General features: G+C 62.3%; 57 protein-coding genes and 5 tRNA genes (1 of these 62 cut by a window edge). 20 read left to right on the top strand and 42 right to left on the bottom strand.

The window, feature by feature from the left end:
* Positions 1 to 258: the 5' portion of a flavodoxin gene (locus tag NJH59_RS06895; protein WP_043860425.1), read on the bottom strand. The gene continues 198 nt to the left of window position 1, outside the view; the window shows 258 of its 456 coding nt (coding positions 1–258); its start codon is at positions 256 to 258; the stop codon falls past the left edge of the window.
* Positions 259 to 408: 150 nt separating this feature from the next.
* Here NJH59_RS06895 and NJH59_RS06890 point away from each other — a divergent pair, with 150 nt between their 5' ends.
* Both NJH59_RS06890 and NJH59_RS06885 read left to right on the top strand, forming a co-directional pair.
* Entirely contained in the window at positions 409 to 870 is a 462-nt protein-coding gene (locus NJH59_RS06890; protein ID WP_088515564.1) for a PAS domain-containing protein, read from the top strand.
* A gap of 69 nt (positions 871 to 939) precedes the next feature.
* A complete protein-coding gene (locus NJH59_RS06885; RefSeq protein WP_043860427.1) occupies positions 940 to 1,548 on the top strand; it encodes a hypothetical protein in 609 nt (202 codons plus the stop codon).
* Positions 1,549 to 1,633: 85 nt separating this feature from the next.
* On the opposite strand, the gene NJH59_RS06880 is transcribed toward NJH59_RS06885, so the two are convergent.
* Positions 1,634 to 2,584, bottom strand: coding sequence for a MerR family transcriptional regulator (locus tag NJH59_RS06880; protein ID WP_043860428.1), 951 nt, complete (start codon positions 2,582 to 2,584; stop codon positions 1,634 to 1,636).
* Positions 2,585 to 2,813: 229 nt separating this feature from the next.
* Between NJH59_RS06880 and NJH59_RS06875 the strand changes: the two genes are divergently transcribed.
* The 4 genes from NJH59_RS06875 to NJH59_RS06860 all read left to right on the top strand — a co-directional run bounded on the left by NJH59_RS06875 (position 2,814) and on the right by NJH59_RS06860 (position 4,828).
* Positions 2,814 to 3,386: an antibiotic biosynthesis monooxygenase gene (locus NJH59_RS06875; RefSeq protein WP_043860429.1), complete on the top strand. Its 573-nt coding sequence runs from the start codon at positions 2,814 to 2,816 to the stop codon at positions 3,384 to 3,386.
* A gap of 86 nt (positions 3,387 to 3,472) precedes the next feature.
* Entirely contained in the window at positions 3,473 to 4,171 is a 699-nt protein-coding gene (gene folM / locus NJH59_RS06870; RefSeq protein ID WP_054914885.1) for a dihydromonapterin reductase, read from the top strand.
* A gap of 26 nt (positions 4,172 to 4,197) precedes the next feature.
* Positions 4,198 to 4,494: a DUF1244 domain-containing protein gene (locus tag NJH59_RS06865; RefSeq protein WP_116052244.1), complete on the top strand. Its 297-nt coding sequence runs from the start codon at positions 4,198 to 4,200 to the stop codon at positions 4,492 to 4,494.
* On the top strand, positions 4,487 to 4,828 hold the full coding sequence (locus tag NJH59_RS06860) for a HopJ type III effector protein (RefSeq protein WP_043860432.1): 342 nt from the start codon (positions 4,487 to 4,489) through the stop codon (positions 4,826 to 4,828). Before NJH59_RS06865 ends, NJH59_RS06860 begins: the two co-directional genes overlap by 8 nt.
* Before the next feature lie 42 nt (positions 4,829 to 4,870).
* On the opposite strand, the gene NJH59_RS06855 is transcribed toward NJH59_RS06860, so the two are convergent.
* The 3 genes from NJH59_RS06855 to NJH59_RS06845 form a co-directional block, all read right to left on the bottom strand.
* Entirely contained in the window at positions 4,871 to 5,803 is a 933-nt protein-coding gene (locus tag NJH59_RS06855; RefSeq protein ID WP_253086569.1) for an alpha/beta fold hydrolase, read from the bottom strand.
* 14 nt (positions 5,804 to 5,817) lie between these two features.
* Positions 5,818 to 5,958, bottom strand: coding sequence for a nucleotidyltransferase family protein (locus tag NJH59_RS06850; protein ID WP_123752893.1), 141 nt, complete (start codon positions 5,956 to 5,958; stop codon positions 5,818 to 5,820).
* Between the two features lie 90 nt (positions 5,959 to 6,048).
* Positions 6,049 to 6,837 (bottom strand): SDR family oxidoreductase, encoded by a 789-nt coding sequence (locus NJH59_RS06845; protein WP_253086568.1) that lies wholly within the window; start codon positions 6,835 to 6,837, stop codon positions 6,049 to 6,051.
* A 138-nt stretch (positions 6,838 to 6,975) separates the two neighbouring features.
* Here NJH59_RS06845 and NJH59_RS06840 point away from each other — a divergent pair, with 138 nt between their 5' ends.
* Entirely contained in the window at positions 6,976 to 7,545 is a 570-nt protein-coding gene (locus tag NJH59_RS06840) for a TetR/AcrR family transcriptional regulator (RefSeq protein WP_100633463.1), read from the top strand.
* A gap of 109 nt (positions 7,546 to 7,654) precedes the next feature.
* Positions 7,655 to 8,428 carry a ParA family protein gene (locus NJH59_RS06835; protein ID WP_213606273.1) on the top strand — a complete coding sequence of 258 codons (774 nt, stop codon included), beginning with the start codon at positions 7,655 to 7,657 and terminating at the stop codon, positions 8,426 to 8,428.
* Between the two features lie 27 nt (positions 8,429 to 8,455).
* On the opposite strand, the gene arsH is transcribed toward NJH59_RS06835, so the two are convergent.
* From arsH to NJH59_RS06785, 10 genes are all read right to left on the bottom strand, one after another.
* A complete protein-coding gene (gene arsH / locus NJH59_RS06830; protein ID WP_253086567.1) occupies positions 8,456 to 9,157 on the bottom strand; it encodes an arsenical resistance protein ArsH in 702 nt (233 codons plus the stop codon).
* A 12-nt stretch (positions 9,158 to 9,169) separates the two neighbouring features.
* A complete protein-coding gene (locus NJH59_RS06825; protein WP_043860438.1) occupies positions 9,170 to 9,640 on the bottom strand; it encodes an arsenate reductase ArsC in 471 nt (156 codons plus the stop codon).
* Positions 9,641 to 9,671: 31 nt separating this feature from the next.
* Positions 9,672 to 10,955, bottom strand: a complete 1,284-nt coding sequence (locus tag NJH59_RS06820; RefSeq protein ID WP_253086566.1) for an arsenic transporter — start codon at positions 10,953 to 10,955, stop codon at positions 9,672 to 9,674.
* 15 nt (positions 10,956 to 10,970) lie between these two features.
* Positions 10,971 to 11,318 carry a metalloregulator ArsR/SmtB family transcription factor gene (locus tag NJH59_RS06815; RefSeq protein WP_116052247.1) on the bottom strand — a complete coding sequence of 116 codons (348 nt, stop codon included), beginning with the start codon at positions 11,316 to 11,318 and terminating at the stop codon, positions 10,971 to 10,973.
* Between the two features lie 98 nt (positions 11,319 to 11,416).
* A complete protein-coding gene (locus NJH59_RS06810; protein WP_043860441.1) occupies positions 11,417 to 12,115 on the bottom strand; it encodes an epimerase in 699 nt (232 codons plus the stop codon).
* 41 nt (positions 12,116 to 12,156) lie between these two features.
* Complete coding sequence (locus tag NJH59_RS06805) at positions 12,157 to 13,014, bottom strand: SDR family NAD(P)-dependent oxidoreductase (RefSeq protein ID WP_043860446.1); 858 nt, start codon at positions 13,012 to 13,014, stop codon at positions 12,157 to 12,159.
* Between the two features lie 61 nt (positions 13,015 to 13,075).
* Complete coding sequence (locus NJH59_RS06800) at positions 13,076 to 13,921, bottom strand: SDR family NAD(P)-dependent oxidoreductase (RefSeq protein ID WP_104571945.1); 846 nt, start codon at positions 13,919 to 13,921, stop codon at positions 13,076 to 13,078.
* A 58-nt stretch (positions 13,922 to 13,979) separates the two neighbouring features.
* Entirely contained in the window at positions 13,980 to 14,549 is a 570-nt protein-coding gene (locus NJH59_RS06795; protein WP_078479486.1) for a TetR/AcrR family transcriptional regulator, read from the bottom strand.
* Between the two features lie 143 nt (positions 14,550 to 14,692).
* A complete protein-coding gene (locus NJH59_RS06790) occupies positions 14,693 to 16,138 on the bottom strand; it encodes a DUF6765 family protein (RefSeq protein WP_253086565.1) in 1,446 nt (481 codons plus the stop codon).
* A gap of 236 nt (positions 16,139 to 16,374) precedes the next feature.
* Positions 16,375 to 16,608, bottom strand: coding sequence for a hypothetical protein (locus NJH59_RS06785; protein ID WP_043860445.1), 234 nt, complete (start codon positions 16,606 to 16,608; stop codon positions 16,375 to 16,377).
* 960 nt (positions 16,609 to 17,568) lie between these two features.
* Between NJH59_RS06785 and NJH59_RS06780 the strand changes: the two genes are divergently transcribed.
* Positions 17,569 to 19,263 carry a DUF262 domain-containing protein gene (locus tag NJH59_RS06780; protein ID WP_253086564.1) on the top strand — a complete coding sequence of 565 codons (1,695 nt, stop codon included), beginning with the start codon at positions 17,569 to 17,571 and terminating at the stop codon, positions 19,261 to 19,263.
* A gap of 492 nt (positions 19,264 to 19,755) precedes the next feature.
* On the opposite strand, the gene NJH59_RS06775 is transcribed toward NJH59_RS06780, so the two are convergent.
* The 5 genes from NJH59_RS06775 to NJH59_RS06755 form a co-directional block, all read right to left on the bottom strand.
* Positions 19,756 to 20,592 (bottom strand): DUF4435 domain-containing protein, encoded by an 837-nt coding sequence (locus NJH59_RS06775; protein ID WP_253086563.1) that lies wholly within the window; start codon positions 20,590 to 20,592, stop codon positions 19,756 to 19,758.
* Positions 20,579 to 21,856 carry an AAA family ATPase gene (locus tag NJH59_RS06770; RefSeq protein ID WP_253086562.1) on the bottom strand — a complete coding sequence of 426 codons (1,278 nt, stop codon included), beginning with the start codon at positions 21,854 to 21,856 and terminating at the stop codon, positions 20,579 to 20,581. Before NJH59_RS06770 ends, NJH59_RS06775 begins: the two co-directional genes overlap by 14 nt.
* A 990-nt stretch (positions 21,857 to 22,846) precedes the next feature.
* Entirely contained in the window at positions 22,847 to 24,175 is a 1,329-nt protein-coding gene (locus NJH59_RS06765; protein ID WP_253086561.1) for an integrase arm-type DNA-binding domain-containing protein, read from the bottom strand.
* A gap of 164 nt (positions 24,176 to 24,339) precedes the next feature.
* Positions 24,340 to 24,415: transfer RNA gene (locus NJH59_RS06760), tRNA-Thr, on the bottom strand.
* A gap of 56 nt (positions 24,416 to 24,471) precedes the next feature.
* Positions 24,472 to 24,900 (bottom strand): pilin, encoded by a 429-nt coding sequence (locus tag NJH59_RS06755; protein WP_253086560.1) that lies wholly within the window; start codon positions 24,898 to 24,900, stop codon positions 24,472 to 24,474.
* Between the two features lie 216 nt (positions 24,901 to 25,116).
* On the opposite strand from NJH59_RS06755, the gene NJH59_RS06750 reads away from it, so the two are divergent.
* From NJH59_RS06750 to yacG, 4 genes are read left to right on the top strand one after another with little or no spacing between them, the layout of a single operon-like run.
* Positions 25,117 to 26,325 (top strand): type II secretion system F family protein, encoded by a 1,209-nt coding sequence (locus tag NJH59_RS06750; protein WP_253086559.1) that lies wholly within the window; start codon positions 25,117 to 25,119, stop codon positions 26,323 to 26,325.
* A 2-nt stretch (positions 26,326 to 26,327) separates the two neighbouring features.
* Entirely contained in the window at positions 26,328 to 27,197 is an 870-nt protein-coding gene (locus tag NJH59_RS06745) for an A24 family peptidase (protein ID WP_253086558.1), read from the top strand.
* Positions 27,194 to 27,817 carry a dephospho-CoA kinase gene (gene coaE, locus NJH59_RS06740; RefSeq protein WP_078479476.1) on the top strand — a complete coding sequence of 208 codons (624 nt, stop codon included), beginning with the start codon at positions 27,194 to 27,196 and terminating at the stop codon, positions 27,815 to 27,817. Before NJH59_RS06745 ends, coaE begins: the two co-directional genes overlap by 4 nt.
* Positions 27,814 to 28,017, top strand: a complete 204-nt coding sequence (gene yacG / locus NJH59_RS06735; RefSeq protein ID WP_043860325.1) for a DNA gyrase inhibitor YacG — start codon at positions 27,814 to 27,816, stop codon at positions 28,015 to 28,017. The genes coaE and yacG overlap by 4 nt, the downstream gene beginning before the upstream one ends.
* Here yacG and NJH59_RS06730 read toward each other — a convergent pair.
* Positions 28,014 to 28,703, bottom strand: a complete 690-nt coding sequence (locus NJH59_RS06730) for an energy-coupling factor ABC transporter permease (protein ID WP_043860324.1) — start codon at positions 28,701 to 28,703, stop codon at positions 28,014 to 28,016. The genes yacG and NJH59_RS06730 overlap by 4 nt on opposite strands.
* A gap of 129 nt (positions 28,704 to 28,832) precedes the next feature.
* Between NJH59_RS06730 and NJH59_RS06725 the strand changes: the two genes are divergently transcribed.
* The 3 genes from NJH59_RS06725 (at position 28,833) to NJH59_RS06715 (ending at position 31,190) form a co-directional block, all read left to right on the top strand.
* On the top strand, positions 28,833 to 29,462 hold the full coding sequence (locus tag NJH59_RS06725; RefSeq protein WP_043860323.1) for a DUF1780 domain-containing protein: 630 nt from the start codon (positions 28,833 to 28,835) through the stop codon (positions 29,460 to 29,462).
* Between the two features lie 168 nt (positions 29,463 to 29,630).
* Entirely contained in the window at positions 29,631 to 29,804 is a 174-nt protein-coding gene (locus NJH59_RS06720) for a DUF3094 family protein (RefSeq protein ID WP_043860322.1), read from the top strand.
* A gap of 90 nt (positions 29,805 to 29,894) precedes the next feature.
* Entirely contained in the window at positions 29,895 to 31,190 is a 1,296-nt protein-coding gene (locus NJH59_RS06715) for an NAD(P)/FAD-dependent oxidoreductase (RefSeq protein ID WP_236176793.1), read from the top strand.
* Between the two features lie 227 nt (positions 31,191 to 31,417).
* Here NJH59_RS06715 and NJH59_RS06710 read toward each other — a convergent pair.
* The 7 genes from NJH59_RS06710 to rluD all read right to left on the bottom strand — a co-directional run bounded on the left by NJH59_RS06710 (position 31,418) and on the right by rluD (position 36,529).
* Positions 31,418 to 31,494, bottom strand: a tRNA-Pro gene (locus NJH59_RS06710).
* 99 nt (positions 31,495 to 31,593) lie between these two features.
* Positions 31,594 to 31,669 (bottom strand) — tRNA-Lys (locus NJH59_RS06705).
* A gap of 5 nt (positions 31,670 to 31,674) precedes the next feature.
* Positions 31,675 to 31,751: transfer RNA gene (locus NJH59_RS06700), tRNA-Pro, on the bottom strand.
* Positions 31,752 to 31,761: 10 nt separating this feature from the next.
* A tRNA-Asn gene (locus NJH59_RS06695) sits at positions 31,762 to 31,837 on the bottom strand.
* A 302-nt stretch (positions 31,838 to 32,139) separates the two neighbouring features.
* Positions 32,140 to 34,704, bottom strand: a complete 2,565-nt coding sequence (gene clpB, locus NJH59_RS06690) for an ATP-dependent chaperone ClpB (protein WP_043860320.1) — start codon at positions 34,702 to 34,704, stop codon at positions 32,140 to 32,142.
* Positions 34,705 to 34,829: 125 nt separating this feature from the next.
* Positions 34,830 to 35,570, bottom strand: coding sequence for a peptidoglycan editing factor PgeF (gene pgeF, locus NJH59_RS06685; protein WP_253086557.1), 741 nt, complete (start codon positions 35,568 to 35,570; stop codon positions 34,830 to 34,832).
* Entirely contained in the window at positions 35,567 to 36,529 is a 963-nt protein-coding gene (rluD, locus tag NJH59_RS06680) for a 23S rRNA pseudouridine(1911/1915/1917) synthase RluD (RefSeq protein ID WP_043860318.1), read from the bottom strand. The genes pgeF and rluD overlap by 4 nt, the downstream gene beginning before the upstream one ends.
* 150 nt (positions 36,530 to 36,679) lie before the next feature.
* Between rluD and NJH59_RS06675 the strand changes: the two genes are divergently transcribed.
* Together NJH59_RS06675 and NJH59_RS06670 are read left to right on the top strand one after the other, a co-directional pair.
* A complete protein-coding gene (locus tag NJH59_RS06675; protein WP_043860317.1) occupies positions 36,680 to 37,702 on the top strand; it encodes an outer membrane protein assembly factor BamD in 1,023 nt (340 codons plus the stop codon).
* 98 nt (positions 37,703 to 37,800) lie between these two features.
* Complete coding sequence (locus NJH59_RS06670; RefSeq protein ID WP_043860316.1) at positions 37,801 to 38,037, top strand: PP0621 family protein; 237 nt, start codon at positions 37,801 to 37,803, stop codon at positions 38,035 to 38,037.
* 41 nt (positions 38,038 to 38,078) lie between these two features.
* Here the strand turns inward: NJH59_RS06670 and thiO are convergent, their stop codons facing one another.
* From thiO to NJH59_RS06645, 5 genes are read right to left on the bottom strand one after another with little or no spacing between them, the layout of a single operon-like run.
* Positions 38,079 to 39,176, bottom strand: a complete 1,098-nt coding sequence (thiO, locus tag NJH59_RS06665) for a glycine oxidase ThiO (protein WP_213606309.1) — start codon at positions 39,174 to 39,176, stop codon at positions 38,079 to 38,081.
* Positions 39,177 to 39,205: 29 nt separating this feature from the next.
* Positions 39,206 to 39,616: a type IV pilin protein gene (locus NJH59_RS06660; protein WP_253086556.1), complete on the bottom strand. Its 411-nt coding sequence runs from the start codon at positions 39,614 to 39,616 to the stop codon at positions 39,206 to 39,208.
* A gap of 11 nt (positions 39,617 to 39,627) precedes the next feature.
* Entirely contained in the window at positions 39,628 to 40,140 is a 513-nt protein-coding gene (locus NJH59_RS06655; protein ID WP_253086555.1) for a PilX N-terminal domain-containing pilus assembly protein, read from the bottom strand.
* Positions 40,137 to 40,841: a PilW family protein gene (locus tag NJH59_RS06650; RefSeq protein ID WP_104572947.1), complete on the bottom strand. Its 705-nt coding sequence runs from the start codon at positions 40,839 to 40,841 to the stop codon at positions 40,137 to 40,139. Before NJH59_RS06650 ends, NJH59_RS06655 begins: the two co-directional genes overlap by 4 nt.
* Positions 40,838 to 41,185: a prepilin-type N-terminal cleavage/methylation domain-containing protein gene (locus tag NJH59_RS06645; RefSeq protein ID WP_088515584.1), complete on the bottom strand. Its 348-nt coding sequence runs from the start codon at positions 41,183 to 41,185 to the stop codon at positions 40,838 to 40,840. The genes NJH59_RS06650 and NJH59_RS06645 overlap by 4 nt, the downstream gene beginning before the upstream one ends.
* 137 nt (positions 41,186 to 41,322) lie before the next feature.
* Here NJH59_RS06645 and NJH59_RS06640 point away from each other — a divergent pair, with 137 nt between their 5' ends.
* Positions 41,323 to 41,799 carry a GspH/FimT family protein gene (locus tag NJH59_RS06640; protein WP_229589858.1) on the top strand — a complete coding sequence of 159 codons (477 nt, stop codon included), beginning with the start codon at positions 41,323 to 41,325 and terminating at the stop codon, positions 41,797 to 41,799.
* Here NJH59_RS06640 and ispH read toward each other — a convergent pair.
* The 6 genes from ispH to murJ all read right to left on the bottom strand — a co-directional run bounded on the left by ispH (position 41,788) and on the right by murJ (position 49,123).
* Entirely contained in the window at positions 41,788 to 42,735 is a 948-nt protein-coding gene (gene ispH, locus NJH59_RS06635; RefSeq protein ID WP_043860310.1) for a 4-hydroxy-3-methylbut-2-enyl diphosphate reductase, read from the bottom strand. The genes NJH59_RS06640 and ispH overlap by 12 nt on opposite strands.
* A 14-nt stretch (positions 42,736 to 42,749) precedes the next feature.
* Complete coding sequence (fkpB, locus tag NJH59_RS06630) at positions 42,750 to 43,187, bottom strand: FKBP-type peptidyl-prolyl cis-trans isomerase (RefSeq protein WP_054914918.1); 438 nt, start codon at positions 43,185 to 43,187, stop codon at positions 42,750 to 42,752.
* A complete protein-coding gene (lspA, locus tag NJH59_RS06625) occupies positions 43,180 to 43,695 on the bottom strand; it encodes a signal peptidase II (protein ID WP_043860308.1) in 516 nt (171 codons plus the stop codon). Before lspA ends, fkpB begins: the two co-directional genes overlap by 8 nt.
* Entirely contained in the window at positions 43,688 to 46,519 is a 2,832-nt protein-coding gene (gene ileS, locus NJH59_RS06620) for an isoleucine--tRNA ligase (RefSeq protein ID WP_043860307.1), read from the bottom strand. The genes lspA and ileS overlap by 8 nt, the downstream gene beginning before the upstream one ends.
* Positions 46,516 to 47,466 carry a bifunctional riboflavin kinase/FAD synthetase gene (ribF, locus tag NJH59_RS06615; RefSeq protein WP_054914919.1) on the bottom strand — a complete coding sequence of 317 codons (951 nt, stop codon included), beginning with the start codon at positions 47,464 to 47,466 and terminating at the stop codon, positions 46,516 to 46,518. Before ribF ends, ileS begins: the two co-directional genes overlap by 4 nt.
* A gap of 118 nt (positions 47,467 to 47,584) precedes the next feature.
* Positions 47,585 to 49,123 carry a murein biosynthesis integral membrane protein MurJ gene (murJ, locus tag NJH59_RS06610; RefSeq protein ID WP_043860305.1) on the bottom strand — a complete coding sequence of 513 codons (1,539 nt, stop codon included), beginning with the start codon at positions 49,121 to 49,123 and terminating at the stop codon, positions 47,585 to 47,587.
* Positions 49,124 to 49,374: 251 nt separating this feature from the next.
* Between murJ and rpsT the strand changes: the two genes are divergently transcribed.
* The gene (gene rpsT / locus NJH59_RS06605; RefSeq protein ID WP_043860304.1) at positions 49,375 to 49,653 is read left to right on the top strand and encodes a 30S ribosomal protein S20; all 279 of its coding nucleotides are present in this window, start codon (positions 49,375 to 49,377) and stop codon (positions 49,651 to 49,653) included.
* 143 nt (positions 49,654 to 49,796) lie between these two features.
* On the opposite strand, the gene NJH59_RS06600 is transcribed toward rpsT, so the two are convergent.
* From NJH59_RS06600 to NJH59_RS06590, 3 genes are read right to left on the bottom strand one after another with little or no spacing between them, the layout of a single operon-like run.
* On the bottom strand, positions 49,797 to 52,097 hold the full coding sequence (locus NJH59_RS06600; protein ID WP_078479466.1) for an MlaD family protein: 2,301 nt from the start codon (positions 52,095 to 52,097) through the stop codon (positions 49,797 to 49,799).
* Positions 52,090 to 52,713, bottom strand: coding sequence for a paraquat-inducible protein A (locus NJH59_RS06595; RefSeq protein WP_104572943.1), 624 nt, complete (start codon positions 52,711 to 52,713; stop codon positions 52,090 to 52,092). The genes NJH59_RS06600 and NJH59_RS06595 overlap by 8 nt, the downstream gene beginning before the upstream one ends.
* Positions 52,700 to 53,359 (bottom strand): paraquat-inducible protein A, encoded by a 660-nt coding sequence (locus NJH59_RS06590; protein WP_043860301.1) that lies wholly within the window; start codon positions 53,357 to 53,359, stop codon positions 52,700 to 52,702. Before NJH59_RS06590 ends, NJH59_RS06595 begins: the two co-directional genes overlap by 14 nt.
* Between the last annotated feature and the right edge of the window lie 234 nt (positions 53,360 to 53,593).

Here is a 53,593-nt window from a genome sequence, read left to right as displayed (position 1 = left end):
GGGCAAGCCGCGCCAGGCACCTGGCAGCACATCGCGGATCTCGCTGTACAGCGGCACCAGGTTGTCGGGCAGCTCGCCCATGCCGGTGGTGGACGTGATCGCCAGAAAGGCCTGCGGGGCAAAGCCCTGAACGTCCTGCAGGTTGGCACGGTTGGCCAGCAGGGTCTCGAAACCCGCCGCCTGGAGCAGCGAGGCGGCATGGCGTGCAACTTCCTCGGCAGTGCCGTAGACCGAGCCGGAAAGAATGGCAACTTTCATAACTAATCCCGAAGCTGAGTAAAAGCGTAGGATACTACCACCTGATGCGGGTTCCGGACGCTGGCAATTGGCCCGCATGCAGATGCCGACCGCTCGGCAATCCACTAGAATCCTTCGCCTGGGTGCCCCTTTCACATTCGGTTCGACACGATGATCAACGCCAAGCTGCTGCAACGCATGATTGATGCCTCCAACGACGGGATCGTGGTAGCCGAACAGGAAGGCGACGACGACACCATCCTGATCTATGTGAACCCGGCCTTCGAACGCCTGACCGGCTACGCGGCCAACGACATTCTGTACCGCGACTGCCGCTTCCTGCAGGGCGAGCCGCGCGACGATGCGGCCCGGGCACGCATCCGCGACGCCATCCGCAGCGGTCAGCCATGCCGGGAAGTGCTGCTCAACTACCGCAAGGACGGCACGCCGTTCTGGAACGAGCTGTCGATCACCCCGGTGTTCAACGAGGCCGACCAGCTCAAGTACTTCATCGGTATCCAGAAGGACGTGAGCCGCCAGGTGGCCGCCGAGCAGCGGGTGCTGGAACTGGAGCAGGAACTGGCCCGGGCGTACGCCAAGCTCGACGCGCAGAAACCCGACGGACGGTCTTAACAAAGCCAGCGAATCGTTGTCCATCACCCACGAAGAAATGATTCCCGATTGAAATTGCCGAGTTCGCCCATGCAATCAGATGCCCTCCTGACCCAGGATGAGCTGGATTTCATTCAGACCATGCACCGTTCGCCACAGCTGAACCTGACGGACGTCACCTCCAGCCTGCGCCTTGATGGCGGCAGCGAGGTGCAGCAACTGTTGACCCGGCTGGTGGCCCAGGAGCAGGTGACCCTGCAGGCGAATTTCGAGAACCAGCAGATGAGCTTTCCACTGCAGCTGGTGGAAGACGAGTTCCATGCGGTGAGCCTGCAACTGGGCGCACCGAGCATCTATGAAGACGGGCCGATGATGCGCCCCTGGCGCCTCACGCTGGAGCCGCCGGTTGCGCTGGACGACGAGCTGGGCCTGAGCACCGACCTCAAGGTGTGCGAGATGTCGTTTCGCGGTGTGCTGGTGCAGGTACCGCGCAATCGCAAGCCGCCCAAGACCTTCAACCTGTGGTTCAGCCCCGAGGCCGACGCGCCGATCAACCTGCAGGGCACCTTGCAGCGCAAGACGGCCGACGGGCTGGCAGCGTATCGGCTGAGCCAGCACCAACCCCAAGAGATCGAGCGGTTGCGCCAGTACATCCTGCGCCAGCACCGGTTGGCGCATCCCGAATTGCATCCGGATTAACACCGCAGCGCGGCTTTCGCCGGCAAGGCCGGCCCCTGCAGGGTTGCAACTGCCTGCAGGAGCCGGCCTTGCCGGCGAAGGGGTTTCAGGTATCCAGGTGCTCTGCCAGGTACTGCTGCAGGCGCCGACGCATCAAGCGCCCCTCACTGCCCAGGCACGCCACCTGCGAGCGCATCAGCGCATCCTGGGCCAGCTCCGCCGCCTCCCCCGCGAACAACAACGGGCAATCCAGGCCCTGGGCCAGGCGCATCAAGCGCTTGGGCAGCTCGGCCGTCGGTGAATGGTTGGAGAACAGCACCAGTGCCTGCGGCGCCATGCGCTCGCACACCAGGCTCAGTTCCTCCAGCGGCTGCCCCACGGCCAACACCCTGATCACCACCTCGCTGCTGCCCAGCATAAGGGCCGCCACCAGCAACTCAAGCTCGCGGCAATGCCCTGGCATCGCCGCCAGCACCACGCTTACCTCCTGCTGCTCGCGGGCCAGTTGCAGGCGCTGCAAGGCCCGGGCACGCAGGAAGCCGTCGAGAAACAGCCACTCGCTCTGCGCACCGAATGCCTCGCCGGCCGCGCACAGGTCGTGCCATACCGGCATCAGGATGTCCTGGAACACCACCACCAGCGGATAGCTGGCGAAGACCTGCCCGTACACCTGCTCCAGGCGCCTCTCGTCGAATGCCTTGACGGCCTGGCGCAGCTGCACCTGCCACTGCTTCCAGTCCGCCTGGGTGCCGGGCGCCTGGGCCGAGGGGGCCTGCTGCTGGGTCGCCTGGTTGCGCGCAAGGATCTTGCCGACCTTGCTCACCGCCACGCCGCGCTCGATCCAGCCCAGAATGCTGCGCACGTCATCGATGTCGGCCTGGGAATACAGGCGGTGCCCACTTTCGGTGCGTACCGGCTGGATCAGCCCATAACGGCGCTCCCAGGCACGCAGGGTGACCGGGTTGATGCCGGTCAGGCGCGCCACTTCACGGATGGGGAAAAGCTCCTCCTGGCGGTGGGGAGCATCAGGGAGGGAAGCCGAATCAGGCTCGATCATCGCCGTAAAGACCGTGATTGCGTAGTGAAAGGCAATTCTACTCCCCTTGTACCAGCCCGCCGCAAGCACCATGCGCCGGGCAGCCGACACATCAGCACTGACGAGTCAGCTTATTTGCGGAATAATCCTTGCTTGTTCCCACACGAACACTCGAACGCCACCCACCACCCCGGGCAGCGTTGCATGGCCGTGGCTACCCGCCGCGCCGGTTTTTACCAGGAGATACACGATGTCTACCCCTCCGGTTACCTTGATGGTGGCGCGCCGCGTTGCCGAGGGTCGCTACGAAGACCTGATCGCCTGGCTGCGCGAAGGCGAACAGCTGGCTACCGACTTTCCCGGCTATTTGGGTTCCGGCGTACTGGCCCCGCCGCCCAACGACGACGAGTTCCAGATCATCTTCCGCTTCGCCGACGAGAAAACCCTGCATGCCTGGGAGTTTTCCGCCTCGCGCAGCGCCTGGCTGGCCCGCGGCAACGGCTTGTTCCAGCAGCCCCACGAGCACCGGGTCAGCGGCATCGACGGCTGGTTCGGCCCGGCCCTGGCACAACGTCCACCGCGCTGGAAACAGGCCGTGGCCATCTGGCTGGCGTTCTTTCCGGTGTCGCTGGCCTTCAACCTGCTGTTCGGCCACTGGCTGGGCGAGCTCGGCCTGGTGCCACGGGTACTGCTGAGCACCCTGGCCCTGACCCCGCTGATGGTCTACCTGTTCATCCCGCTGTCGACCCACCTGCTGGCCAGCTGGCTGCACCCCAAGCCTGCCCCGCAGAGCGTTGCCGCGCCGCCCGTGGGCACCCGCTGACGCAGCGCCCCGGGGCGTGCAACGGCGGCGAGTTCGGGTATGCTGGGGCCTACCCAAGCGAATATCTGAAGTTGACCGCCCATTACATGAACAGCCCAATTCTTGTTACCGGGGCCAGCCAGCGAGTCGGGCTCGCGCTGGCCATCAAACTGGCGCAGGCCGGCCACACGGTCGTCAGCGCCAGCCGCAGCATCAGCGCGCAGGCGCCCCACCCGAACATCGTGCAGTTCCAGGCCGACCTGTGCCTGGAGCAGGACCGCCTGGCCCTGATCGACCACCTGCGCAGCCGCTATGACGGCCTGCGGGCGATCATCCACAACGCCTCGCTGTGGCTCGACGATGACCTGGCCAACCTGAACACCATGTTCAAGTTGCACGTGGAAGCGCCGTACCACCTGAACCTGGCACTGGGTGAGCAACTGCTCAAGCTGGACAAGTCGGACATCATCCACATCTGCGACGAAACCTCCTCGCGCGGCAGCAAGAGCCATATCGGCTATGCCGCCACCAAGGCGGCGTTGCAGAACATGGTGCTGTCGTTCGCCGAGAAGTACGCCCCCAGCGTGCGCGTCAACGCCATCCTGCCCGGCCTGCTGATCTTCAAGGAAGACGGCGACGAGCAGTACCGCCAGCAGGCGCTGAAGAAGGCCCTGCTTGAATTCGAACCCGGTGCCCAGCCGCTGATCGAGGCCGTGATGTTCCTGCTCGACAGCCAGTACAGCACCGGCAGCAACGTGGTCATCAACGGTGGCCGCCATTTGAAGAACCGCATCGCGGCCGGATGAGCCGCTGCACCGTGAAGGGAACCCCCATGGACCCGCAACAGCAACTCGAACTCGAAGCGGCGGCCTTTCGCCGCCTGGTAGCGCACCTGCGCGAGCGCACCGATGTGCAGAACATCGACCTGATGAACCTGTCCGGCTTCTGCCGCAACTGCCTGTCCAAGTGGTACAAGGCCGCCGCCGACGAGCGCCAGATCGACCTTAGCCTGGAGGACGCACGCGAAGTGGTCTACGGCATGCCCTACGCCGAGTGGAAAACCCAATACCAGAAAGAAGCCAGCGCCGAACAGCAAGCGGCGTTCGCCAAAGGAAAACCCCATGACTGACCTGAACACCCTGCGCAGCCAACTCGACAGTGGCGAACATGTATTCGCCGACACGCTGGCGTTCATCGCCCAGGGCTACACCTACCAGCCACAGGCCTTCACCAATGGCGGTGTGGAAAACGCCGCCGGGCAGAACGAAGGGTCGTGCAAGACCCTGGGCCTGGCACTGCTCGAAGGCCTGAGCGACCAGCACGCGCTGCTGGCGTTCGGCGAGCACTACCGCTCGGTGCTGGCCACCCCCGAGGGCAGCGACCACGCCAATATCCGTGCGCTGATGCAGCATGGCCTGGCCGGCGTGACGTTCGCCGGCGCGCCGCTGCAACGCAAGGGCTGACGCCACACCGCTGCACAAGAACGGCCCGCCTGGGCCGTTTTTTCATGCCTGGGGTTCAATCACCTGCCCGGGCACCTGCGCCGGCAGTTGTGCACTGCGCAGCCAGTCCAGGGCTATGGGCCACAGCTGCGCCTGAAAGCGGCTGTGAAAGAACGCGAAATGACCGATCCCCTTGGCATCGACCTGCTGCGCGGCGATACGCAGGTGCGTGCACGCGCTGGCGGTAAAGTAGCCCAGCAGGCGCTCGATGGCCGGCACCGTACCGAACGGGTCGTCAGTCAGGCTGATCGCCAGGATACTGGCCTGCACCTGGCCAAAGCCCAACGCCCCCAGCGCGCGACCGCTGGGCCGCTGTTCATAGGTAGCGGCGGGTGTCACCCAGTCGCGCACCACGCCGGCCGGGGTGTCCTCCATCCAGCCCAGGCGCTTGCCGGGAAAGTAGCCGAACACGCGGGTCAGCAGCGGCATTGCCAGGTGCCATTTGCACAGCAGCTGCCAGCGGCTGCCCGGGGCATAGTCACGCCAGTAGGCGAACTGCGCGCCCACCGTGACCACCCGCCGGATGCTCGCCGCCGACGCCGCCAGGCCCAGCGCGCAACCGCCGAAACTGTGCCCGACCACATCGATGGGCTGCCCGGGAAACTCGCGCCGGGCGCGCTGGAGCATCGCCTCGAAATCCAGCCGGCCCCAGTCCGACCAGCTGGCCTGAAAACCCCGCAAGGCGGCAGGGCGCGATTCGCCGATGCCGCGGTAGTCGTAGGTGATCACGTCGACGCCATGGGCGAACAGGTAGTCGGCAAAACGCGAATAGAAACGGCAGCGCACCGAGGTGGCGGCGTTGATGATGACCACCGCCCGCGTGGGGTCCGCCGCGCCGTGGCGCCAGGTGAAGCCGCCCAGGCTGAAGCCGTCTGCCGCCTCTTCGCGAAAAGGCTGGGCAACGCTGGGCGCCTGGGTGGTGAGGGGTTGATTCATCGGTGCCGGCTCCTTCAGGGCCCTTCGCAGCGCAGCATCGGCCAGCGGGTGGGCCAGCCCTTGTGGGTGATGCGCGAGGCGTAGACCGTCTGTTTCTGGCTAACGTAACGCGCGGTGCGGCGCAGTACCAGCCCGAACAGGTCATTCAGCCCCAGGGGCGCAGCGACTTATCGTTGTGGGTTCGGCCACCGGCAGGTTGCGCGGGCGCTGGCCGCCGATCATCGGCGCGCCGGCCCGCGCCCGCCTCAGGCAAGCTCGGTATAGCGCGCCGCCACCTCGGCCTGGCGGATGTCCGAGATCAGGGTGTGACGCGCCGCCTGGAAGGCCGTCCAGCGGGCGTCGTCATGCAACGGCGGGATGGTCACGCCCTCGCGGCGATCGAACCCCACCAGCGCCGCATCCACCAGGTGGTCCACCTCCATCACCTGCGTCAGGGTGTTGATGTCGATGCCCGAGCGCTCCCAGATCTCGGTACGCGTGGCCGCAGGCAGCACCGCCTGCACGTATACGCCGCTGGGCGAGAGCTCCAGGCTCAGCCCCTGCGACAGGAACTGCACGAACGCCTTGGTGGCGCCATACACCGTCATGCCCAGCTCCGGTGCCAGCCCTACCACCGAGCCGATATTGACGATGGCCCCCTCCCCGGCCTGCGCCAACCGTGGCGCGATGGCATGGGCCAGGCGCGCCAGCGCGAGGGTGTTGAGCGTGATGATGCGCGTGACGCTGTCGGCGCTCTGCTCGACGAAGGCCCCCGACTGCGCCGCCCCGGCGTTGTTGATGAGGACGCCGATGCGGGCATCTTCGCGCAGGCGGGTTTCGACCCTGGCAAGGTCTTGGGCCAGGGTGAGATCGGCCTGCAACTCCTCGACGGCCACGCCGTGAGCCTGGGCCAGGCGGCTGGCCAGCCCGTCAAGGCGAGGCCTGTCGCGGGCTACCAGCACCAGGTCATGGCCACGACGGGCAAAACGCTCGGCGTAGGTAGCGCCGATACCGGAAGAAGCACCAGTGATGAGAACAGTGGCAAGGGTAGTCATGGGGTTGCGCTCTGGATGGGTGGGTAACGAGCCGCTATGATGATGACCATAATCTTAGCCGTCAACAGTTTTGATTATGGTTGACATCAATGTATAGTGGGCCCCTGACTGACGGCACACGCAGCGAGGAATCTGCACATGAGGGTCACCAAGGCACAGGCGCAGGCCAATCGCGCGCACATCGTCGAAACCGCGTCCGAACTGTTTCGCGAGCGCGGCTATGACGGGGTGGGCGTGGCAGACCTGATGGCGGCGGCAGGGTTTACCCACGGCGGCTTCTACAAGCACTTCGGCTCCAAGGCCGACCTGATGGCCGAGGCTGCTGCCTGCGGGCTGGCCAAGACTGCCAGCGCCGAAGAAGCACTGGACGTGGCGCAATTTTTCCAGCGTTACCTGTCGCGCGAACACCGCGATGCACGCAGCACCGGCTGCACCATGGCCGCCCTGTGTGGCGACGCGGCGCGCCAGCCGGCCGCAATCAAGGCGACCTTTGCCGAGGGCCTGGAGGGCCTGCTCAAGCGGGCCGAGCACGCAGGTGCCGAAAACGGCGATCAAGACCCGCACACCGCACGCGCCAGGATGATCGAGCGCTTTGCCCAGGCGGTGGGCGCGATCATGCTGTCGCGCGCCTGCCCGGACGATGCGCCATTGGCCGACGAAATCATCGAGGTGTGCCGCAAGGCCATCGTTGCCCCGCTCGCCGACTGAGGTGCCCGCCCCGCAGTTGTCTTAAAACTGCAACCTTTTGGTCATAGTATGGAAGCTGTTCCCGCTGCAGCCCTGTTGCAGCGGGCCTTTGACAAGGACTCGAAACTCAATGCGCCGTGTCGTATTCAATCAGAAAGGGGGCGTGGGCAAGACCAGCATCGCCTGCAACCTTGCCGCCGTCAGCGCCGCCGAAGGGTATCGGACGCTGCTGGTGGACCTCGATCCCCAGGCCAACACCACCCACTACCTCACCGGCCTGCTCGGCGACGCCATCCCGGCCGGCATCAGCGACTTCTTCAAGCAGACCCTCTCCAGCGCACCGGGCAGCAAGCGCGGGCGCGTGTGCATCACCCCCACCCGCTACGACAACCTCGACCTGGTGACCGCCAGCCCCGACCTGGCCGACCTGCAGCCCAAGCTGGAGAGCAAGTTCAAGATCAACAAGCTGCGCAAGCTGCTGGTTGAACTGTCCGAAGACTACGAGCGCATCTACATCGACACCCCGCCGTCGCTGAACTTCTACACCTTCAGCGCGCTGGTGGCCGCCGACCGCCTGCTGATTCCGTTCGATTGCGACAGCTTTTCGCGCCAGGCCCTGTACAGCGTGATCGAGCAGGTGGAAGAACTGCGCCAGGACCACAACGAGTCGCTGCAGGTGGAAGGCGTGGTGGCCAACCAGTTCGTCGCGCGCACCGCGCTGCACCAGAGCCTGGTGGACGAACTGCTGGCCGAGGGGCTGCCGGTGCTGCCGGTGTACCTGAGCAGCTCGGTGAAGATGCGCGAATCCCACGAGCTGTCGGTGCCGCTGGTGCACATGGCACCGCGGCACAAGCTGTCACGCGAATTCGTCGACCTGCTGGGGGCGCTGGAGCGGGCTGCCTGAGGGCTGCCCGCCGGTTGCGCCCTGGCGTCAGATCGACGCCTGGCGCATGCGATCGGACAACGCCTGCGCCGTTTCCTTGCGCTCGGAGTAGCGGTCCACCAGGTGCGCGTGGCTGTCGCGCAGCAGCAGCGTGAACTTGACCAGTTCTTCCATCACATCCACCACCCGGTCGTAATACGGCGAGGGCTTCATGCGGCCCTGCTCGTCGAACTCCATGTACGCCTTGGGCACGGACGACTGGTTGGGGATGGTGAACATGCGCATCCAGCGCCCCAGCACGCGCAGCTGATTGACCACGTTGAACGACTGCGAACCGCCACACACCTGCATCACGGCCAGGGTCTTGCCCTGGGTGGGGCGAATGGCGCCGAGGGCCAGCGGCACCCAGTCGATCTGCGCCTTGAACACCGCCGACATCGCGCCGTGCCGTTCAGGCGAACACCACACCTGGCCTTCGGACCACAGCACCAGCTCGCGCAGTTCCTGAACCTTGGGGTGCTCCACCGGTACGTCGTCCGGCAGTGGCATGCCGCTGGGGTCGAAGATGCGCGTCTGGGCGCCAAAATGCTGGAGCAGGCGCGCGGCCTCCTCGGTCAGCAAGCGGCTGAAGGAACGCTCGCGGGTGGAGCCGTACAGCAACAGAATGCGCGGCTTTCGCTCGCCGGCCTGCAGGGCGGTGGGCAGGCCTTCGAACAGGCTCGGGTCGAGGTTGGGCAGGTCGTGGTGCATGGGGCCTCCGGGTCAGAGCGTGGCAATGCGGTCGAGTTCACGCTTGAGCGCGTGGGCATCGAGCTGGCTGAATGGCAGCGCGAAAAACGCCCGGCAGCGACGCTCGATACGCGCCAGGGCATGGTGAAAGTTCGCCTCCACCTCGTCGTCGGTGCCGGGTTGTTCGGAAGGGTCGGCCAGACCCCAGTGGGCCTTGAGCGCCGGGCCGAAAAACACCGGGCACGCCTCGCCTGCGGCCTTGTCGCACACGGTGATGACGATATCCGGCGGGTTGGCCGCGAAGGCCTCGTTGCCCTTGCTGCTCAGGCCCGCGGTGCTGATGCCGGCCTGCTGCAGGGTCAGCAGGCTGCGCGGCAACACCTGCCCCCTGGGGAAGCTGCCGGCGCTCAGCGCCTCGAAGCCCGCCGGGGCGAGGTGATTGAACATCGCTTCGCAGAGGATGCTGCGACAGCTGTTGGCCGTGCACATGAACAGAACTCGCATGGTGGTGTACTCCCCTTGGCAGGCAGAATGGTCAAAGGCTCAGGCGCAGGGCCAGGGCCGAAAGCGTGATCAACAGCACCGGCACCGTCAGCAGCAGGCCGACCTTGAAGTAGTAGCCCCAGGTGATGCGCGTGCCCTTGCGCGCCAGCACATGCAGCCAGAGCAATGTGGCCAGGCTGCCGATGGGGGTGATCTTGGGGCCCAGGTCGCAGCCGATGACGTTGGCGTAGACCATCGCCTCGCGCACCACACCCTGGGCTTCGCTGGCGTGGATCGAAAGCGCGCCGATCAGCACGCTGGGCAGGTTGTTCATCACCGAAGACAGCACCGCGGCAAGCAGCCCGGTGCCCAGCGATGCGCCCCACACGCCATAGGCGGCAAGACGGTCCAGCAACTGGGTGAGCAGGTCGGTAAGGCCGGCGTTCTTCAGGCCGTACACCACCAGGTACATGCCCAGCGAGAACACCACGATCTGCCAGGGCGCATCGCGCAGCACGCGCCGGGTGGAGATCACATGCCCGCGCGCAGCGACGATGAACAGCACCACTGCACAGGCCGCCGCCACGGCGCTGATCGGGATGCCCAGCGGCTCGAGCAGGAACAGGCCCACCAGCAGCGCCACCAGCACGCCCCCGCCCACGCGGAAGGTGGCGCGGTCGCGGATCGCCAGCACCGGCGCCTTCAGTGCCTGTACCTCGTACACCGCCGGTATGTCGCGGCGAAAGTACAGAAACAGCACCAGCAAGGTGGCCGCCACACTCACCAGGTTCACCGGCACCATCACCGCTGCGTATTCGCCAAAGCCCAGGTCGAAGTAATCGGCCGAAACGATGTTCACCAGGTTGGAGACCACCAGCGGCAGGCTGGCGGTGTCGGCAATGAAGCCTGCGGCCATGACGAACGCCAGGGTCGCAGCCGGGGAGAAACGCAGCGCCAGCAGCATCGACATGACGATAGGGGTAAGGATCAGCGCCGCACCGTCGTTAGCGAACAGCGCCGAGACCGCAGCGCCCAGCAGCACGATGAAGGCAAACAGCCGGCGCCCGTTGCCGCGCGCCCAGCGGGCCACGTGCAGGGCTGCCCATTCGAAGAAGCCGGCCTCGTCGAGCAGCAGGCTGATGACGATGATCGCAATGAAGGTGGCGGTGGCGTTCCACACAATCGCCCACACCGTGGGGATGTCGTGCAGCGACACCGCGCCCAGCGCCAGGGCCAGCAGTGCGCCGAGGCTGGCGCTCCAGCCGACGCCCAGGCCGCGGGGTTGCCAGATGACCAGGGTCAGGGTGAGCAGGAAAACAGCGATGGCAGTCAGCATCGGGGCGCTCCTGGCTCAGCAGCAGGCAGCAGCACGAACGGGGCGACCGTCCATGTTGTGCAAGCGTGTGGTGCTGTCCTTGAGCCAGTCGGCATTGGCGCGCAGCGTCACCTGCAGCAGGTCGTGCACCCAGCCGGGCAGTTGCGGGTTGAGACGGTAATACACCCACTGCCCCTGGCGACGGTCGAGCAGCAGGCCGCTGGTACGCAGCTGCGCCAGGTGACGGCTGATCTTGGGCTGGCTGTCGCCCAGGGCACACATCAGCTCGCACACGCACAGCTCGCCCTGCTCTGCGATCAGCAGCGCAGCGCGAGCGCGGGTTTCGTCGGCCAGGCTCTTGAACAGCTCGGGTGGGGTAATCATTGTGGGCGGCCCTTACATATGGATAACCGAATATACGGATATCCATATGTTATCTGCAACCGGATTTTTCAGCGCCTGCCATCAACCACCCCAGCGCGTCACCCGCCGTTGGGGGCCGGTTTTTCGCGCAAGGCCGTGTGGTAGATCTGCGCCGAATCGAGCACGGGCTGGGTGGCACCATGGCGGGCGATCGACAGCATTGCCTGGCCGATGACCTCGGTGCTCAGCACCTTTTCGGGCAACAGCGCACGCGCCAGGCTCAGCAGCGGGCCGGTGAGCCGGTAGAACACGCGGTACGCGCGGGTTCTGGAGATGGCCCCATGCAACGGCTGAATCACCGCCGGGCGCAGGATGTGCACGCGCCTGAACGGCAGGCGCAGCAGGCTGTTCTCCGTCATGCCGCGCACCCGCGCCCACATCGTCGAGCTGGTTTCGCTGCTGTCGGCGCCCGCCCCGGAGACGTAGATGAAGGTGGCATGCGGGTTGAGCTCGCACACGCGCTGGGCCACCGCCAGGGTCAGGCGGTAGGTCATGTGGGTGTACTGCGCCTGGGTCATGCCCGCCGCCGAAACGCCCAGGCAGAAGAAACACGCATCCACATCGCGCAGGTCGTCGTCGAGCAGCGTGGACGGGTTATCGGCGAAGGCCGGCCTGACCACCTGCCGGAGCTTGGGGTGCTGGGCGTTCAGGCGTGAGCGCCCGATCAAGCGAACGGACTCCACATCCTGCGCCGCCAGGCATTCGCGCAGCACCCCGCTGCCGATCATGCCGGATGCACCAAAGATCACTATGTTCATGGCGTAGGCTGGCCTCGCTCAGTTTGAAGGGTGCGCCGGCTTCATGCCGACGGCCATTGCGGCGGTGCCGTGCCGAAATCGGCCGCGAGGCTGACCGGCTTCCAGCGCTGCATCGCTTCGCTGCGGGCGGCCTCTTCCACCTCGACCACATACAAGGCGTCCGACCCCAACAGTAGACGCGACGGCAGCCCTTCACGAGCGGCCAGCGCCACGATCAGCTGTGCAATGCGCTCGGGGTCGCCCACTTCGTTGCCCACGTAGGACTCGATCAAGGCCTTGAACGCGGCCATCGACGCCATGTAGTCCGGGGCCAGCTCGGTGAGCGTGCTGCGGGCCTGGTGGCCCCAGTCGGTACGCATGCCGCCGGGCTCCAGGGTGCACACCTGGATGCCGAAGGGCGCGACCTCCTTGCCGACCACGTCGCTGAACCCGCCCACGGCCCATTTGGCCGCCTGATAGGCCGACAGGCCCGGGCTTGCGATGCGACCGCCGGCCGATGACACCTGAAAGATATGGCCGCGGCCCTGGGCGCGCATCACCGGGATGGCCGCACGGGTGAGGTTGACCACGCCGAACAGATTGGTCTCGACCTCGGCGCGAAAATCATCGGTGGGGATGTGCTCGAACGGCTGGATATGGCCGAAGCCCGCGTTGTTGACCAGCACATCCAGCCGGCCAAAACGGCGCACGGCCTCGGCCACGGCGTGCCTGGCCTGCTGTTCGTCGGTCACGTCCAGTTCGAACGTGGCCAGGTTGGCGCCGTACTGCGCCTGCAGCTCGACGAAGCGTGTGATGTCGCGTGCAGTGGCCAGCACCTTGGCGCCGCTGTGCAGCGCCGCCTCCAGAATGGCGCGCCCCAGGCCTCGGGACGCACCGGTAATCAACCAGACTTCAGACATGATCATTCAACCTTTTCAAAGCGCCGACGCGGCGCATGGGCAACGAAAAAGAGGGGGCTGCTCACTCGGGCCGAAAGCCGGCCTTGCCTTCCAGCATCACCGACTCGGCAAGCGCCTTCTGTGCCTGAATGTCCGCCAGGCTGCGGGCATAGCCGGCCTCCAGCGCCGCATAGGCATCCCCGCCGAGCACGGTGCGCAGCGGCGGCTTCTGCAGCTGGCTGAGGGTGTAGATGGCGTCGGCCATTTTCAGCGGGTCGCCCGAGGCGGTGTCTTCGCCATGCTGTTCGATCCACCCGCGCAGGTTGCCGACCGCACTGCCCTTGTAGGCGTCGAGCTGCTCGGTCCAGCGGATGTTGGCCACGAAGCCGGTCTTGATCGAGCCTGGCTCGATGATCAGGGTGTTGATGCCGAACTCGGCCAGCTCCTGCGCCACCGCTTCGGCGAAGCCTTCCAGCCCGTACTTGGCCGCGTGGTACAGCGAGCCGCCCGGGTAGGCGGTACGGCCGCCGACACTGCTGACATGGATGAAGGTACCGCGCTGCTGTGCGCGCATCGCCGCCATGAAGGCGCGGGTGACCTGTATCGGCGCCATCAGGTTGAGCGCGATCTGCTGCTCGACTTCGGCGTCGGTCATCTCTTCCATCGCACCGATCACCGCCCCGCCCGCGTTGTTGACCACCACCTCCACATCGGGATGGCGGGCAGCAACGGCGCGTACCTGTTCGCGGTCGGTCACGTCGAGCGCTTCCACATGAAGGCGCTTTGGATACGCCTGTTGCAACGCCTGCATCGCCTCCACACGGCGCACTGCGGCGACCACGGTATGCCCCTGGGCCAGCGCCTTTTCGGTAAGGGCCAGGCCCAGGCCACCCGAAGCACCGGTAATGAACCACTTTTGAACAGCCATGAAGATACTCCTGTTACAAATTGTGAGTGATTAATCACTCAGTTAAAAGGCAAGGCTTTTACGCCGTAATGGCGCGCCACAGCATATGGAAGCCCAGCTGGCGGTGGCCGTCGGCCTCCTCCGGGGACTTCTCGATGTGTTCGATGGTGGTGGTGGCGATACTCTCGATCACGGAAGAAATGAAGCTGATCGGGGCATCGATCAGCACGCCGTCCTCTACCCCGCCCTCCATCGTCCTGGACACGGCCTGGAACGGCTGCGCGCCCAGTGCGCGGGTGTCTGCGGTTACCTGCCCCGACGCCGACAGCCGTGCCAGCACCACGCGCTCCAGGGCATTGTTCAGGCCCCAGCTGACATAGCGATTGAAGATGTACTCCATGCGCTGGCGGTAGTCGGCCTGGGCCGGGAAGTCCGACATCATGGCCGTCACCAGGCTTTGCTTGAGGTGCAGGTAGAGCTCCTGGAACAGCACCTCCTTGCTGCTGAAATAGGTGAACAAGGTGCCGTCGGCAACCCCGGCGCGCCGCGCAATGCTCGACGTGCTGGCCATCACGCCCAGCTCGGCGACCGCCTGCATCGCAGACAACAGCAAGGCTTCACGTTTTTCGGGGCTGAGGGGACGTGCCATGGAGGGAGGTTCGCTTAAGAAGACTGAGTAATCAGTCAACTATATTCCTGACCCTTGGCCGAATGCAAGGGGTGGATGGCGCGACGGTGCCGAACGGCAAGCCCCCGGCATGGCGCCGGGGGGTTGATAGCCGTTATCCGGCGCTACTCGAACAGGTTCACGATGGCATCCGACAACGTACTCCGCTGCCGCGACCACGAGCTTGTGAAGTGATAGATATCATTGGCCTGGACGTAGTGCTTCACGAACTGGAAGTGATAGTCGGCGGCAATCTGGAACAGGTACAGATCGCTTTGGATATTCACGTAGTTGGTGCCGAAGCGATGGATCTCGGTACTGATCTGGACCATGCCCTCCAGAACCGCATGGGTGTCGGGCTCCAGGTCCACATTGATTTCCGAACTTGGCTTTTCGGTAAGAATGCGCTTCCAGGCAAGCTCCGAACTCTTTCTTCCCGAGGTGCCCTTGGTAAGGTCGCAGGGGGCCTCGATGGCCTGGCGGGCTTTGCTCATTTCGTCTTTGATGCGGTCATCCAACTGCAACTTCCTGCCTGTTTTTACCTGGCAAAACAAACTGGTCAACTCGAGCCAGGCGGATTCATATTCCTTGGGGTTATCGCGCTCGACCATCTGCTTGGGGTTGGACCAGCAAGGCTTGTACCTGAACTTGGCGAAACTGTAGTCGGGGAAGTGCCCGAGCCAGCCGTGGCCCAGATAACTGGTACCGCTGGGGGCCGCTTCGAAGTTGGGGTTCGCGAACGGCACGCCCTTGGTGTCCGATGACTTCAGGACTTTCCTGTTCCAGTTTTTCGACGAGCCGTCCATGTAGTAGATGGCCTGTGGGCCGTAGCCCATCTTGGACCATTCCCAGGAGTCCGGGTCGTAGTCCGCATCCCAGTAGGTGTTCATCACGTTGTCGAGGCCGCAGTGGTCCTGGTGGGCCCAGGTGTCGGCGATCACATGCGCCCTGACCCCCAGCAGGATCAGCCTGAACCTGCGCAGCACGTCTGCACGATTGTCCTTCAGCACCTCTGCCCCGCCGATGGCCAGGCTGATGATCTTCTCCAGCCGGTCGTCATCGGTGGCGCAGAGCACGGCATCTTGAACAAGCCTGCGCGAGAGTGCGCTTTGCGGCCGGTTGAGCATCTTGCCGTATTGCAGATCCTTCACCTTGCTGGCGTTGTACTTTCTCAGTATCTGCTCGCCGCCGAAGGTGTCGCGCTTGGTGAACTTGGGCAGGTAGTTGGCCACTTCGGCGCCATGGGTTTCTTCTCGGCTGGGCGTGCCGGCCGGGTCGTTGTAGTTGCCGGGGATGAAGTGGTACGAGCACCACAGGCCATCTTCAGGCTCCCCCATCGTGCCCAGCAGCCCGCCCTGGTAGGTGTAGCGCGGGTTGTCCATCTTCGCGACGACGTTGTACTTGGCAGATTTTTGGGTGTCGCTGACCAGGCTCCAGTAAGAGGCATAGGTGCTCTCGCTGAAGAAGTCGATGAAGTTGGCTGCCTTGGCAATAAGGGTTGCATCGTCCTTGTTGAAGCCGCCACACAGTGCTGAGTGGTAAGTACCGTAGAAGTGAAAATCCTGATCCATGCCGCTTTCCCCTAAACAGTTTTTGTTTAACAAAAAAAGACCGCAAGGGTTTATAGGCAGGGATACGGATAGTGTCAAATAGCCATCAGCAAGTGATAATTGTTATTTATATTAATTGCCATTGAATTGCAGGAAGAGGCTTAAGTGTGCTTTTTCGGAATTGATTAAAGGTTCGTTTGATAAGCCGCGCCTAATCTGTGGCGCGGCATATCCAACGCTTTATAACCCTAACTTTCTCAGCCGCCCTCACCCGCCATTGAATCTTCAAGTTCAAGCAACTTGCCACACTGCTCACTGGCAAGCCGGCTGATGATCCGGATGGCCTGATGAATACCTGCTGTGTTGCGGAAGCTCAGTTGCGGGTTGTGTTCACACTCCAGCACTTCGTCATGTTGAACGAGCGCTTCACCGAGCAATTCGAGGGTCCAGGCGTAGCGCTGGAGGATAGACAGGCGCTCAAGGTCAATCATGAGGATTTCCGCCCTGTGACTTGTAGCTGGCCTGCGTGAAGATGGAGTAGAAATGGTGCGTGGAATACGCCGCCGGCGTACCGAGGCGGAGAGCGGATGCGAGGATCCTGCTCAGAATGCGGATAGGCATGCATGAGACTCCAAGTTTGATTTTGGAGCTACCACGATCCTTCCTACGGGATTGGGTGGCAGCTGTGCATGGGGTAGGAATACCGGGAAACTTGGAACCCGGCCAGGCCGAAGCCTGCCCACGCACAGCCGCCATGACACGTCACAGCAAGCGAAAAAAAACGCCAGCCGTTGTGATGGGGGCGCCTAGTGCATGCGCCAAGTTTACCAGCAGGTTCCTACACCTGATCGCAGATTTTTCTGCGACTGGAGGAATTTATGCCTCGTGGGATCGATTCGCAAGCGCTGAGGCGGGCGGAAATTTCCTAGAATTTTGAAGGAAATAGGATCAAAGAATTGATTTCCTACAACCTGGATGTACGGCGTCCTCTTGCAATTTACTTTCCGAACTCCAGTATTAAAGAGACAAAACGAGACAGACAGAAACAACAAAACCCGCACTATGCGGGCTTTGTGAGGTGGTGCGTAGACGGTCATAGACTTCTGGAAGCTGGCCTCTGGTGCGGAGACAGACGGACGGTTGTTGGTAGTGAGGGCTCGGTTTTAGTAGGGCTGGAATTTGGTGGATTTTTCGATGTACCTCAAAGGTTATCTATAAAAAAATCAGCTATTTATGGCTTTCGGTGGAATCGAATCGGGAATTTTTGGGCTGTTTAAATTGGTGCCCAGCGAGAGCAGGAGATTGTATACCGCTTGGCCATTGAGCCCTAACCGCGAAGCCCTGGGGATGCTGACGGGGCCAAGCAAAATAAATGTAGTGCCCAAGCATGCAAAAAAGCACCACTCAAGCGATGATGAGGCAAAACGCCACCACCCATAAGGACATACCTCTTGGAAGCCTCTTCAACCATTCGCAACATGCTGGCCAACAACCGCATCGTCGTGCCCACATATCAACGCGCTTATGCCTGGGATACGCCAGCTGAAGGTTCAACCCGCGTCAGTCAGACAGCGGTATTTCTATCCGACCTGGAAGCCTATCGCAGCAGCAACTCCCGCAGCCCTTATTACTTTGGCCATTTCCTATTTGAGCAGACACAGGGAGAGTACCGGGTAATTGACGGCCAGCAGCGCCTGACCACGATCACGCTGTTTCTAGCTGCATTGTTCGCATGCCTACAAGCCAAGCGCGCACTCACCGAAGATGAGCAGGACTGCTACAAAGACATGATCAAGCGGGAAAGTCAGATCCGCTTCAAGACGGTCGGTTACGACAACCAGACCTTTGTCGATTATGTGATCAACCAGTCCAGAACCGTCGCCCCTGCTTCGCTGACCACATCTGCCCAGCGGCTCATCAATGCTTTCGACTTCTTCAAAAAGAAGCTGGGTTCTCAGCCTGAAGCCTTCCTGACCGACATGCTGCGAATCGTGTCCCAGGCATCATGCAGTACACACCCAGTGCGGGACGAGGCTGAAGCCATCCAGATGTTCATCTTCCAGAACAACCGCGGCAAGCGCCCATCCAACCTTGAGGTGGTTAAGGCGCAGTTCATGTATGCCATCCATCTTCACAGCGAAGATCAACAAGCGCGGGACAACCTGATCGAAGAGATCCAGAACCGCTTCGAAACCATCTACAAGTCGATCTCGGCAATTGATTACCGCATCAATGAAGACGACGTGCTGCAGCACACCTTGCGCGTTCACTTCAATTCGCTGTGGGAAAGCGGTGCGCTGGACCGGATTGAGAAAATGCTTACAGCAGAGTCGCCTCTTGAGTTTGTGAAAGACTTCACCAGCTCACTGGCCACCAGTTTCGAACATTTAACGGCATTTTTCGGCGCTGACGAGCGAAGCAGTTTTCCGATTCACTCACTGGTGAGCTTGGGCGGAATCGGGATTGTACTGCCATTTATTCTCAAGGCCTACAGCTTTGGTCTTCCTCTCCCGGACAAGAACCAGCTTTGTGTTGCCTTTGAAAGCCTGATCATCCGACATCGCCTGATTGGCACTCGTGCGGATATCACATCCCGCATTAATGATACTTACGAGGCATTTACCAGTGACGCACCGGCGATAGGGCCTATCCTTGAGAACATCGAGCGTCTCAAGACTGTAGGCAGTGGGTGGTGGGCTTATTGGAACAATGAAAAACTGGCAGAGGCTCTAGAATGGGGTATCAGACACTCCACCGCTAGGCACCTGCTATGGAAATACGAAGTGCACCTGGAAGGACAAGGTCAGCGCGGTTATGAGCCGCGGCGTAATGACGACATCAAGCGTCCAGAACTGGAGCACATCGCCCCAACCACCGAGCCCACAGCTAGTCCTCATGGTTACGGCGCCTACGACGAAACCTTCAAGAGCGAATACCTGAACTGCCTCGGCAATTACCTTCTGGTGTCAAAGTCCCACAACTGCGCAGTGGGAAACATTCCATTTGCCGAAAAGTTGGAAACATACCAGCACAACTTCCAACAACGGGAAATAGCAAAATTTGTCAGCGCAGGTAGTATTTGGGACCAAAATGCAATCCAGATCCGGCACGACAAAATCGTCGCAACACTGATGACTGAGCTTTAAGTAAACCAAACTCTGACCTCAGTCATAAAAATTATGACTGAGGTCATGTCATGGTGGAAAGACACCGCCCCCAAATACACCCCTGATTAATGGGGATTTTGTTGATTTCCGACAGAGGTTTATGGAAAAGAAAAACCGGCTAGAAGGCCGGTTTAGAGTATTTCCATAATATTCAGCGGAATGCAGTGGATCTGGATGTGGTGCGTAGACAGGAGTCGTATCACCGCTCAAAGCTCTGAATTTATTCATATTTACCCATCATGGCAAATTCCCTTATCCCAAAAATTATCCTCAGGCTATTTCTAAGTAACGAAACGCTATGGCACGAGAAGAACAATGAAAAGTACAAAAAGCGGTTTGTCATGCGTAAACCAATTACAACGCATGCCTAATTAATATAAAATAAACCTCAAGCACATCCATATGCATAGAGGCCATACTTACATAATAACAACCATGTAGAATAGCAAAATCCAAGCGCAAACCACAATCCTAGATATTCGCCACTTCCACACTATAATACTCATAATGCGGATGCAGATTATTGAATACGCTACCAAAGCCCAACATAAGGCTACTCGTAAAGCTGTCATTGTTAACAGATTTACTCGCACCATTTCCAGCAAGCACTCGATTCACCTTCTTCATTGCAGCTGTAGCGAGAAAGTGGCCCCGCATAAAATCAAGAGCCCGATTACCAGTCGCTGCAAATACGGCCTTTGTTGCAGCCATATGAGCGTGCAAGTTAAGGTTAGCTGCATGCCTAACTACTTCCGCGCCGATCCTGGCATCACATGGGGTGCACGACTTCTGACTAGTCATAAACCTCGTGCAATTATCCGAAAGTACCGACTCCCCGAGTCCATTAATTTGATTAGCTGCATCATAGAAGATTAAATCTTCAAAACTGCTCTCCAAACCTTCCATCCAATCGTCAAAATCCACCTCCGATATCGTACCGACTGGGCCCCGACCGTATACCCTTGCAAGATGAACAAGCCCAGGTGACGTGATAAGTGTATTTTCAATTGAGTGACCATACGTCACAACAACATCTGGAACGGCGACATAGTTCAAGTCCAGCTTATTAAAGTCTGAGTCCCTGGCCGCAGCCGAGTCAATATCGTGATTAGCAATTTTGACAATCTTTTTCTTCAGTTCTTCCACACCGCCTACAGACTCTACTTTATACCCGTCTTTTCCGAAGGCACTTAGAATGGACTCCCAGAAGATGACATCATCGTCACCTTCAACATAAAGCATACGATTCTGGCCAAAAAATGCCGCCCGAACATTCAAGGCCTCATCCGAATACTCAAGCCCGGCCATTGATGACACCTTTCATATCAATGATATTATTACGATATTTTGAAGCCACCTCCGGCGAGTGAGTAGCTGCAATTATTTGAGCATTTTGATTGAGCTTCTTAATAGCAGGTATAATTTTTCTCTGCCAGTCTATATGCAATGAGAGTTCAGGCTCATCAGCCAGATAAACATAATGCCTTCCTCTCTGAAGCAAGGCTTCTGCCAGAAGAATTATCAATTGCTTCTCCCCCGAAGAAAGTTTAGCTATTGGAATTTCTTCGCAGTCACCCTCAGCACTGCTAACTTTCAACTCACCAGAGCTTATACTAAAGCTTTTATCTGGAATGAATTCTTTAAGCGTAGATGTAAACTGATTCATCTCGCTATATATATCAAGCGTTTTCTCTTCTGCCCTGAGGGACATCTCTACAATATTTTGAGTCCTCAAAAACGATTCAATGGCAGTGAAATGCTTATCTTTCATATCCTTGGCATTATGCGTATAGAAAACTTTAAAAGCCTCATCAACCGCCGCTATATGCGAAGAAATTTTCTTCTGAGTATTTGTATCGCTTGCTCCAAGCCTTGTATAAGCATTAACGAGCTTCCTCTGCTCTTTATCTTTCTCAAAATTTGCTGGCACTCTTCGGGAGCTTGTGGAGCTTTCGGTAAAAAGGATCGACGCCAGCACGTCTTTTTGTAGAGTCGACGAAATCTCGCGTGCCTTAACAGAAAGTTCGTATTGATATTTTGTTATATCTGCCCTTAGTTGTAGAAGCCTGAAATCAATAGGCGATATCAGCCGCCTGCCTGCTCGATCCTTGATTTCATAATCTTCCGAGTTTTTAAGCCGATACACTGAGAGGGATGACAAACTGATAAGTTCAGCAAGACAGCTACGCACAGCTGCTGCCTCTTCTAGGATTCGTTTCTTGAACCCCATTGGCACGCGAACTTCGTCGCTACTAGCGATGGCCCTAAGAGAATGCCGCCTATTTGAAATCTTATAATCAATGGAGTGAAAGTTAAAACTTGGACCGTCACTCTTTGACACTCGAATTAATCGACTCTTACTGCCATTAACAAGCTTAATAGTAATTGTAGTGAAATCATTCTCTGCCAGCTCTTCTAAATCTACCGTCAAAGCTGCGTGCAGCATATTCATGAAGGTAGTTTTGCCAGTGCCGTTACGTCCAATGATGATGTTCACATCATCATTAAATGTGCATTTGGCATCCAGTCTATGCCAAAAGTTATCTATTTGAACTTCCCTGACAGTGTACATTATAGCTCCGACTTATTTATGGTCTTCCACGGCATAACTCAGACACGACAAGCAGGCCCAATGCCATCACTGAAATGTACTACATCTCTTTCTTGCCTTGAAAGCCTCTGTCCAGTCCTCGCCCCACGTCATCCCGCCAAGAATGCTGAGTGTTATCAGGGATCAAGGCCCCTGCGACCTGTGGGGAATGTCCTCTACGCGGGACTGGCGGCTCTTTACGTCCGAGAGCAAGGGCATCTCATGATCTGGCCTCCTGAGCACCGTTACCGGTGGGCGGGTGGAGGCTGCATTGGCTGACGAGACCAGTGCCGCGAGATCCTGAGCCGGGTGAACGCAGCAATGCGATGACCGGGGCATGCCTGACCGTCAGTCAGGTGCAGTCCATTCCGTGGTCTGCGGCACCATCATCTGCAGCGCTGTTGCTGGTGACAATCGGCGTTTGTCACGCCGATTGTCACAAGGGAAGTTGCCGCAAAGCCAAGTGCGATGAGGGCTGCAGCAGTGCTAGAAGCGCCCGTCTCTTTCCAGGAGAAAGAGACGGGCGCAGGTTGGCGCAAGATTCGGCCAAGCGGATAGGTTGCTGCAGGGCAGCGAAGTAGGAAGTGCTGTCTGGCGCACGAGGGCCATGATCTGAAGTAGGCATCCATCACCGGGGAGGTGACCGGGCGAGCTGCCGGACGCGAATCGCCATTTGGGGGGAGAACCACCGCAGGAGCGGCGTGACCTTGAAGGCTCGGGTCACCTGGGTTGCTGTCATCGACAGCGCTTGCACGGCCAGTTCTACGCCTGTGGATAAACCTGGTCAAGGGTCGAAGTTCAGCGTTATTGGGGACGTGAAAAGCGGTTATCCACCGTTGGAATTCCGTGGTAAATCCCGGATAACGCCGTGGCTTCTAGCTCTTCAAAGTGAGGTCCATCCAAACAGGGCGGCTTTGCAGCCCTGTTTGGATGGACCCGCGTGAAAGAGCAGCCAGCGCCGATCTCGCAGACTCACCCGCGATTAAAAGCGCCATGGCCATTTGACAAGGCGGTGACGTTATCGCCCACCGGATGGGCAAACTCATGCGGAGTGACATGGCCCGATCTGTTGGCATCGATGTAGTTACTCCACCACGCCATGATCAACCGACGCTGCTCCAGAAATTGGGCCTTGTGGATATACGCGGCGCGCACGCGGTTACGCTCCTGATGGCTCATCTGCCGCTCAATCGCCGCGTCCGTCCACAGCCCTGACTCGAGCAAGGCACTGCAAGCCATGGTCCTGAATCCATGTCCGCACACGTCCTTGGTAGTGTCGTACCCCATATTGCGCAGCACCTGGTTAACCGTATTCTCCGACAAGGGTTTCCAATACCTGTGGTCACCGGGCAAAACCAGTTCAGAGAAGCGATTCAAGCTGCGCAGCTGGTCAAGGATCTCGATGACTTGAGGCGACAGCGGCACAATCTGTATGTCCCCACTCATCTTGGTCCCGCGCGTGGAATAGCGAACGCCTTCAATCGGCTTACGGGCATCGGGGATTTCCCACATCGCCCGTTGCAGGTCGAATTCATCCCACCGCGCAAAGCGCAGTTCACTGGACCGCACGAATACATGCAGCGTCAGCAGCACAGCGAGCCGGGTCAGTTCGCGACCGGTGTAGTTGTCGATTCGATCCAAAAGTTCAGGAAGGCGGTTCAGCGAAAGTGCAGGACGGTGCACGGTGCGCGGCGCTTGAATCGAGCCGGCCAGATCGAGCGCCGGGTTTTGAGTGATCTGCCGCGCCCGCTTCGCGCCCCGCATGATCGTGGATAGATAGTTCTGCACTCGCAAGGCGACATCCATGGTGCCGCGATCCTTGATTCGCTGAGTGACCTCAAGGAGATCATGGGTGTCGAGCTCAGCGATAGGCCGCTGGCCAATCAATGGAAACACATGGGTGCGCAACCTGCTCAGCACCGTCTTGGCATGGCTCTCAGTCCACCGTCGGGACATTTCGACGTGCCACTCCAAAGCAACGGTTTCAAACAGAAGACTCGCCCGCTGAGCAGCGATCTTGGCCTTCTGCTTTTCTTCCATCGGATCAAGGTTATCGAGCAACAGAGCCTTAGCCTCATCGCGCTTGGTCCTCGCGACGGCCAACGAAACGATGGGGTACTTGCCGATGATCAGCGTGCCTTCCTTGCCGCTGGGTTTGAAATACCGTAGCCGCCAAGTCTTCGAGCCACTGGGTGCGACGTACAGGTACATACCCCCGCCGTCGAACAGTTTGTAGGCGCGATCACGCGGTTTGGCCGTGCGGCACTTGAGGTCGCTGAGCGGAGTGGCTAGGCGTGGCATAGGGGTACGTTCTCCATTCAGGAAAGACGCTGTACCCCAAAAATACCCCCGGTTATTGGGGATTTTGTTGGTTCCCGACGGAGGGTCGTGGAAACGAAAAACCGGCCAGATGGCCGGTTTAGAGGGCTTCCAAAGCATTCAGCGGAATGCAGTGGAGCTGGATGTGGTGCCGGAGACAGGAATCGAACCTGCGACCTTCGCGTTACGAGTGCGCTGCTCTACCGACTGAGCTACACCGGCGTGGCGACAACGCTACCATTGCCGCCACGCTTTCGCAAATCACTGTTTATCAACAGCTATTGCCCACCACTCGCCTGCACCGCAGCGCACCCGGCTGGGGCCAGGTCGGCCTCGATATCGGTGCTGCACGCCCAGCCCTTGGCCGAACGGGCCCAGGTCAGGTGCTTGCCCGCCACCGGCGCCGGCGCATCCACCAGCACGCATGCAAGGGTGCCCACACCAGTCGCCGCCACGCCCTGCGCACTCAGGGTGCAGTTGGCCGTGGTCGGCTGGCCGCCAAGGGCGGCGACATCGGCCACGTCCTTGCCCTGGTTGATCTGCACTTCGAAGGCGGTCTTCAATGCCGACACCTCGGCCAGCGCCGCGGTGGCCTTGGCCCGCGCCTGGTGGTTGGTGTACATGGGCATGGCAATGGTCGCCAGAATGCCGATGATCGCCACCACGATCATCAACTCGATCAATGTAATACCGCGCTGTCCCTTCATGGGCACTCCCCTCGCAAAAACTCACAAATCCCGCCACGGACACCGCCGCAGACCAGCGCGCCAGTAGGCCCGAACAGACACCTTTTGTCACCCTGCGGGTGCTTAACCCAGCACCGCGCTCGACTACTCTAGTGGCCACCGGGCGGGATTGCCCGAGCCTATCACCCTGAAGCTGTTACAGGGTTTGTGACTGTCCACCGCTGCATGGAGGTAGCGATGAACCACAAGACAAAAACCTATGCCTGGCAAGGCATCGACCGCTCCGGCACCCACGTGAGCGGGCACAGCAGCGGGCAGAACAGTGCGCTGGTGAAGGCGCTGCTGCGCGGTCGCGGCATTCGCCCAACCCAGGTGAACGCGGCACGCCGTATTACCCTGCAATTGCCCGCTTCGCTCGGCGCCAAGGACATCACCCGCTTCAGCCGCCAGCTGGCAACGTTGTTCAAGGCCGGCGTGCCGCTGCTGCAAGGGCTGGGCATGATCGCCGAAGGCGCCAACAACCCAGCGCTGCGCAGCCTGCTGGGCACCCTCAAAAACGATATCGCCGCCGGCTGCGGCCTGGCCGATGCGCTGCGCAGGCACCCGCGCCAGTTCGACAGCCTGTATTGCAACCTGGTGGCCGTAGGCGAGCAAACCGGCTGCCTGGACAGCCTGCTCGACCAGCTGGCAACGCTGCAGGAGAAACGCCAGGCGCTGCGGGCCCGGCTGAAAAAGGCCATGGTCTACCCCGCGCTGGTGCTGCTGGTGGGGTTGGGGGTGGCGGCGCTGCTGTTGCTCAAGGTGGTACCGCAGTTTCAGGCCATGTTTGCAGGCTTCGGCGCGCCGTTGCCAGCCTTCACCCTGGGTGTCATCAACCTGGCCGAATGGCTGGGGCAGTATCTGCTGTGGGTGCTTGGGGTAATGCTGGCCACGGGATTTGCCCTGCGCCGCGCCTTCGAGCGTCACCAGGCGGTGCGTTTATGGGTGTTGCGCCAGGGGCTGCGCATGCCGGTTCTGGGGCCGGTGATGCAGCATGCGGCGCTGGCTCGTTTTGCGCGCACCCTGGCGACGTCGTTCAGTGCCGGCGTACCGCTCACCGAAGCCCTGGGGCCGGTGGCCGCCGCGTGCGGCAATACGCTGTACGAGCAAGCCGTTCTGCGGCTGCGCCAGGCCATCGGCAACGGCCTGTCGATGAGCGCGGCGATGCGCAACGAGCCGCTGTTCCCGTGCCTGGCGTTACAGATGTGCGCCCTTGGCGAGACATCCGGCACGCTCGACGATATGCTCGACCGGATCGCCAGCCACCACGAAACGGCCGTCGACGAATGGCTCGACAACCTGGCCAGCCTGCTGGAGCCGATGATCGTGCTGATTCTCGGGCTGGTGGTGGGCAGCCTGGTGGTCGCCATGTACCTGCCGATCTTCCAGCTGGGCGATGTGATCTGACTATGGACCTGTTCGAAACCCTGGCCCGCCAGCCGCTGGCCTACCAATGCGTCGCCTTGTTGCTTGGCCTGATTGTGGGCAGCTTCATCAATGTGCTGGTGCATCGCCTGCCGATGATGCTGGAGCGCCAATGGCGCTGCGAGGCCCGTGAAGTGCTGGAGCTGCCCAGCCCGGCCGAGCCACGTTTCGACCTGATGCTGCCCCACTCCCACTGCCCGCACTGCCAGCACCGCATCCGCGCGTGGGAGAACATCCCGGTGCTGAGTTACCTGTGCCTGCGCGGGCGCTGTTCGGCCTGCAAGGCATCGATCAGCCCGCGCTACCCGCTGGTGGAGCTGACCTGCGCAGGGCTTGGCCTGTTCGCGGCCTGGCATTTCGGCTTCAGCGCCAGCGCAGCGGCGTTCATGCTGTTGAGCTGGGGCTTGCTGGCAATGAGCCTGATCGATATCGAGCATCAGTTGCTGCCCGACGTGCTGGTGCTGCCGCTGCTGTGGCTGGGCCTGATACTCAATGCCTTCGAGGTGTTCGTGCCGCTGGACCAGGCGCTGTGGGGCGCCGTGGCCGGCTACCTGAGCCTGTGGACGGTGTACTGGCTGTTCAAGCTGGTCACCGGCAAGGAGGGCATGGGCTATGGCGATTTCAAGCTGCTGGCCATGCTCGGTGCCTGGGGCGGCTGGCAGATCCTGCCGCTGACGCTGCTGCTGGCCTCGCTGGTGGGCGCGCTGCTGGGCCTGGTGCTGCTGCGCCTGCGCAACCAGCAGGCGAGCACGCCGATTCCGTTTGGGCCCTATCTGGCCATTGCGGGCTGGATCGCGCTGCTCTGGGGTGGTCAAATGACCACTTCCTATCTGCAATTTGCCGGACTGCAATGACCACACCCGCCTTCACACCCTGGATTCTCGGCCTCACCGGTGGCATCGGCAGTGGCAAGAGCGCCGCGGCGCAACGCTTCATCGAGCTGGGCGTGCACCTGGTGGATGCCGACCAGGCCGCACGCTGGGTGGTCGAGCCCGGGCGCCCGGCGCTGGCCAGCCTGGTGGAGCATTTCGGCCCCGGCGTGCTGCAAAGCGACGGGCAACTGGACCGCGCCGCCCTGCGCCAGCTGATCTTCAGCGACCCGGCGCAACGCCGCTGGGTGGAAGCCCTGCTGCATCCGCTGATCGGCCAGGAGATCTTCAGCTACCTGGCCAAGGCCGAGTCGCCCTATGCGGTGTTCGTTTCACCGTTGATGATCGAATCGGGCCAGTATCAGCGCACCCAGCGCCTGCTGGTGATCGACGCGCCGCAGGCCTTGCAGATCGAGCGTACACTGCAGCGCGACCAGACCAGCCCCGAACAGGTGCAGGCCATTCTCAAGGCGCAGACCAGCCGCGAAGAGCGCCTGCGCCATGCCCACGACGTGATCGTCAACGACCGCGACCTGGCCTGGCTGCATTCGGAGGTCGACCGCCTGCATCACTTTTACCTGACTTTGCGTGGAGGCCAAGCATGAGCCAACCCCTGACCGTAGACTGCCCGACCTGTGGCGCCCCTGTTGAATGGAGTGCCACAAATACCTATCGGCCATTCTGCTCCGACCGCTGCAAGCTGATCGACCTGGGTGCCTGGGCCGCTGAAGAGCACAAGATTCCGGTGGCACCGGATGCCGAAGACGAGCTGTTCTCCGGCGACTTCAACCCGCGCGAACACTAACCGCGCGGTTCGTCGTCCTTCCACGGGGCCTGCAGGTAGCGGGTCCGGTTGAAGGTTTCCAGCCACTCGGGGCAGAACACCACCAGCGCACTGATTACCATGCCGTTGATGAAGGCCTCGGGGAAGATGATCAGCCACAGGTAGCCGATGAAGTCCGACAGCCATTCGGGCATCACGAAGATACCGTCCAGCCACAGCCAGCCAAGGCTGGCCAGCAGGCACAGCAAGGTCGCCAGCGCGGCGGCGAAAAACCCCGAACAGAAGATGTACACGAACAGGTTTTTAGGCTGTGCGCGCTCCACCAGTATGGCCACCCCCTCCGTCACCAGCACCGGCAGGCCAATCAGCAGCAGGCCGTTGACGCCCATCGCCGCCAGGTCCTGACGCCCCAGCGCCACCAGCCCCACCTGCGCCACCAGGCCACCGACGATTGCCAGCGGCCAGTCCAGCAGCAGGGTCACGGCGGTCATGCCGATGAAGTGGTACGACACGCCGGTGTCGAAGTCGCGGCGTACCAGCCACAACGCAAACAGCGCGAAGATGGTGCCGAACAGCAGGTGCTGGCGCCGCCGGTCGGTGAACAGCTCGACCCACGGCGCGCGCCACACCGCCCACAGCAGCAGCGGCACATAGCACAGCCAGCCCAGCAGCAGGCTTTGTTCCGATAACACTTGTGCGCCAATCACGGCTGTCTGCCCCTTGTGTGCATTGCGCCCGACGATGGCTCATTCTACACACCGTTCCATGGCCTGTTGCCGCCATCCACCGGGCCTGGAATGCAGCGTTGTCATGATTTGGGCGCTAAGCTTGTGCCCATGGATGACTCAGACTACCTGCGCCTGCTAACCATTCAGGCCGAACAAGCCAATGCGTTCCTGTCCAATGCCCGCAAATGGGAGCGCGAGCGTTGGGTATGCCAGCGCCTGCTGCAAGGCCTGAACATCCCCTACCGCAGCGAGGACTTCACCGCCGCCGGTCAGGAGCCACCCGACGTGCTGTTTCGCGATGCCGCCTTCGAGGTGTTCTTCGTGCTCGACGAAGGGCGCCGGCTCAACGACGAATGGCGCGAAGAACTGCAGCGCCGGCGCAGCGCGTTCTCCCTCGCGCAGCTGGTAAGGCGCGAGGCACGGCCGCGACGCATCAGTGCGCAGGAGCTGCTGCAGCGCCTGGCGCCCACCCTGCGCAAGAAGTCGCACAACTACCGCGAACGCAACCTGGACCTGGGCGAACTGGACATCATTGCCTTCGCCAGCCTCAAGCGCGAAGTGCTCGACCTCAACAGCCACTTCCCGCCGCCTACCGAATACCTGCGCCAGGGCTGGCGCTCGCTGTCGCTGGTGGGCCCTACCTTTGCCCGGGTGCTGTTCGCCCACCCCGATGCGCCGGATTTTCTGCGCGCCAACCTGGGGCGCAGCATCGTCTTCGATGTGGGGATCAGCCTGTGATCGCTGCCCCCTGCCAAAGCGGGATGGCATAAATGCGGCGCGGGTGATACAAAGCGCAATCATTCGCTGTCACGAGCGCTTCGATCCCCCAGGTAAGCCTTTGGCGACGGACTACAGTGAACACTGTAGCGTTCCCACAGTCACATGCGTCTACCTGACGAGGCCTCCATGACCAGCCGCCTGAACCCCGAAGACCAGCGACGAGTCGATGAATACCTGCGTGCCCCCCAACACCAAGTCGAGCGCAAGCCTTTCAGGCCATGGCTGCTCCTTGCTCTGGTGGTGGGCGTGACGATCAGCCTTGGCCTGTTGAGCCGCCTCCTGAGCCACCTGGTGCTATGAGCTGCCTTGCGCTCGCCCAAACCGCCCGCCCTGCGCGGCCGGCCACTCAGGACCCAACCCAGAATTCCGCAAACCTTATGAGATATCCCCATGACTCACCGTATCGTGATTGTCGGCGGCGGCGCCGGCGGCCTGGAACTGGCGACCCGCCTGGGTAAGACCCTGGGCAAGCGCGGCACCGCCGCGATTACCCTGGTCGATGCCAACCTGACCCACATCTGGAAGCCGCTGCTGCACGAAGTGGCGGCCGGTTCGCTCAATTCCTCCGAAGACGAGCTCAACTACGTGGCCCAGGCCAAGTGGAACCACTTCCAGTTCCAGCTGGGGCGCATGAGCGGCCTGGAGCGTTCGAGCAAGCAGATCCAGCTGGCCGCCACCCTCGACGAGGACGGCCGCGAGCTGCTGCCGGCGCGCACCCTGGCGTATGACACGCTGGTGATCGCGGTGGGAAGCAACACCAACGACTTCGGCACCCTGGGTGCGGCGCAGCATTGCCTGTTCCTCGACACCCGCAAGCAGGCCGAGCGCTTCCACCAGCAGTTGCTCAACCACTACCTGCGCGCCCACGCCGGCGACCTTGCCAGCGAGAAGATCAGCGTGGCGATCGTGGGTGCCGGTGCCACCGGCGTGGAGCTGGCGGCGGAGCTGCACCATGCCGCCCACGAACTGGCCGCCTATGGCCTGGACCGCATCCAGCCCAAGGACATGCAGATCACCCTGATCGAGGCCGGCCCACGGGTGTTGCCGGCACTGCCCGAGCGCATCAGCGTGCCGGTGCACAAAACCCTGGAAAAACTCGGCGTGACGGTGCTGACCAACGCGTCGGTGAGCGAGGTCACCGCAGACTCGCTCAAGACCGCCAACGGCGAGGTGATCCACGCCAGCCTCAAGGTGTGGGCGGCCGGTATCCGCGCCCCGGCGTTCCTCAAGGACATCGACGGGCTGGAAACCAACCGCATCAACCAACTGGTGGTGCGCCCTACCCTGCAGACCACCCTGGACGATGACATCTTCGCGTTCGGCGACTGCGCCGCCTGCCCGCAGCCGGGCAGCGACCGCAATGTGCCGCCGCGCGCCCAGGCCGCCCACCAGCAGGCCTCGCTGCTGGCCAAAGGGCTCAAGGCGCGCCTGGAGGGCAAGCCGTTGCCCACCTACGCGTACCGCGACTACGGCTCGCTGGTCTCGCTGTCGCGCTTCTCGGCAGTGGGCAACCTGATGGGCAACCTCACCGGCAGTGTGATGCTCGAAGGCTGGCTGGCGCGGATGTTCTATGTGTCGCTGTACCGCATGCACCAGATGGCGCTGTATGGCACCTTCCGCACGCTGATGCTGATGCTCGGCAGCCGTATCGGCCGCGGTACCGAACCCCGCCTCAAGCTGCACTGACGGCTACCCCCGTCCGCCCCGGCGCCCTGCCGGGGCCGGATGGGCGCCAGGCCACTGGCGTGCGGTTGACCCGGGGCGAGTTGTATTTCGACGAGGCGCGGATGCGCGCACTACAGCCCCCTGCAGGAGGTGCTGGGCATAGGCAGTACCGCCAGCTGGCTGCACACGCGCTAAACCCCGCGCAAACGAAAAAGGGCACCTTTTGCAAGGTGCCCTTTTTCTGAAGATGGTCGGGGTAAGGGGATTCGAACTCCTGACATCCTGCTCCCAAAGCAGGCGCGCTACCGGACTGCGCTATACCCCGGTAAAAAAAAGACACCGATTAAGGTGCCTTTTTTAATGGCTGGACGCTAATGGCGTACCAACCTTTTAAGATTCAAACCCAGCGAACCGGATTCAAAAATGGTGGGTCGTGTAGGATTCGAACCTACGACCAATTGGTTAAAAGCCAACTGCTCTACCAACTGAGCTAACGACCCAAATATGGTCGGGGTAAGGGGATTCGAACTCCTGACATCCTGCTCCCAAAGCAGGCGCGCTACCGGACTGCGCTATACCCCGGTTTGAAATTTGGCTCCGCGACCAGGACTCGAACCTGGGACCCAATGATTAACAGTCATTTGCTCTACCGACTGAGCTATCGCGGAACTATCAATTTCAAGTACAACTTGCTGCAATTTCGAAAACTGTATCGCTACCGCTTCGAACTCTTTGACCTTGTGCATCGCTGCGTTCATGTCTCTGAGGCGCGCTATTCTACAATCTTCAAAACCCTTGTCAACCCTTAATTTGCATTCAACACACTGATTTGCAACTTTTTTTCAGATTCCCACTTCTGCCGGAAACCTGCGGGGTGACATACAGCGGGGCGCACTTTACAAGCACTCGAAGCAAAATGCAAAGAAAAAAGGCCTCGAAAATCGAGGCCTTAGCGTAACCCGCCGAAAACTCAGGCAAAGACGATCTCTTCGCCCTCCAGCTTGGCGGTGATGCTGCTGCCCGGCATGAACTGACCCGACAGAATCAGTTGCGCCAGCGGGTTCTCGATCCAGCGCTGGATCGCCCGTTTCAGCGGCCGTGCGCCATACACCGGGTCGTAACCGACCGCGATCAGCTTGTCGAGGGCCTCGGGGCTCAGCTCCAGGCTCAGCTCGCGTTCGGCCAGACGGCTGCGCAGACGCGACAGCTGGATCTGGGTGATACCGGCGATCTGGTCGCGCCCCAGAGGCTCGAACACCACCACTTCGTCGATACGGTTGACGAACTCGGGGCGGAAATGCGAACCCACCGCGTCCATCACCGCAGCGCGCTGCGCCTCGCGATCACCCACCAGTTCCTGGATCTGTGCCGACCCCAGGTTGGAGGTCATCACGATCACCGTGTTGCGAAAGTCCACGGTACGGCCATGACTGTCGGTAAGGCGACCGTCTTCAAGCACTTGCAGCAACACGTTGAACACGTCCGGGTGGGCCTTCTCGACCTCGTCCAGCAGCACTACCGCATAGGGTTTGCGCCGCACGGCTTCGGTCAGGTAGCCGCCCTCTTCGTAGCCCACGTAGCCTGGCGGTGCACCAATCAGCCGCGCCACGGAATGTTTCTCCATGAACTCGGACATGTCGATACGCACCATGGCCTCTTCGGTGTCGAACAGAAACTCGGCCAGCGCCTTGCACAGCTCGGTTTTACCCACACCGGTAGGGCCCAGGAACAGAAACGAACCACTTGGCCGGTTAGGGTCGGACAACCCGGCCCGCGAACGACGCACCGCGTTGGCCACGGCCACCACGGCCTCTTCCTGGCCGATCACGCGCTGGTGCAGCAGGCTTTCCATCTTCAGCAGCTTTTCGCGCTCGCCTTCGAGCATCTTGGATACCGGGATACCGGTCCACTTCGACACCACCTCGGCGATCTCTTCCTCGGTCACCTTGTTGCGCAGCAGCTGGTTTTCGGCCTTGCCATGCTGGTCGACCATCTGCAGGCTGCGCTCCAGGTCCGGGATCACCCCGTACTGCAGCTCGGCCATGCGGCTCAGGTCGCCCTTGCGGCGGGCGGTTTCCAGCTCCTGACGGGACTGCTCGATCTTTTGCTGGATCTGCGCAGAGCCCTGCACTTCGGCTTTTTCCGAGGTCCAGATCTCTTCCAGGTCGGAGTACTCACGCTCCAGCCGCACGATCTCCTCGGTCAGCTTCTCGAGGCGCTTGAGGGCCGCCTCGTCGTCTTCCTTCTTCAGCGCCTGGGATTCCACCTTCAGTTGAATCAGGCGACGCTCCAGACGGTCGAGCACCTCGGGCTTGGAGTCGATCTCCATGCGGATGCGGCTGGCCGCCTCGTCGATCAGGTCAATGGCCTTGTCGGGCAACTGACGATCGGTGATGTAGCGATGGCTGAGCTTGGCCGCGGCAATGATCGCGCCGTCGGTGATCGCCACCTTGTGGTGCACCTCGTAACGCTCCTTGAGGCCACGCAGGATGGCGATGGTGTCTTCCTCGCTCGGCTCTTCTACCAATACCTTCTGGAAACGACGCTCCAGCGCCGCATCCTTCTCGATGTACTGGCGGTACTCGTTCAGCGTGGTGGCACCGACGCAGTGCAGCTCGCCGCGCGCCAGCGCAGGCTTGAGCATGTTGCCGGCATCCATCGAGCCTTCGCCTTTACCGGCGCCGACCATGGTGTGCAGCTCGTCGATGAACAGGATGATCTGGCCTTCCTGCTTGGACAGCTCGTTGAGCAGGCCTTTGAGGCGCTCTTCGAACTCGCCGCGGAACTTGGCGCCGGCAATCAGCGCGCCCATGTCCAGCGACAGCAGGCGCTTGCCCTTCAGACCATCGGGCACTTCGCCATTGATGATGCGCTGGGCCAGGCCTTCGGCGATGGCAGTCTTACCCACGCCAGGCTCACCGATGAGCACCGGGTTGTTCTTGGTACGGCGTTGCAGCACCTGGATGGTGCGGCGGATCTCGTCGTCACGGCCGATCACCGGGTCGAGCTTGCCGTCTTCGGCACGCTTGGTCAGGTCGACGGTGTACTTGTCCAGGGCCTGGCGCGATTCCTCGGCGTTGGGGTCGTTCACCGCTTCGCCGCCGCGCAGGTTGCTGATGGCGTTTTCAAGCGCCTTCTTGCTCACGCCCTGGCCGAGCAGCAACTTGCCGAGCTTGCTGTTCTCGTCCATGGCCGCCAGCAGCACGAGCTCGCTGGAGATGAACTGGTCGCCCTTCTGCTGGGCCAGGCGGTCGGCCTGGTTGAGCAGGCGTGCCAGGTCCTGCGACATGTTGACGTCGCCGGTAGGGTTCTGGATTTTTGGCAACTGGTCGAGTTCTTTGCCCAGTTCCTTGCGCAGGCTGTTGACGTCGAAGCCCACCTGCATCAACAGGGGCTTGATCGAACCACCCTGCTGGTCGATCAGCGCCTGCAACAGGTGCGCAGGCTCGATCGCGGGGTGATCCATGCCAACGGCCAGGGACTGGGAGTCGGATAACGCCAGTTGCAGCTTGCTGGTCAAACGGTCTATTCGCATAACTTACCTTCCTTTAATGGGCAGGCCGGAGCGATGGACACACCTGATGAAGAAAAACCTGCCTGAGATACCCCTATAGATAAGGGTGATTGTGGAAGATTCAAGCGTAGCGGGCTTGATCCAGGTCAGCGAGGCGCCAGCCAGATCAGCGAAGCGAAGCGCCCGGTAACGGGGCTGCGACGGTAGGAATAGAAGCGTGGGTCGCTCACGGTGCACAGGCCGCCGCCATACACGGCAGTGATGCCACGGGCCGCCAGGCGAATGCGCGCCAGTGCATAGATGTCGGCCATGAACTTGCCGGGCTGCGCCCCCGCCACGAAGGCGCTGGCACTTTCCGGATGAACGGTCATGAAGGCTTCGCGCACTTCGCCGCCCACCTCGAACGCCTGGGGCCCGATGGCCGGGCCCAACCATACCAGCACCTCGCTGGCCGGTACGCCCAGCGCATCGAGCGTGGCCTCCAGCACACCGCCCACCAGCCCGCGCCAGCCGGCATGGGCAGCGCCCACGCGGGTGCCGGCGCGGTCGCAGAACAGTACCGGCAGGCAGTCGGCGGTCATGGACGTGCAGGCGATGCCGGGGGTGCTGGTGCAGCTGGCGTCGGCTTCGGCAACCCGCGCCGGGTCGGCCTCGACCACATCGATGCCGTGCACCTGCTTGAGCCAGGCGGGCTGGATGCCGAACTGCGCGGTCAGCCGCCGACGGTTTTCGGCCACTGCGGCCTGGACGTCACCGACGTGGTCGCCCAGGTTCAACGAATCGTAGGGCGCCAGGCTCACGCCGCCGCCCCGGGTGGTGACGCACGCCTTGACCCAGGCTGGCGCAGGCCAGTCGGGGGTCAGCAGGTGGTGCGTCAGCGGGCTCATCCGACGAAGGCCTCGCGGTCCTGCTTGAGCAGCGACAGCAGCCATACGAAGTCGTCCGGCAGGGACGACTCCCAGCCCATGCGCTCACCGGTCACCGGGTGATCCAGCTCCAGGAAGCGTGCGTGCAGGGCCTGGCGCGGGAAGGTCTTGAGCGCGTCGACCATGGTCACGCTGGCTGCCGGCGGGATGCGGAAGCGCCCGCCGTATACCGGGTCGCCGACCAACGGGAAGTTGACGTGGGCCATGTGCACGCGGATCTGGTGGGTACGCCCGGTTTCCAGCTTGACCCGTACGTGGGTGTGCGAGCGGAAGCGTTCGAGCACGCGATAGTGGCTGACGGCCTGCTTGCCGCCCTCCATCACCGCCATGCGCTGGCGCTGCTGGCCGTGACGACCGATCGGGGCGTTGATCTTGCCGCCTGCGGTAACCACGCCGATCACGATGCATTCATAGATGCGGCTGACGCTGCGACTTTGCAACTGGGCTACCAGCTGGGTCTGCGCCTGAATGGTCTTGGCCACCACCATCAGACCGGTGGTGTCCTTGTCGAGGCGGTGCACGATGCCGGCGCGCGGCACGTTGATGATGTCCGGCACGTGGTGCAGCAGGGCATTGAGCAGGGTGCCGTCGGCATGACCGGCAGCCGGGTGCACCACAAGCCCGGCCGGCTTGTTGATGACCAGGATGTGCTCGTCTTCGTAGACGATGTCCAGTTCGATGTCCTGCGCCACCCACTCGCCCTGGGCTTCCTGCTCGGCGTCAAGCGCCAGCAGGGCGCCGCCATGGACGATGTCGCGCGGACGCACGACGTTGCCATCGACGGTCAGTAGGCCTTCTTTGATCCAGGCGGAAAGGCGCGAGCGCGAGTGCTCGGCAAACAGTTGGGCGGCGACTTGGTCGAGGCGTTGCCCGCCCAATTCGGACGGTACCTCTGCGCGAAGTTCAATTTTCTCGGACATGCTCGAATCAGGCGGAGGCACAGCCTTTGGTTTCAGCTGCACGCTTGTGGTTAAATACGGCGTCTTTTGCCCCGAGGGTTCCAACGGGGTGCTCATCATAACAGGACGGCCTCGCCCAAGACAGCAGCCGTCATAGGGACGCAAGCCGCCATGCAAGTGAAACACCTGCTGCTGATCGCCATCCTCGGACTCACCGCTGCTTGTTCTTCGAAGGAAGTCGTCGACGAAAACCTCAGCGAAACCGAGCTGTACCAGCAGGCGCAGGCCGACCTGGACAACCACAGCTATACCAGCGCCACCTCCAAGCTCAAGGCCCTGGAGTCGCGGTACCCGTTCGGCCGCTATGCCGACCAGGCGCAGCTAGAGCTGATCTACGCGAACTACAAGAACGCCGAGCCCGAGGCTGCCAAGTCGGCGGCCGAGCGCTTTATCCGCCTGCATCCGCAGCATCCGAACGTCGACTACGCCTATTACCTGAAGGGCCTGACCTCGTTCGACCAGGACCGCGGCCTGCTGGCGCGCTTCCTGCCGCTGGACATGACCAAGCGTGACCCGGGCGCAGCGCGTGACTCGTACAACGAGTTCGCCCAGCTCACCAGCCGCTTCCCCAACAGCCGCTACGCACCGGACGCCAAGCAGCGCATGATCTACCTGCGCAACCTGCTGGCCTCCTACGAGATCCACGTGGCCGACTACTACCTGACCCGTCAGGCGTATGTCGCCGCCGCCAACCGTGGCCGCTACGTGGTGGAAAACTTCCAGGAAACCCCATCGGTCGGTGACGGCCTGGCGGTGATGACCGAAGCCTACATGCGTCTGCACCTGGACGAACTGGCAGCCACCAGCCTGGAAACCCTGAAACTCAACTACCCCGATCACCCGAGCCTGAAAGACGGCCAGTTCGTGCCGCAGCAGGACGAGGCGGACAACCGCTCGTGGCTGTCCAAGGCCACCCTGGGCCTGATCTCCAGCGCGCCGCCGCTGCCGCCAGGCCAGACCCGCGCCAACCAGGACGTGCAGAAGCAGTACCAGGACGCCAAAGACGCGATCCCGCAGGAACTGCTGCCCAAGGACGAAAATGGCGACGTGATCGAAGAAGAAAACCACGAAGCCGAAGGCAACAACGAAGACCGCTCGTGGTTCAGCTACATGACCTTTGGCGTATTCGACTGACACGCCATACGGTGAATGAAAAAGGGAGGCCTGATGGCCTCCCTTTTTTGTTGCCAGGCCCTAAACTGGGGGCTCTTCATTCGACAAAGCTGGACACCATGGTTCGCCTAATTCTCTGGATTGCCCTGATTGCTGCTGCGTTCTGGTTGTGGCGCAAGTTCAAGGCCGGCACTGCTGCCGATACTCGCCCTACCCTCGATGACCCGCTGAAGATGGTGCGCTGTGCCCATTGCGGCGTGCACCTGCCCACCGACCGTGCCTTGCACCGGGGCCAGCTGTGGTATTGCAGCCCGGCGCATCTGGAGCAGGGGCCCAACGATACCCGCCAGGGCTGAGGGCCCCTTCGCCGGCCAGGCCGGCTTCCACATGCCTGCTGTTACAGCAGGCGCGGCCCCGGCGCGTACGGCGCCGGGTCGATGATCGGCGCACGCCCCAGCAGCAGGTCGGCGAACAACCGGCAGGACGCCGGCGCCAGCACCAGCCCGTTGCGGTAATGCCCGCAGTTCAACCACAAGCCTTCATGCCCGGGCACCTGGCCGATGTACGGCACACCTTCCGGTGAGCCTGGCCGCAACCCCGCCCAATGCCCGACCGGCGTGGCCTCGGCCAGCGCCGGCAGCAATTCGATGGCCGAGGCCTTCAGGCTCGCCAGCGCCGCTTCGGTGGGCGTCTTGTCATAGCCTGCATGCTCCAGTGTGCTGCCGACCAGAATGTGCCCGTCACGCCGTGGGATCGCGTAGCGCCCCTTGGCCAGCACCATGCTCGGCAGGAAATCCTCCGCACACTTGAACAGGATCATCTGCCCTTTCACCGGCTCCACCGGCAGTTCCAGGCCCAGCGGGCGCAGCAGGTCGCCACTCCAGGCCCCCGCCGTAAGCACCACCTGATCGGCGCGGATCGGGCCATCGACGGTTTCAACGCCGCAAATACGCTCGCCCTCGCGGCTGAACCCGGTGATTTCACAATGCTCGCGAAGGGTCACGTTCGGCAGGGCCTGCAATGCCGCCTTGAGCGACTTGACCAGGCGCGGGTTGCGCACGTTCGCCACACCCGCCATGTAGATGGCCCGCTCGAAGCCCGGCCCCAGCACGGGCACCGCCGCATAGGCGCGGGCCACATCCACTGCACTCAACGGGCGCCCCTCGCGGGCCGCCCAGGCCAGCGCCTCGGCTTCATCGTCCAGGTCCAGCCAGTACAGGCCGGTGGTATGCACCTCGGGGTCTACACCGGTGCTGGCGAACAGACGCTCGCCCAGTTGCGGATAGAAGTCCTGCGACCAATGCGCCAGTGCGGTAACCGCCGGGCTGTAGCGCCACGGGTACAACGGCGACACGATCCCGCCCCCGGCCCAGGAAGACTCCTGGCCGAGCGCGCCCTTGTCGCACACCACCACCTGCTCGACATCGGCCGCCAGGTTGAACGCAGTCAGCAGGCCGATCACCCCACCGCCGACAATCACTACTTGCTTGGTCATCTATTGGTCCAGTACCCGTATGAAAGACGTCAGTTACCCCAGCAGCCCCCGTCCGCCTCGTTGCTGGCACCGGGGTTGCCGCGCACACCCTGGTGATCGAGCTCGAAGTCGCCACAGGCGTCGCCGGCCATCAGCCCGCCAGCGTGACGCCGGGCCAGCAGGCTGAAACCCTCGGCCTCGCGGCTGGCGTGCAGGCTGTAATGGCCTGTGCCGGGGGGCAACGGGGTGATCACGGCGTCGGTATCGGCATACTGGCCCGTGCGGGCGCGGTGGCGCTCCAGGTGCTGCGCACTGTCGAACAGCAGCCCCACGACCTCGCTGCGTGCGGCTCTTTTCACCGTGTCGCGGTAGCTGGGGTAGGCAATGCCCGCCAGAATGCCGACCACGGCGGCGACAATCAACAGTTCGATCAGGCTCAGGCCCTGATGAGTTCGCGGCATGTTGTGCGCCCCTAGTGGATCTGCCGCCACAAGATACGTTGCGCCGGCCACGCAGCCGACACCGATGGCTGCGCCAGCACGCTCTCCAGCACCACCCGCGCCTGCTGCTGACGCCCCACGGCAGTCACCCGAAGCAGCTGCACCTCAAGGCCGTCGGGCAGCCGCGCGGGGCGCGAGCTGCGGCCCAGGTTCTGTACCAGGAAGAAGCCAGGCCCTTGCGCCTGCCAGCCCAGCCCGGAGCTTGGCCCCGCCCCGCCCTGCACACCGGCGGCGCGTACCCTGGGTGCCTCCGGCGGCGGCAGGCAGTACACGCACGGGCCCGGTGGCTCAAGCCCCGCCAGCACACGGGCCTCGGCGAGCCGCAACGTGGTTTCCGCCGCTTCGAACGCCTGCAATGCCATCACCAGGTTGCCGGCCATGCGTGCCTGCAAGGCGGCACTGTGCATCACCGAAACACCCAGCAGGCCGCACAGCAGCATCAGCACCAGGCACACCAGCAGCGCCATGCCCCGTTGCAGCTTCATGGCAGGCGGTTACGCACGGCGGCGACCATCTGATAGGTTTGCGCGCGCACCCGTTCAGCAGGGTCGTTCAGGGTCAGGCGCAGGCGGATGCTGCGAATGCGCGAAGGGTCGGGCACCGCAGTCATCCAGGCCAGCTCACCGCCCTCGCCCGCCACGCCCAGGTCAACCTGCAGCCGGCTGACATGTTCGATCAGCACCGCGTGGCTGCCACCACTGGTGAGCAGCAGTTGCCCGTCCACCAGGCGGTACACCTGCTGACGAACGGGCAAGGCGAACTGGTGTGGCCCGGGCAAGCGCTCGCCTGCCTGCACCTGGGCGGTGCTCAGGCAGTCGGTGAGCAGCGTCCAGTTGGGCGGGCCACCGGCCTCCCCACCCTGCACGCCAACCAGGCTCAGGCTGCGCAGGGTGCCGTCAGGCTCGAGGCTGACACTGATCGGCAGGGCAAATGTCGCGGCAATGGCAGGGTCGGCAAAGCTGATCGCCTCGCGCCGCAGGCAGCCGAATGCACCGGCCATGCGGATGTCACGGGCCATGCGCTGCAGCGCAAAGCGCGCATCCTCCTGCAACTGCGCAAGTGCGCCCTGCGCCTGCCAACCCTGCAGCGCACCGATGAACAGACGGCTGCCGGCCAGCACCAGCAGCACGCCCAGGCTCAACGCCAGCAGCGCCTCGACCAGGCCGAAACCGGTGTCGCGCCTCATGGCCCCACCTGCCCCTGCACAGCAAGGCCACCGCCCTGCCAGTGCAGGTCGAGTGCGAGCCCATTGCCCGCCTGGCGCACCTGTGCCTGCGCGGATGCGCCGGCCACCTTCACCAGCTCGCGTTGCAAGGCGCTGGCCTCCCCCGCCCTCAGCCCGCCCGCAGCGCGCGCGCCTTCGAGCAGGGCCTGGGCCAGGTACAGCGCCTGGGTGGTACGCAGCGCGCCGTCGGTGCCGTGCAACGCCCGCCCTTGCAGCGCAGCCGCCGCCATTACCCCCAGTGACAGCACCAGCAGCGCCACCATCACTTCGATCAGGGTCATGCCCTGCTGCAGCCTCCTGGCCATGTTCGCCTCCTGCGAAATTTCCCCATGTGATTGCCTACCCGGCCGACTGGACGCCCAACCGAGCGGCACTGAATCTACAGAGAAGCACTTCCAGGGAGGGATGCACGATGGGGCAACAGGGCGTAACACTGATACAAATGATGTATGCGCTGGGGCTGATCGCGGCGCTGACGCAGTTAGGGCTGCCGGCCTACAGCGCCATGAGCGTGAGCCTACAGCGCGAGGCCAGCGCGCAGAACCTTGCCCAGGCCTTGCGCAGCGCCCGCAGCGAAGCCCTGCTGCGCAATCAGCGAGTCAGCCTGACGGCCCTGGAGGGCGACTGGAGCAAGGGATGGCGAATGAGCGCCGACGATGAAGGCTTGCTGCACGAGTACCGTGCCAGCGGGAAGGTTCGTGTGGTGGGCAATCAGCCGCTGGCGCGGCAGGTGCATTTCAGCGGGCTGGGGGTACCGCTGCAGGCGGGCGGTGCGTTCCAGGCCGGGACCCTGCACGTGTGCGAAAGTCCCGGAACCCGGAGCCTGCATCAGGTGGTGCTGTCACGCACCGGGCGGGTCAGCCTGCGCCACCTCGCCACCGATCAGCCGCTGTGCGCGGCCGCCGGGTCAGATCAGTGAACGCACCCGCAGCTCCTTGGGCATCGAGAACGTTACATTCTCTTCGCGACCATCGAGCTCGTCGGCACCTGTGGCGCCCCACTCCTGCAACTGCGCGATCACGCCACGCACCAGCACTTCGGGGGCGGAGGCGCCGGCGGTGATGCCGATACGCTCGACACCGTCGAACCAGCTGCGCTGCATGTCTTCTGCACCGTCGATCAGGTAGGCCGGGGTGGCCATGCGCTCGGCCAGCTCACGCAGGCGATTGGAGTTGGAGCTGTTCGGGCTGCCCACCACCAGTACCACGTCGCACTCGTCAGCCAGTTGCTTGACCGCATCCTGGCGGTTCTGGGTGGCGTAGCAGATGTCGTCCTTGCGCGGCCCGCCAATGCTGGGGAAGCGCGTGCGCAGCGCATCGATGACACGGCTGGTGTCGTCCATCGACAGGGTGGTCTGGGTCACGAAGGCCAGGCGTTCGGGGTCACGAACCTGCAGGTTGGCGACATCTTCTTCGTCTTCGACCAGGTAGATCGAACCGCCATTGCTGGCGTCGTACTGGCCCATGGTGCCTTCGACCTCGGGGTGCCCTTCGTGGCCGATCAGGATGCATTCCTTGCCATCGCGACTGTACTTGGCCACCTCGATGTGCACCTTGGTCACCAGCGGGCAGGTCGCGTCGAAGACCTTGAGGCCACGCCCCGCCGCTTCCTGGCGCACGGCCTGGGAAACGCCGTGGGCACTGAAGATGACGATGACGTCATTGGGCACCTGGTCGAGCTCTTCGACGAAGATCGCCCCGCGCGCGCGCAGGTCTTCGACCACGAACTTGTTGTGCACCACTTCGTGACGCACATAGATCGGCGGGCCGAACACCTCGAGGGCGCGATTGACGATTTCGATCGCCCGGTCCACGCCGGCGCAGAAGCCGCGTGGGTTGGCGAGTTTGATCTGCATGGCTGACTCCTGGCTCAAAGGGCCTTGACTGCGAGGATTTCCACCTCGAAGTTCAGGGTCTTGCCGGCCAGCGGGTGGTTGAAGTCGATGGTCACTTGCGCGTCATCGAACGCCTTCACCACGCCGGGCAACTCGGCGTTGGCCGCGTCGTTGAAAATCACCAGCAGGCCCTCGGACAACTCCATGTCCTGGAACTGCGAGCGGGGAATGATCTGCACGTTCTGCGGGTTCGGCTGACCGAAGGCGTTCTCCGGTGCCACGCTGACGGTGCGCTTGTCGCCGGCCTTGAAGCCGAAGATAGCGGCTTCGAAGCCCGGCAGCAGGTTGCCGTCGCCGACCTTGAACACCGCCGGAGCTTTCTCGAAGGTGCTGTCGACAGTATCACCGTTTTCCAGGTGCAGCGCGAAGTGCAGGGTGACTTCGGTGTTCTGGCCGATACGGGTATCAGTCATGGACGGGTTCTCCGGACTTTTTGCTCTTGAACATATCCAGCGCCAGCATCACGGCGCCCACGCTGATGGCGCTGTCGGCCAGGTTGAAGGCCGGGAAGTACCAGCGGTTCTGCCAGTGCACGAGGATGAAGTCGACCACGTGGCCGAGCACGATGCGGTCGTACAGGTTGCCCAGCGCGCCGCCCAGCACCAGGGCCAACGCAACGGCCAGCCAGGTGTCGTCGCGGCCCAGGCGCTTGAGCCACACCACCAGCACCGCACTGACCACCAGGGCGATCAGGGCGAACAGCCAGCGCTGCCAGCCGGAGCTGTCGGCCAGGAAGCTGAAGGCCGCACCGGTGTTGTAGGCCAAGGTCCAGCTGAAGTAGTCGGGGATGACCACGATCTGCTGGTACAGGCTCAGCGCACCTTCGAAGTAGTGCTTGCTGGCCTGGTCCAGGACCAGTACCAGCAGGCTCAGCCACAGCCAGGCGAGGCGCCCGAAGCGCCCCACGTTGGGGTTAGGCATAGTGACGCACCTCACCTTTGCCGCTGATGTTGTCGACGCAACGACCGCAGATTTCCGGATGCTCCGGGTTCACGCCCACGTCGGCGCGGAAGTGCCAGCAACGGCCGCACTTGGCGTGACCCGACTTGACCACCTTGAGCTTGAGGCCGGCCACTTCGGTAACCACGGCATCGGCCGGGGCTTCGACGAACGGCGCCACGCTGGCTGCCGAGGTGATCAGCACGAACCGCAGTTCGTTGCCCAGCTTGTTCAGGTCGGTGCTCAGGGCCTCGTCGGCGAACAGGGTGACTTCGGCTTGCAGGTTGCCGCCGATGGCCTTGGCCGCACGCTGGTTCTCCAGCTCCTTGTTGACCGCAGCCTTGACGGCCATCACGCGGTCCCAGTAGGCGCGGTCCAGCTCGATGCCTTCCGGCAGCTCGGTCAGGCCCTGGTACCAGGTGTTGAGCATGACCGACTCGTTGCGCTCGCCCGGCAGGTACTGCCACAGCTCGTCGGCGGTGAACGCCAGGATCGGTGCGATCCAGCGCACCAGCGCTTCGCTGATGTGGTACAGCGCGGTCTGGCACGAGCGGCGCGCGACACTGTTGGCGCCGGTGGTGTACTGGCGGTCCTTGATGATGTCGAGGTAGAAGCCGCCCAGCTCCTGCACGCAGAAGTTGTGGATCTTGGAGTAGACGTTCCAGAAACGGTACTCGCCGTAGTGCTCTTCCAGCTCGCGCTGCAGCAGCAGGGTACGGTCGACCGCCCAGCGGTCCAGCGCCAGCATGTCGTCGGCCGGCAGCAGGTCGCGGGCCGGGTCGAAGCCGGACAGGTTGGAGAGCAGGAAGCGCGCGGTGTTGCGGATGCGCCGGTAGGCGTCGGCGCTGCGCTGCAGGATCTGGTCGGAAACCGCCATCTCGCCGGAGTAGTCGGTGGCCGATACCCACAGGCGCATGATGTCGGCACCCAGGGTGTCGTTGACCTTCTGCGGCTCGATGGTGTTGCCCAGCGACTTGGACATCTTGCGGCCGTTCTCGTCCACGGTGAAGCCGTGGGTCAGCAGCTCGCGGTACGGCGCATGGCCGTCGATGGCGCAGCCGGTGAGCAGCGAGGAGTGGAACCAGCCGCGGTGCTGGTCGGAACCTTCCAGGTACAGGTCGGCGCGCGGGCCGCTTTCGTGGCCGATGTTGTGCGAGCCACGCAGCACGTGCCAGTGGGTGGTACCGGAGTCGAACCACACGTCCAGGGTGTCGGCGATCTTGTCGTACTGGCCGGCTTCGTCACCGAGCAGTTCGGCGGCGTCCATCTTGAACCAGGCTTCGATGCCCTCGAGCTCGACGCGCTGGGCCACCTGCTCCATCAGTTCGACGGTGCGCGGGTGCAGTTCACCGGTCTGCTTGTGCAGGAAGAACGGGATCGGCACACCCCAGTTGCGCTGACGCGAGATGCACCAGTCCGGGCGGTTGGCGATCATCGAATGCAACCGCGCCTGGCCCCAGGCCGGCACGAACTTGGTTTCTTCGATGGCGTTGAGGGCGCGCTTGCGCAGGGTTTCGCCGCTGTCAGGCTGCTTGTCCATGCCCACGAACCACTGCGCGGTGGCGCGGTAGATCAGCGGAGTCTTGTGGCGCCAGCAGTGCATGTAGCTGTGGCTGATGGTGTCGGTGAACATCAGCGCGCCGACTTCGGCGAGCTTGTCGACAATGTGCGGGTTGGCCTTCCAGATGAACTGGCCACCGAAGAATTCCAGCGAGTCGACGTACACGCCGTTGCTCTGCACCGGGGTGAGGATGTCGTCGTTGACCATGCCGTAGCGCTTGCAGGTCACGAAGTCGTCTTCACCGTAGGCCGGGGCCGAGTGGACCACGCCGGTACCGGCGCCCAGCTCGACGTACTCGGCCAGGTAGACCGGCGACAGGCGATCGTACAGAGGGTGACGGAAGTTGATCAGCTCCAGTGCAGAGCCCGGCGCGGTGGCGATCACCGAACCTTCCAGCGAGTAGCGCTTGAGGCAGGCTTCGACCAGCTCTTCGGCCAGCACCAGCAGCTTGTCGCCGACGTCCACCAGGGCGTAGCTGAACTCGGGGTGCACGTTCAGCGCCTGGTTGGCGGGGATGGTCCACGGGGTGGTGGTCCAGATCACGATGGCGGCGGGCTTGGCCAGCGACGACAGGCCGAAGGCCTGGGCCAGCCGCGCTTCGTCGGCCACGTTGAAGGCCACGTCGATGGTCTGGGACTTCTTGTCGGCGTATTCGACCTCGGCTTCGGCCAGGGCCGAACCGCAATCGAAGCACCAGTTCACGGGCTTGAGGCCCTTGAACACGAAACCGTGCTTGACCATTTCGGCCAGGGCGCGGATTTCGCCGGCTTCGTTGGCGAAGTCCATGGTCTTGTAGGGGTTGTCCCAGTCACCCAGCACGCCCAGGCGGATGAATTCCTTCTTCTGCCCTTCGATCTGCTCGGCCGCGTAGGCACGGCACAGCTCGCGGGTCTTGTCCGCGGTGAGGTGCTTGCCGTGGGTCACTTCGACCTTGTGCTCGATCGGCAGGCCATGGCAGTCCCAACCCGGCACGTACGGCGCATCGTAGCCGGCCAGGGTCTTGGACCGCGAGATCATGTCCTTGAGAATCTTGTTGAGCGCGTGACCGATGTGGATCTTGCCGTTGGCGTAGGGCGGGCCGTCGTGCAGCACGAACTTCGGACGATCCTTGCCAATTTCGCGCAGCTTCTGGTACAGGCCAATGCTGTCCCAGCGCTGCAGGATCTGCGGTTCGCGCTGTGGCAGGCCGGCCTTCATCGGGAAGGCGGTGTCCGGAAGGTTTAGCGTGGCTTTATAGTCGGTCATTTCAGGCTCTTCGTTAGCGGTTGACCGTGCCAATGGGCACGTGCGGCGGCGATATCCGCATCGATCGCCGACTTCAGCGCCTCCAGGGAGGCGAATCGCTGCTCATCGCGCAGCTTGTGGTGGAATTCCACCGTGAGACGCCGGCCATACAGATCGCCGGCAAAATCCAGGAGATGCACTTCCAGGTGGGCGCGGCCATCACCTGCAACGCTGGGGCGCACGCCGATGTTGGCGACACCCGGCCACGCCTGGCCATCGAGTTCGACGCTGACCAGGTACACCCCGGTGAGCGGTACGCGATGACGCTTGAGTTGTATGTTGGCCGTGGGCCAACCCAGCTGGCGCGCCAGCTTCTGCCCATGCAGCACCCGGCCGCGGATGCGGAACGGGCGGCCCAGCAGACGCTCGGCCACGGCAAAGTCGGCACGCGCCAGTGCTTCGCGCACCTGCGTGCTGCTGACCCGCAGGCCCTCGAGCTCCACGGTTTGCGCCGCTTCCACGGTGAAGCCGTGGCGCAGGCCGGCCTGCTGCAGGAACGTGAAGTCACCCACCCGGTCGCAGCCGAACCGGAAGTCGTCACCGACCTCCAGGTGCTGCACGCCCAGGCCGTCGACCAGGATGGTGTCGACGAATTCGGCGGCGCTGAGCTTGCACAGGCGCTGGTTGAACGCCAGGCACAGCACCCGGTCGATGCCTTCGGCGGCCAACAGGGCGACCTTGTCGTGCAGGCGGGCCAGGCGCGCAGGCGCGGTGTCCGGTGCAAAGTACTCACGCGGCTGTGGCTCGAAAATCACCACGCAGCTGGGTACGCCCAGCGCTACCGCGCGCTCACGCAAACGCGCCAGGATAGCCTGGTGACCGCGGTGAACACCGTCGAAGTTGCCGATAGTGGCAACACAGCCCCGATGCTCGGGGCGAAGGTTGTGAAGGCCTCGAACCAGCTGCATAACGCGCTTCTTGCTCATAAAGTGGTCGATTATAACCACACCCGGCCGCCGACGACAGGCAGCAGCGCGATGCCAGGGCGTCTAAAACACAAAACCGACGCCTGACCCGCGCCGGCCATCAGTGCAGCGCCTTGCGGGCGAAGTCCCGTGGACGAAAACCAAACAGGTACAGGCAACCGAAATAGGTCACCACGCCTGCGCCAATCAGTACGCCCAGGCGCAGGAACCGCTCGAGCATGTGCCCCTGCTCCCAGGCAGGCATGTACCACATGCCGGCCACCAGCACACCGGCCATCAGCAGTACGGCCACCAGCAACTTGAGCAGGTAGGCGGTCCAGCCCGGCTGCGGCTCGAACAGGTTCTGCTGGCGCAGCTTCCAGTACAGCAGGCCGGCATTGAGGCAGGCGCCGACACTGATCGCCAGGGCCAGCCCGGCATGCTGCAGGTAGCCGATGAACACCAGGTTGAGCAGTTGCGTGGCCACCAGGGTGAAGATGGCGATCTTTACCGGTGTACGGATGTTCTGCTGGGCATAGAAGCCAGGGGCGAGCACCTTGACCAGGATGATGCCGAGCAGGCCGACCGAGTAGGCGATCAGCGCGCGCTGGGTCATGGCGGCATCGAAGGCGGTGAACTTGCCGTACTGGAACAGGGCCACCGTCAGTGGCTCGGACAAAATTGCCAGGGCAAAGGTGCAAGGCAACACCAGCAAGAAGCACAGGCGCAGGCCCCAGTCGAGGATGCGCGAATACTCGTGGCGATCCTTGCTGGCGTAGGTCTTGGCCAGGGTCGGCAGCAGGATGGTGCCCAGCGCCACGCCCAGCACCCCGGAGGGCAGCTCCATCAGGCGGTCGGCGTAGTACATCCACGACACCGAGCCGGCCACCAGAAACGAGGCGAAGATGGTGTTGATGATCAGCGAGATCTGGCTTACCGACACCCCGAGGATGGCAGGCAGCATCTGCTTGAGCACGCGCCATACCCCGGTATCGCGCAGGTTCAGGCGGGGCAGCACGAGCATGCCGATCTTTTTGAGGTGCGGCAGCTGGTACAGCAGCTGCAACAGGCCGCCGGCCAGTACCGCCCAGCCCAGGGCCATCACCGGCGGATCGAAGTACGGGGTGAGGAACAGCGCGAAGAAGATCATCGCGACGTTGAGCAGGGTCGGCACGAAGGCCGGTACCGAGAAACGGTTCCAGGTGTTGAGGATGGCGCCCGCCAGGGACGACAGCGAGATCAGCAATATATAAGGAAAGGTCACACGCAGCAGGTCGGTGGTCAGCTCGAACTTCTCGGCGCTGTCGACGAAGCCCGGCGCGGTGACCCACACCACCCAGGGTGCGGCCAGGATCCCCAGCGCCGTGACCACCGCCAGCACCAGGGTCAGCAGGCCGGCGACATAGGCCACGAAGGTGCGGGTCGCCTCCTCGCCCTGCTGGCTTTTGTATTCGGCCAGGATCGGCACGAACGCCTGGGAAAACGCCCCCTCGGCAAAGATTCGCCGCAGCAGGTTGGGCAGCTTGAAGGCAATGAAAAAGGCGTCGGTGGCAACACCGGCGCCGAAGATGCGCGCCAGGATGGTATCGCGGACAAAGCCCAGCACGCGCGACACCATGGTGATGGAACTGACTGCAGCCAGGGACTTGAGGAGATTCATCGAAAGATTTTCATGCCATATGGATGAAGGAGAGGCCTAAACGGCATCCAAGTATGCGATACTCCGCCGCGCAAAGCAGACAGAGCAAAACTCCCGAGTTTACAGGTCATGCGCCAGAAGGGAATCATCCCCTCCAGCGAATCGACCGCTCAGCGGAACCTAACAAGCGCCCTTGACAACCGATCAACTCATCGGCATGATTCGCGGCCTATTTTGTTTGCTATTTACCAAGTCTTTCGAGGAGCTCGACGGTGGCCAACTCACCTTCCGCCAAAAAACGTGCAAAACAGGCTGAGAAGCGTCGCAGCCACAACGCCAGCCTGCGTTCCATGGTTCGCACCTACATCAAGAATGTAGTCAAGGCCATCGACGCAAAAGACGCCGAAAAAGCGCAAGCTGCTTACATCCTGGCTGTTCCAGTTATCGACCGCATGGCCGATAAAGGCATCATCCACAAGAACAAGGCTGCTCGCCATAAAGGCCGTCTGAATGGCCACATCAAGGCACTGAAGATTGCTGCAGCTGCCTAAGCGACGCTTGTTAAAAAACCGACCCTAGGGTCGGTTTTTTATTGCCTGCGATTTGATGATGCCGGGAAGACAGGGCCGCTCCCTGCGCCGACCAGGCTGACTCCTGCAGGAGACGGCCTGGTCGGCGAAGGGCTATGCCTTGCCTACTTGCCGAGCGGGATCTTCGGCGCCCATTGCAGCCATTCGTCCTCGGCCTTGTCGAACAGGGCAAAGGTCTGCTGCGGCAACGCTGCGTTGCCCATCTTGTCGCCGTCTGGCGTGGCGAAGGCAATGCCACCCTCGATCAGGGTCTCCAGCGACTCGGTACGCACCGTAGCGCCCTTGAACAGGCCGATATCGAAGCCGAAGCCACTGCTGTTCCAGAAACGGCTGCCACCGCGCACAAGCGAGGCGTAGCGTGGCTCGATCAGGATATGGATCAGCACGCGATCCGCTGTCTGCCCCAGTTCGTACCCCGTGACCTTGCCCACCGGCACTTCACGGTAGGTGACCGGCACACCGACCTTGATCGACCCGCGTCGAGCAGCGCTGAGCACCACCGGCAGGCCAGCCTCGCGAGCGGTCAGGTCCGGTGGCTCGGGCAAGGCCACGAAGTTGCGCTGCGGGCCCTGATTCTTCGCCGCCGGTTGCACTTCCAGGTACTGACCGGTGACCAGCGTCTCCAGGTTGGCCGTCTTGACGATACCCAGCGCCGGCTTGACTACCCAGAACTGCGTGCCCACACGCGCAATACGCTCGGGCACCTCGGTGATCTGCGCCTTGAGCGTCACCGATTGCAGGTCCTCCGCCAGGTCCACCGCTTCGACCTTGCCGACATCCAGCCCCTTGAAGCGTATGGGGGTGCCGACCTTGAGGCCGTCCGCACGGTCCACCTTGATGGTGATGCTGGTGCCCTTGCGATCCGCCGCTTCCTGGTTGGCCAGCAGGCGGAAGGTGGGGATACGACGCTTGAGCGGTACATTCTGTTTCGGCGTATCGAAGGCGATGCCACCGGCCATCAGGCTCTGCAGCGACTCGCTCTTGATCTGGATGCCCGACAGGCCGCCAGTCAGGGTAATGCCGCTGGCGTTCCAGAAACGCGTCGAACCATTGACCAGGTTGGCGTACTCGGGCTCGATGTGCACGCCAATCAGCAGGCGTTGCTGCTTCCTGGAGAACTGGTAGCTTTGCACGCTACCCACCTTTACCTGCCGATACAGGATCGGGCTGCCAACCTCGAGCGAGCCCAGGTTGTCGCTGAACAGCACAAGGTGCAGGCCGGGCGCCTTCAGATCGAGGGGCGGGGCCTTGGCCCGGGCTTCGAATTCACGCTGAGGCGAGGCGCCCTTGTCTCCGGGACGGATAGCAATGTAGTTGCCCTTTACCAACGCCTCCAGGCCGGTGATACCCGCCAGGGAGATCGACGGCTTGACCACCCAGAACTGGGTGCCTTCGACCAGGTAGTCCTCGGCCAGCGGGTCCAGGGTCAGCTCGGCCATGGCGCTGGAGAGGTCGGCATCGACCTTCAGGGCTTTCAGCGAACCTACCTGTATACCTTTGTACATGACCGGCGTACGGCCCGCCTGCAGGCCCTCGAAGTCGCTCAGCTTGACCTTGACCCGGATACCCGCCTGGGCGGCGTCGAAGTCTTCGAAAAGACGGAACGGCAGGTTCGGGTCGGTGGGCGGGCTGTCCTTGCGGTGCTCGGGGGTAGCGAATGCGATACCGCCGGCAACGATGCTGGCCAGGGACTCGCTGCGCACCTTCACGCCCGACAGGTTGGCATCGATGCTCACGCCGCTGGCGTTCCAGAAACGCGTGTGCTTGCGCACCAGGTCGGCATAGCCCGGCTCGATGAACACCTTGATCTCGACCGTACCCTGGTCGTCGGAGAGCTTGTAGCTCTTCACCCGGCCAACCTGGATCTGCTTGTAGAACACGGGGCTGTCACGGTTGAGCGACCCCAGGCGATCGGCCTTGAGGGTCAGATGCAGGCCGGGCACGCTGTCGGACATCGGCGGTGCTTCGCTCAACGCATTGAAACGCTTGCTCGGCTCGCCATCGCCCGGGCTCACGGCAATGTAGTTGCCTGATACCAGCGTCTCCAGCCCGGTGATCCCGGCCAGGCTCACGTTTGGCTTGACCAGCCAGAAGCGAGTGTTCTTGCGCAGGTGCTCCTCGGCCACCTGGTTCATCTCGATGGTGGCGATGACACCTTTGTTGCGGCCTTTGTCGTCAAGTACCAGGCTCTTGACCTTACCCACCGACATGCCCTTGTAGACCACCTCGGTCTTGTTGGCGACGATACCCTCGCCGCTCTCGAAGCGAACCTCGATGTTCACCCCCGCTTCACGGTAGGCCTGCCAGCCGAGCCACCCACCGATCACCAATGCGATCAGGGGCAGAATCCAGATGGCCGACCAGTTCGACGCTGGGCGGGTTTTAGCCGTAGGCAAATCACTCATGGTCGTCATCCGACTCCGTGTTATCCCAAATCAGTCGGGGATCGAAAGTTACTGCAGCAAGCATTGTCAGAATCACCACACTGGCAAAGGCGACGGCCCCCAGGTTGGCTTCGACACTGGCAATCCGGCCGAAATTCACCACCGCCACCAGGATCGCGATGACGAAGATATCCAGCATCGACCAGCGGCCGATGAATTCGATGAAGCGATACATCACGATGCGCTGGCGTGCCGACAGCGGCTGGTGGCGCTGCACCGAGTACAACAGCAGGGCGATGCCCACCAGCTTGAAGGTAGGTACCAGAATACTGGCGATGAACACCACGGCCGCGATCGGCAGCATGCCGTGCTGCATCAGGGTGATGACGCCGGACATGATGGTGTCGGGGCTGCCCTGCCCCAGGGTGCTGACCGTCATGATCGGCAGCACGTTGGCCGGTATGTACAGGATGGCCGCGGTAATCAGCAGCGCCCAGGTACGGGCCAGGCTGTTGGGCCGGCGTGCATGCACCAGCGCCCCGCAGCGTGTGCAGGTCTGGCTGCTGGCGCCCGCCTCCTGGCGGTTGAGCTCATGACACTCGGTACAGATCAGTATTCCTGCGTCAATCGCCCGCATGCACATCTTCTCCCGACAAGGCTACCCAGATCTGGTGGGGGGACATCACCACTTCCAGCCAGACCTGAACCAGCAACAAACTGACAAAGCACAGCAAGCCAAGCCCTAGGCTGAGTTCGGCCATATCCACCAGCTTGACGATGGCGACCAGTACGCCCATGAGGTAGACCTCAAGCATGCCCCAGTCGCGCATGTGGTGATAAAAACGGTAAAGAAGCAGGCCGTAGCTGCGGCCCCTGTTCAAGCGGATGGTCAGCAACACGACCAGCTGACACAGCAGCTTGAGCAGTGGAATGGCCATGCTGCACAGGAACACCACCACCGCCACGCCACCCATGCCGCTGTTGTACAGGCCGATCACACCGCTCCACACCGTGTCATCGGAGTTCTGGCCCAACAGATGGAGTTGCATGATCGGCAGAAAGTTCGCCGGCACGTAGAGCAGCAAGGCCGCCAGTACCAAGGCCAGGCTGCGCTCGACCACATTGTGCCGATGGGCGTACAACTCATAGCCGCAGCGCGGGCATTGCGCTTTTTCATCCGTCTTGAGCTCGGGCTTGCGCAGCAGCAGGTCGCATTCGTGGCACGCCACCAATTGATCCAGCGGCAAGCCTGCGAGTGAATCGCGATCGTCAGGGTCGGGCATAGAAGGGTTCTGAGTAAAAACGTCGGGGCCTATTCTAGTGTCGTTGCCCCAATTGTGGGAGCACAACCGCGCAGGAGCCAGCCTTGGCGCAGAACAGGCCACAAAGACAAAACCCCTACCTGCAAATGCAGATAGGGGTTTCGGAATTGAATCTTGACGATGACCTACTCTCACATGGGGAAACCCCACACTACCATCGGCGATGCATCGTTTCACTACTGAGTTCGGGATGGG

Source organism: Pseudomonas sp. VE 267-6A (assembly GCF_024126555.1).
Classification (GTDB): Bacteria; Pseudomonadota; Gammaproteobacteria; order Pseudomonadales; family Pseudomonadaceae; genus Aquipseudomonas; species Aquipseudomonas palmensis.
Note: the sequence above shows the minus strand (reverse complement) of the source record. Positions and strands in the feature narration are given on the sequence as shown.

Excerpts from the sequence above, each read along its gene's own strand:
- NJH59_RS06890 (WP_088515564.1), top strand. The coding sequence starts at position 409 with ATGATCAACGCCAAGCTGCTGCAACGCATGATTGATGCCTCCAACGAC.
- NJH59_RS06885 (WP_043860427.1), top strand. The coding sequence starts at position 940 with ATGCAATCAGATGCCCTCCTGACCCAGGATGAGCTGGATTTCATTCAG.
- NJH59_RS06880 (WP_043860428.1), bottom strand. The coding sequence starts at position 2,584 with ATGATCGAGCCTGATTCGGCTTCCCTCCCTGATGCTCCCCACCGCCAG.
- NJH59_RS06875 (WP_043860429.1), top strand. The coding sequence starts at position 2,814 with ATGTCTACCCCTCCGGTTACCTTGATGGTGGCGCGCCGCGTTGCCGAG.
- folM (WP_054914885.1), top strand. The coding sequence starts at position 3,473 with ATGAACAGCCCAATTCTTGTTACCGGGGCCAGCCAGCGAGTCGGGCTC.
- NJH59_RS06865 (WP_116052244.1), top strand. The coding sequence starts at position 4,198 with ATGGACCCGCAACAGCAACTCGAACTCGAAGCGGCGGCCTTTCGCCGC.
- NJH59_RS06860 (WP_043860432.1), top strand. The coding sequence starts at position 4,487 with ATGACTGACCTGAACACCCTGCGCAGCCAACTCGACAGTGGCGAACAT.
- NJH59_RS06855 (WP_253086569.1), bottom strand. The coding sequence starts at position 5,803 with ATGAATCAACCCCTCACCACCCAGGCGCCCAGCGTTGCCCAGCCTTTT.
- NJH59_RS06845 (WP_253086568.1), bottom strand. The coding sequence starts at position 6,837 with ATGACTACCCTTGCCACTGTTCTCATCACTGGTGCTTCTTCCGGTATC.
- NJH59_RS06840 (WP_100633463.1), top strand. The coding sequence starts at position 6,976 with ATGAGGGTCACCAAGGCACAGGCGCAGGCCAATCGCGCGCACATCGTC.
- NJH59_RS06835 (WP_213606273.1), top strand. The coding sequence starts at position 7,655 with ATGCGCCGTGTCGTATTCAATCAGAAAGGGGGCGTGGGCAAGACCAGC.
- arsH (WP_253086567.1), bottom strand. The coding sequence starts at position 9,157 with ATGCACCACGACCTGCCCAACCTCGACCCGAGCCTGTTCGAAGGCCTG.
- NJH59_RS06825 (WP_043860438.1), bottom strand. The coding sequence starts at position 9,640 with ATGCGAGTTCTGTTCATGTGCACGGCCAACAGCTGTCGCAGCATCCTC.
- NJH59_RS06820 (WP_253086566.1), bottom strand. The coding sequence starts at position 10,955 with ATGCTGACTGCCATCGCTGTTTTCCTGCTCACCCTGACCCTGGTCATC.
- NJH59_RS06815 (WP_116052247.1), bottom strand. The coding sequence starts at position 11,318 with ATGATTACCCCACCCGAGCTGTTCAAGAGCCTGGCCGACGAAACCCGC.
- NJH59_RS06810 (WP_043860441.1), bottom strand. The coding sequence starts at position 12,115 with ATGAACATAGTGATCTTTGGTGCATCCGGCATGATCGGCAGCGGGGTG.
- NJH59_RS06805 (WP_043860446.1), bottom strand. The coding sequence starts at position 13,014 with ATGTCTGAAGTCTGGTTGATTACCGGTGCGTCCCGAGGCCTGGGGCGC.
- NJH59_RS06800 (WP_104571945.1), bottom strand. The coding sequence starts at position 13,921 with ATGGCTGTTCAAAAGTGGTTCATTACCGGTGCTTCGGGTGGCCTGGGC.
- NJH59_RS06795 (WP_078479486.1), bottom strand. The coding sequence starts at position 14,549 with ATGGCACGTCCCCTCAGCCCCGAAAAACGTGAAGCCTTGCTGTTGTCT.
- NJH59_RS06790 (WP_253086565.1), bottom strand. The coding sequence starts at position 16,138 with ATGGATCAGGATTTTCACTTCTACGGTACTTACCACTCAGCACTGTGT.
- NJH59_RS06785 (WP_043860445.1), bottom strand. The coding sequence starts at position 16,608 with ATGATTGACCTTGAGCGCCTGTCTATCCTCCAGCGCTACGCCTGGACC.
- NJH59_RS06775 (WP_253086563.1), bottom strand. The coding sequence starts at position 20,592 with ATGGCCGGGCTTGAGTATTCGGATGAGGCCTTGAATGTTCGGGCGGCA.
- NJH59_RS06770 (WP_253086562.1), bottom strand. The coding sequence starts at position 21,856 with ATGTACACTGTCAGGGAAGTTCAAATAGATAACTTTTGGCATAGACTG.
- NJH59_RS06765 (WP_253086561.1), bottom strand. The coding sequence starts at position 24,175 with ATGCCACGCCTAGCCACTCCGCTCAGCGACCTCAAGTGCCGCACGGCC.
- NJH59_RS06755 (WP_253086560.1), bottom strand. The coding sequence starts at position 24,900 with ATGAAGGGACAGCGCGGTATTACATTGATCGAGTTGATGATCGTGGTG.
- NJH59_RS06750 (WP_253086559.1), top strand. The coding sequence starts at position 25,117 with ATGAACCACAAGACAAAAACCTATGCCTGGCAAGGCATCGACCGCTCC.
- NJH59_RS06745 (WP_253086558.1), top strand. The coding sequence starts at position 26,328 with ATGGACCTGTTCGAAACCCTGGCCCGCCAGCCGCTGGCCTACCAATGC.
- coaE (WP_078479476.1), top strand. The coding sequence starts at position 27,194 with ATGACCACACCCGCCTTCACACCCTGGATTCTCGGCCTCACCGGTGGC.
- yacG (WP_043860325.1), top strand. The coding sequence starts at position 27,814 with ATGAGCCAACCCCTGACCGTAGACTGCCCGACCTGTGGCGCCCCTGTT.
- NJH59_RS06725 (WP_043860323.1), top strand. The coding sequence starts at position 28,833 with ATGGATGACTCAGACTACCTGCGCCTGCTAACCATTCAGGCCGAACAA.
- NJH59_RS06720 (WP_043860322.1), top strand. The coding sequence starts at position 29,631 with ATGACCAGCCGCCTGAACCCCGAAGACCAGCGACGAGTCGATGAATAC.
- NJH59_RS06715 (WP_236176793.1), top strand. The coding sequence starts at position 29,895 with ATGACTCACCGTATCGTGATTGTCGGCGGCGGCGCCGGCGGCCTGGAA.
- clpB (WP_043860320.1), bottom strand. The coding sequence starts at position 34,704 with ATGCGAATAGACCGTTTGACCAGCAAGCTGCAACTGGCGTTATCCGAC.
- pgeF (WP_253086557.1), bottom strand. The coding sequence starts at position 35,570 with ATGAGCCCGCTGACGCACCACCTGCTGACCCCCGACTGGCCTGCGCCA.
- rluD (WP_043860318.1), bottom strand. The coding sequence starts at position 36,529 with ATGTCCGAGAAAATTGAACTTCGCGCAGAGGTACCGTCCGAATTGGGC.
- NJH59_RS06675 (WP_043860317.1), top strand. The coding sequence starts at position 36,680 with ATGCAAGTGAAACACCTGCTGCTGATCGCCATCCTCGGACTCACCGCT.
- NJH59_RS06670 (WP_043860316.1), top strand. The coding sequence starts at position 37,801 with ATGGTTCGCCTAATTCTCTGGATTGCCCTGATTGCTGCTGCGTTCTGG.
- thiO (WP_213606309.1), bottom strand. The coding sequence starts at position 39,176 with ATGACCAAGCAAGTAGTGATTGTCGGCGGTGGGGTGATCGGCCTGCTG.
- NJH59_RS06660 (WP_253086556.1), bottom strand. The coding sequence starts at position 39,616 with ATGCCGCGAACTCATCAGGGCCTGAGCCTGATCGAACTGTTGATTGTC.
- NJH59_RS06655 (WP_253086555.1), bottom strand. The coding sequence starts at position 40,140 with ATGAAGCTGCAACGGGGCATGGCGCTGCTGGTGTGCCTGGTGCTGATG.
- NJH59_RS06650 (WP_104572947.1), bottom strand. The coding sequence starts at position 40,841 with ATGAGGCGCGACACCGGTTTCGGCCTGGTCGAGGCGCTGCTGGCGTTG.
- NJH59_RS06645 (WP_088515584.1), bottom strand. The coding sequence starts at position 41,185 with ATGGCCAGGAGGCTGCAGCAGGGCATGACCCTGATCGAAGTGATGGTG.
- NJH59_RS06640 (WP_229589858.1), top strand. The coding sequence starts at position 41,323 with ATGATGTATGCGCTGGGGCTGATCGCGGCGCTGACGCAGTTAGGGCTG.
- ispH (WP_043860310.1), bottom strand. The coding sequence starts at position 42,735 with ATGCAGATCAAACTCGCCAACCCACGCGGCTTCTGCGCCGGCGTGGAC.
- fkpB (WP_054914918.1), bottom strand. The coding sequence starts at position 43,187 with ATGACTGATACCCGTATCGGCCAGAACACCGAAGTCACCCTGCACTTC.
- lspA (WP_043860308.1), bottom strand. The coding sequence starts at position 43,695 with ATGCCTAACCCCAACGTGGGGCGCTTCGGGCGCCTCGCCTGGCTGTGG.
- ileS (WP_043860307.1), bottom strand. The coding sequence starts at position 46,519 with ATGACCGACTATAAAGCCACGCTAAACCTTCCGGACACCGCCTTCCCG.
- ribF (WP_054914919.1), bottom strand. The coding sequence starts at position 47,466 with ATGCAGCTGGTTCGAGGCCTTCACAACCTTCGCCCCGAGCATCGGGGC.
- murJ (WP_043860305.1), bottom strand. The coding sequence starts at position 49,123 with ATGAATCTCCTCAAGTCCCTGGCTGCAGTCAGTTCCATCACCATGGTG.
- NJH59_RS06600 (WP_078479466.1), bottom strand. The coding sequence starts at position 52,097 with ATGAGTGATTTGCCTACGGCTAAAACCCGCCCAGCGTCGAACTGGTCG.
- NJH59_RS06595 (WP_104572943.1), bottom strand. The coding sequence starts at position 52,713 with ATGCGGGCGATTGACGCAGGAATACTGATCTGTACCGAGTGTCATGAG.
- NJH59_RS06590 (WP_043860301.1), bottom strand. The coding sequence starts at position 53,359 with ATGCCCGACCCTGACGATCGCGATTCACTCGCAGGCTTGCCGCTGGAT.